The sequence below is a fragment of the Metapseudomonas cellulosilytica genome, from assembly GCF_049334135.1.
Classification (GTDB): domain Bacteria; phylum Pseudomonadota; class Gammaproteobacteria; order Pseudomonadales; family Pseudomonadaceae; genus Metapseudomonas.
The window spans coordinates 1-42,481 of record NZ_JBHZGN010000037.1 but is presented as its reverse complement, the minus strand read 5'-3'; the positions used below and the strand labels follow the sequence as shown (position 1 = coordinate 42,481).

Genomic DNA, 42,481 nt, shown 5'->3' with positions numbered 1-42,481 from the left:
CGGCAGACCGCAGGCGCGGCCGACCATTTTCTGCGCCAGGGTGAAGCCCTTGCCGCTGTCGGCCGGGGATTCCGGCTTCTTGAACAGGTCGGAAGCGCCCAGGCCCAGTTCGGCACGGGCCTTCTCGGTCAGGCCGCGGCCGATGATCAGCGGGATGCGGCCGCCGGCGCGGACTTCGTCGAGCAGGACCGGGGTCTTCAGTTCGAAGGTGGTGACCACTTCGCCGCTGTCGTGGCGAACGACCTTGCCTTCATAGGGGTAGACGTCGATCACGTCGCCCATGGCCAGGTTGGTGCAGTCGAATTCGATCGGCAGGGCGCCGGCGTCTTCCATGGTGTTGTAGAAGATCGGGGCGATCTTGGTGCCGAAGCAGAAACCACCGGCGCGCTTGTTCGGCACGAAGGGGATGTCGTCGCCGAAGAACCACAGCACCGAGTTGGTGGCGGACTTGCGGGAAGAACCGGTACCGACCACGTCACCGACGTAGGCCACCGGGAAGCCCTTGGCCTTGACCGCTTCGATCTGCTGCAGCGGGCCGACGGAGCCCGGCTGAACCGGCTCGATGCCGTCGCGGGCCATTTTCAGCATGGCCAGGGCGTGCAGCGGGATGTCGGGGCGGGACCAGGCATCCGGGGCGGGGGACAGGTCGTCGGTGTTGGTTTCGCCGGGGACCTTGAACACGGTCAGGGTGATCTTCTCGGCGAGAGCCGGCTTGGCCTGGAACCACTCGCCCTCGGCCCAGGACTTGAGCACGGCTTGAGCGGCGGCGTTGCCTTTCTTGGCGCGCTCGGCGACGTCGTGGAAGGCGTCGAACATCAGCAGGGTGTGCTTCAGCTGTTCGGCGGCGACGGTGGCCAGCTCAGCGCTGTCCAGCAGTTCGACCAGGGTGGCGATGTTGTAGCCGCCCTGCATGGTGCCCAGCAGTTCGGTGGCGCGTTCTTTGGCGATCAGCGGGGAAGTGGCTTCGCCTTTGACGATGGCGGAGAGGAAACCTGCTTTGACGTAGGCGGCTTCGTCGACACCCGGCGGTACGCGGTTGGTGATCAGATCCAGGAGGAAGGCTTCTTCACCGGCCGGCGGGTTCTTCAGCAGCTCGACCAGGCCTGCGGTTTGTTCGGCGTTCAGCGGCTGGGGCACGACGCCCTGGGCGGCACGCTCTTCTACGTGTTTGCGATAGGCTTCAAGCACAGTTTTACCCTCATCAGTGGCCCTGGAATGTCCAGGGCGCTCATCCAGGAATCCGCCGAACACGTGCGCCGCACAGCTTTTTGGGCTGTCTGGCCAAGGTTTCGGCGGCCTCCATCGAGAAGCTGTTTTCAAAGTTTTACGCCGGAAGGAAGGCCTGATGAGGGCTGGCGGCGAACATCCCTGGCGAGATGCCCGGCGCCATTGTTTCCTGCCGGATGAACTGTGCTCGTGACGCTTTGAAAACAGCTTCCAACGGATATCGGCGCCATAAATGGCGCGCCGATTCTAATGGAAAGCCCTGCCAAAGTTAAGACGAGAAGCCGATTTAGCTGAGGTGACCGCGCCTAGACAAAGGGCTAAGATGGCCGGCCTGTTTCACCTGCCGATTCCGTTTTCTCCATGTCCAACCAGCGCATCAAGACGCCTTGCGTCGGTCTCTGTTCCACCGTCTATGGCGACAATGTGTGCCGCGGCTGCAAGCGTTTCCATCATGAGGTGGTGAACTGGAACCTCTATAACGAGGAAGAGAAGCGCGCGGTCTGGCGGCGCCTGGAAATCCTCCTGGTGCAGGTGATGGCAGCCAAGCTGGAAGTGTTCGATCCGCTGCGTCTGCGCCAACAGCTCGAACAGCACCAGGTACGCTTCGTGCCCGAACAGTCCCCTTACTGCTGGGCGTACCAGTTGATCGCGCGGGCCTCGCGCATGATCAGTCGCCTGGACGCCTACGGCATCGCGTTGCTCCCCGAATTCCGCGATTGGGCACTGCCGGACCTGCGCGAAGCCATCGATCGCGAATTCTTCCTGCTGTCCGAAGCCCACTACGAGCGCTACATCGCGCCGCGCTTCCTGCGCGAGGGCGTGGAGAGCCGCGTCTGACGCAATGAAAAAGCCGCCCGCAGGCGGCTTTTCATCGGGCAGCCCTCAGCGCTGGGCGACCAGTTCCTCAAGGTGGGCGATGATCGCCTCCGGCTTGAGTACCAACACATCGCTTTCCAGGGCGTCCAGCACCACTTCGGCGGTGTTGCCGATCAGTGCGCCGGAGATGCCGGAGCGCGCTACGGTTCCGATCACCGTGACTGCTGCCTCCAGCTTGTGGGCGACATGAGGAATGAGCACGTCGGCGGGGCCTTCTTCGATATGCAGCCGTTCGTCGCTGACGTCATATTCGGCCTGGAAAGCCCGGCACTCCTCGCGATAACGCGCTTCGATGGTTTCCTTGAGCTGGAAGGTGGGGTCTGCCGCCGAGAGCATCGGCGAGGGATGGGCGCTGATCACGTGCAGCGTGCCGTGGGCCAGGCTGGCGATGTCGTAGCCGTGGCTGACGATGGTGGCGTGCAGGGTCCGGTGCTCGCCATCGGAGTTGCCCACGTCCACGGCGGCGAGGATGTTGCCACCGGTCCAGGGCCTGTCCGTCTTGACCATCAGCACCGGCCCCGGGCAATAGCGCAGGAGTTTCCAGTCGTCGGGGGTCAGCAGGGCCTTCTTCAGCGGGTTGTCCGGCACGTGCTGCTTGATCACCAGGCCGCAGCCTTCCGCCTGCTGGGCGGCGATGATGGTCTGGTGCTGGTTGTCCAGCCAGCTTTGCTGGGTGGTGATGCTGTAGCCCTCGGCCTTGAGCGAATCGGCAAGGTCGCTGAGGTAGTCGGCATGGTCGCCCTTGCGGTCGCAGATCAATAAATGCAGGTGCGACTGGGTCACCCCGGCGATCAGTTTTGCCCTTTTCAGGGCAAGGCCTTCCGGCCGGTCCGGCTCCAATACCACCAGAATGCTGCGAATGGCTTGCATGTCCTCATCTCCCTGTCGATGGCATATAGCCAAAACAAATGTAGACCCGATTCGACTTCGGTGTTCTTGACATATATCAAGCGGGCCGGGCTGGTCGTTGCGTCCTGCATTCGTATAATGCTCCGCCTTCGGGGGGCCGGCCAGCGCGGCGCCCAGCATTGTGAGAGCCGTCTGTGAACCTGCCTGAAATCCATGACTTCCTTGGTTGCCGTACCCCCGATGCCTGGATGACGGCCGCGCTGGCCGATCAGGAGACCCTGCTGATCGACCACAAGAACAACGAATTCAAGGCAGCGTCCACGGCCATGGCGCTGATGGCCAAGTATTCCACCCACCTGGACTTGATCAACTTCATGTCGCGCCTGGCGCGTGAGGAGTTGGTGCATCACGAGCAGGTGCTGCGCATCATGAAACGGCGCAAGATCGGCCTCAGGCCGGTGTCGGCGGCCCGATACGCTTCCGGCCTGCGCAAGCTGGTGCGCAGCCACGAGCCGCAGAAACTGGTGGACACCCTGGTGGTGGGGGCCTTCATCGAAGCACGCTCCTGCGAGCGCTTCGAGGCCCTGGTGCCGCATCTCGATGAAGAGCTGGGCAAGTTCTATGGCGGCCTGCTGAAGAGCGAGTCCCGCCACTATCAGGGCTACCTGAAGTTGGCCTACCAGTATGGCGAGGCGCCCGACGTGGAGCGGACCGTCGAGAAAGTGAGGGCGGCTGAAAAAGAGCTCATCGAGTCGCCGGACAACGAGTTCCGCTTCCACAGCGGCATACCGGCCTGACGGACAAATGAAAACAAGCGCCCCTCGGGGCGCTTTTTCTTTGTTCAGCAGGATCAGGCGAGGCTGAACGGCATCTGCAGGAAGCCGTGCTCGTCCACCTGCAGCACCCAGCCTTGCTGGTCCCAGTCGCCGAGGACGATGCGCCGGGCGGGTTGGCCATCCAGGTCCAGTTCGTGGCTGGCGGGGCGGTGGGTGTGGCCGTGGATCAGGGTTCTGACGCCGTACTGGCGGAGGATGCGCGGAATCTCCTGCGGGGTGACGTCGGTGATCTCCGCCGCCTTCTGTCGGGTCTGCATCCGGCTTTCCTTGCGCAGCTTGCGCGCCAGCTTGTGGCGGGTGGCCAGCGGCAGGTTGCGCAGAATGAACAGGCTCACCGGGTTGCGCAGCCAGCGGCGCAGGCGCATGTAGGCCTGGTCCTGGGTGCACAGGCTGTCGCCGTGCATCAGCAGCACGGGCTCGCCATTCATCTGCACCAGGCTCGGGTCCGGCAGCAGGGTGCAGCCGGCTTCGCGGCAGAAGGCCCTGCCGATCATGAAATCGCGGTTGCCGTGCATCAGGAAGATGCGCGTGCCGCTGTCGGCCAGCTTGCGCAGGGCCGTGGCGATGGAGCGCTGGAAGGGCGTCATGGCATCGTCGCCGATCCAGGCTTCGAAGAAATCGCCGAGTATGTAGAGGGCTTCCGCCTTGGGGGCGCGTGTCTGCAGGAAATGAAGAAACGCCCGGGTGATATCCGGGCGTTCTTGTTCGAGATGCAGATCGGAGATCAGCAGGATCACTCGATGATCTCGGCCTTCTCGATGACCACGTCATCCACCGGGACGTCCTGGTGGCCGGCCTTCATGGTGGTGGCCACGGCCTTGATCTTGTTTACCACGTCCATGCCTTCGACCACTTCGCCGAACACGGCGTAGCCCCAGCCCTGCACGGTGGGAGCGCTGTGGTTGAGGAAGCTGTTGTCGGCGACGTTGATGAAGAACTGCGCGGAAGCCGAGTGCGGCTCCATGGTACGGGCCATGGCGATGGTGCCGACCTTGTTGGACAGGCCGTTGTTGGCCTCATTCTTGATGGGCGCGCGGGTGGCCTTCTGCTTCATGCCCGGCTCGAAACCGCCGCCCTGGATCATGAAGTTGCCGATAACACGGTGGAAAATGGTGCCGTCGTAATGGCCGGACTTCACGTACTCCTTGAAGTTGGCCGCGGTTTCCGGGGCTTTGTCTTCGAAGAGTTGCAGGGTGATGACGCCGTGGTTGGTATGCAGCTTGATCATTGGGCTATTCGCTCTGTCGAGAAATCCGAGGCCTGTCAGGGGATTGACAGCTTCGGCTATGATAAGCGCTTTGATTTGGCCGGCCTACCCTGAGCCGCGCACCAGTTAGACCTAAGGATCCCATGAGCAAGCCAGAGATTCCCGTCGCCTCCAACTTCCTGCGCCAGATCGTCCAGGCCGACCTGGACGCCGGCAAGCACACCAAGATCGTCACCCGCTTCCCGCCGGAGCCCAACGGCTACCTGCATATCGGCCATGCCAAGTCGATCTGCCTGAACTTCGGCCTGGCCAAGGAGTTCGGCGGCGACTGCCACCTGCGCTTCGACGACACCAACCCGGCCAAGGAAGACCAGGAGTACATCGACGCCATCGAAAGCGATGTGAAGTGGCTGGGCTTTGAGTGGTCCGGTGAGGTGCGCTACGCCTCCAATTACTTCCACCAACTGCATGACTGGGCCGTCGAGCTGATCAAGGCCGGCAAGGCCTTCGTCTGCGACCTGTCTTCCGAAGAGATGCGCCACTACCGTGGCAGCCTGACCGAGCCGGGCAAGAACAGCCCCTTCCGCGATCGTTCCGTGGAAGAGAACCTGGACCTGTTCGCCCGTATGAAGGCCGGCGAGTTCCCGGACGGCACCCGCTCCCTGCGCGCGAAGATCGACATGTCGTCGCCGAACATGAACCTGCGCGACCCGATCCTCTACCGCATCCGCCATGCCAACCATCACCAGACTGGCGACGAGTGGTGCATCTACCCGAGCTACGACTTCACCCACGGCCAGTCGGACGCCATCGAAGGCATCACCCACTCCATCTGCACCCTGGAGTTCGAGGACCATCGCCCGCTCTACGAGTGGTTCCTGGAAAACCTGTCGGTACCGGCCCAGCCGCGGCAGTACGAGTTCTCGCGGCTGAACCTGAACTACACCATCACCAGCAAGCGCAAGCTCAAGCAACTGGTGGACGAAGGGCATGTCAGCGGCTGGGACGACCCGCGCATGTCCACCCTGTCCGGCTACCGTCGCCGTGGTTACACCCCGGAATCCATCCGCAATTTCTGCGAGATGATCGGCGTCAACCGCGCCAGCGGCGTCGTGGACATCGGCATGCTGGAGTTCAGCATCCGTGACCACCTGGACGCTACCGCGCCGCGGGCCATGTGCGTGCTGAAGCCGCTCAAGGTGGTGATCACCAACTACCCGGAAGGCAAGGTGGAGAACCTCGAGCTGCCGCGCCATCCGAAGGAAGATATGGGCGTGCGCAGCCTGCCGTTCTCCCGTGAGCTGTACATCGACGCCACCGACTTCGAAGAAGTCCCGCCGGCCGGCTTCAAGCGCCTGATCCCTGGCGGCGAAGTACGCCTGCGTGGCAGCTACGTGATCCGCGCCGACGAAGCCATCAAGGATGCTGACGGCAAGATCGTCGAGCTGCGCTGCTCCTACGACCCGGACACCCTGGGCAAGAACCCCGAAGGCCGCAAGGTCAAGGGCGTGATCCACTGGGTGCCGGCCGAGGGCAGCGTGGAGTGCGAGGTTCGCCTGTACGATCGCCTGTTCCGTTCCGCCAACCCGGAGAAGTCGGAGCACGGCGGCAGCTTCCTCGACAACATCAACCCGGATTCGCTGCAGGTGCTGAGTGGCTGCCGCGCCGAGCCGTCCCTGGCCCAGGCGCAGCCGGAAGACCGCTTCCAGTTCGAGCGTGAAGGCTACTTCGTCGCCGACCTGAAGGATTCCCAGCCCGGCAAGCCGGTGTTCAACCGTACCGTGACCCTGCGCGATTCCTGGGGCCAATGATGACGCTGTCGATCTACAACACCCTCAGCAAGAACAAGGAACCGCTGCAGCCGCTGGTCGGCAACCAGGTGCGCATGTACGTCTGCGGCATGACGGTCTATGACTTCTGCCATATCGGCCATGCCCGGGTGATGGTGGCCTTCGACGTGGTGGCGCGCTGGTTGCGCCACCGCGGCTATGACCTCACCTATGTGCGCAACATCACCGACATCGACGACAAGATCATCCGTCGCGCCAACGAGAACGGCGAGCCGTTCGAGGCCCTGGTGGAGCGCATGATCGCCGCGATGCACGAGGACGAGGCGCGTCTGTCGGTCCTGCGTCCGGATATCGAGCCGCGTGCTACTGGCCATATCGCCGGTATGCACCAGATGATCCAGACCCTGATCGACAAGGGTTTCGCCTACGCACCGGGCAACGGCGACGTCTACTACCGGGTCGGCAAGTTCGAGGGCTACGGCAAGCTGTCCCGCCGCAAGATCGACGAGCTGAAGATCGGCGCGCGCATCGAGGTGGACGAGATCAAGGAAGACCCGTTGGACTTCGTCCTCTGGAAGGGTGCCAAACCGGGCGAGCCGAGCTGGGAGTCGCCCTGGGGCGCCGGTCGTCCGGGCTGGCATATCGAATGCTCGGTAATGTCCACCTGCTGCCTGGGTGAGACCTTCGATATCCATGGCGGCGGTCCGGACCTGGTATTCCCGCACCACGAGAACGAGATCGCCCAGAGCGAGGCGGCCACCGGCAAGCTCTACGCCAACTCCTGGATGCACGCCGGGGCGGTGCGGGTGGACGGCGAGAAGATGTCCAAGTCCCTGGGCAACTTCTTCACCATTCGCGAGGTGCTGGAGAAGTACCACCCCGAGGTGGTGCGTTACCTGCTGGTGTCCAGCCATTACCGCAGCCCGATCAATTACTCCGAAGAAAGCCTCAAGGAAGCCAAGGGCGCCCTGGAGCGTTTCTACCATGCGCTACGTGGCCTGCCTGAGGCGGCTCCAGCGGGTGGCGAGGCTTTTGTTGAGCGTTTCGGCATGGCAATGGATGACGACTTCAACAGTCCGGAAGCCTGTGCCGTGCTTTTCGAGATGGTGCGCGAGGTCAATCGCCTTCGTGACAGCGATCTTGCTGCGGCGGCGGCCCTGGCTGCGCAGCTGAAGTCTCTGGCCAGCCTGCTCGGCGTGCTGCAACTCGAACCGGATGCTTTCCTGCGCGCCGGTGCTGAAGGCAAGGTCGATGCGGCCGAAGTGGAAGCGCTTATCCAGGCGCGCCTGCAGGCGCGTACGGAGAAGAACTGGGCCGAATCCGACCGAATCCGCGATCAGCTGACCGCCATGGGTGTAGTCCTGGAGGACGGCAAGGGTGGCACCACCTGGCGTCTCGCGGACTGATCCGGGTCGCCTAATGAAAAAGGCCGCTGAATGCGGCCTTTTTTATTTCCCGTCGCCTTATGCGTGAAGCGTTTCGGCGGCGTAGAGGGTGTTCTCAAGCAGGCAGGCGCGGGTCATCGGGCCGACGCCGCCCGGAACCGGAGTGATCCAGCTGGCGCGCTGCTCGGCCACGTGATACTCCACGTCGCCCACCAGCTTGCCGTCGTCCTGGCGGTTGATGCCGACGTCGATGACGATGGCGCCAGGCTTGATCCACTCACCCTTGACCAGACCGGGCTTGCCGGCGGCCACGACCACAAGGTCGGCATTGGCCACGTGGCCGGCCAGATCCTTGGTGAAGCGATGGGTGACGGTCACGGTGCAACCGGCCAGCAGCAATTCCAGGGCCATGGGACGGCCGACGATGTTGGAAGCGCCCACCACTACGGCATTCATGCCATAGAGATCGGCGCCGGTGCTTTCCAGCAGGGTCATGATGCCCTTGGGCGTGCAGGGGCGGAGCAGGGGGATGCGTTGGGCCAGGCGGCCGACGTTATAAGGGTGGAAGCCGTCCACGTCCTTATCAGGATGGATGCGTTCCAGCAGTTGCGAGGCGTCCAGGTGCTCCGGCAGCGGCAGTTGGACCAGGATGCCGTCGATGGTCGGATCCTGGTTCAGGCTGTCGATCAGTGCCAGCAGATCGGCCTGGCTGGTGCTGGCCGGCAGGTCATGCGCCTGAGACAGAAAGCCGACTTCCTCGCAGTCCTTGCGCTTGTGGGCGACATAGACCTGGGAGGCGGGATCGCTGCCGACCAGGATCACAGCGAGGCCCGGGACCCGGAGTCCTTGCTGGCGACGCTCGGCGACACGTTGGGCTATCTGCTGGCGGAGGCGGGCGGCGATCGTTTTGCCGTCGATCAGTTGTGCGGTCATGACGCTAGATTAACCATCGGGAAGGCCTAAAAAGGGCGCGTATTCTCGCATGGAGGGGCGGAAGGGCAAAGGCGGCTGGTCAGCATTTTCCCGTAAGCCATTTATCTTTCTGATTTTTTTCAATTTTCTAGTTGACGAGGGGGGGGTGTATCGATAACATGCGCCCCGCTTGTCGAGCACAGCCAGTCGCTGGGTAAGACGGCAAGGGAGAATCACTCGATTCAACCGAAGCCGAAGCTTTATAGTCTGCTCGCAGATTTAAGCGCCCGTAGCTCAGCTGGATAGAGCATCCGCCTTCTAAGCGGATGGTCGCAGGTTCGAGTCCTGCCGGGCGTGCCATTTGGCAGCTTTGGCGCAAGCAAGACGCAATATGGTGGGCGTAGCTCAGTTGGTAGAGCACAGGATTGTGGCTCCTGGTGTCGTGGGTTCGATTCCCATCGTCCACCCCATATTCGAGAAAGCGCCAGGCCTAGTGCCTGGCGTTTTCGTTTAAAGCGTGCCTCCGCGGACGTGGTGGAATTGGTAGACACACTGGATTTAGGTTCCAGCGCCGCAAGGCGTGAGAGTTCGAGTCTCTCCGTCCGCACCAAGATGTTCGAGTCGTTCTGAATAGTGGATATTCCGCGGATTCTTGACGATTCTGGTTGTAGAGCGGCGTCCCCAGTGGCTTCCGCTGCCGAGAAAATCGGCGAATGTGTATATGGTGGGCGTAGCTCAGTTGGTAGAGCACAGGATTGTGGCTCCTGGTGTCGTGGGTTCGATTCCCATCGTCCACCCCATATTCATGACAGCGCCAGGCTCCTTGCCTGGCGTTTTCATTTTCGGTCTGGTTACGGCCGCTCCGCGGCGCGGTGGGGGATCGTTGTCTACCGCCCGAAACATCCTGATTTCCCTTTCTTCTATTTCGTCGATTTGCTGGCTGTTTCTGGCGGGTGACTTCTGTAAATCGACCCACTAGAATGCATGCCCTTGATTCTGGGGCCGGAACGGCCGGCTAACGTCTGTGCAACGAGGAATATCCATGCAAGTTTCTGTAGAAAGCACCTCCGCTCTTGAGCGCCGCATGACCATCGGCGTGCCGGCCGAGCGCGTCGAGAACGAAGTGACCAAGCGCCTGCAGCAGACTGCCCGCCGCGCCAAGGTTGCCGGTTTCCGTCCGGGCAAGGTTCCGATGAGCGTCATCCGTCAGCGCTACGAGGACTCCGCTCGTCAGGAAGTCCTGGGCGACCTGATCCAGTCTTCCTTCTATGAAGCCGTTGTCGAGCAGAAGCTGAATCCGGCTGGCCAGCCTTCCGTCGAGCCGAAAGTGTTCGAGAAGGGCAAGGACCTGGAATACATCGCCACTTTCGAAGTATTCCCCGAGTTCCAGGTTGCCGGTTTCGACGGCATCGCCATCGAGCGCCTGCAGGCTGAAGTGGGCGACGCCGACGTCGACAACATGCTGGACATCCTGCGCAAGCAGAACACCCGTTTCGAAGCTGTCGAGCGTGCTGCCGAGAACGGCGACCAACTGAACATCGACTTCGTTGGCAAGATCGACGGCGAAGCCTTCGCTGGCGGTTCCGCCAAGGGCACGCTGCTGGTGCTGGGTTCCGGTCGCATGATCCCGGGCTTCGAAGACGCTCTGGTTGGCGTCAAGGCAGGCGAAGAGCGCGTGATCAACCCGACCTTCCCGGCTGACTACCAGAACCTGGATCTGGCCGGCAAGACCGCCGAGTTCACCGTAACCGTGAACGGCGTATCCGCGCCCCAGCTGCCGGAGCTGAACGACGAGTTCTTCACTCTGTTCGGCATCAAGGAAGGCGGTCTGGAAGGCTTCCGCGCCGAAGTTCGCAAGAACATGGAACGTGAGCTGCGTCAGGCCACCAAGTCCAAGGTGAAGAACCAGGTGATGGACGGTCTGCTGGCCGCTAACCCGGTCGAGGTGCCGAAGGCCCTGATCGGCAACGAAGTGAACCGTCTGCGCGTGCAGGCCGTTCAGCAGTTCGGCGGCAACATCAAGCCCGACCAGCTGCCGGCTGAGCTGTTCGAAGAGCAGGCCAAGCGTCGCGTGGTGCTGGGTCTGATCGTCGCCGAAGTGGTCAAGCAGTTCGAGCTGAAGCCCGACGAAGCCCGCGTGCGTGAGCTTATCGAAGAGATGGCTTCGGCCTACCAGGAGCCGGAACAAGTCGTGGCCTGGTACTACAAGAACGACCAGCAACTGAACGAAGTCCGTTCTGTTGTGCTGGAAGAACAAGTTGTAGATACTGTCCTTCAGAAGGCCAAAGTGACCGATAAAGCGGTTTCCTACGAAGAGGCAGTCAAGCCGGCAGAAGCTCCGCAAGCCGACTGATTGTTCCGCCTCCTTCGAGTACACCATAAGCCAGCCTCCGAGCTGGCTTATGCGTCTTTGAGACATGACTATCTAATTAGGGAGTGATCGCAGGACATGTCCCGCAATTCTTTTATCCAGCAAATGCCTGACATCCAAGCCACTGGTGGCTTGGTGCCCATGGTGATCGAGCAGTCCGCCCGTGGCGAGCGTGCCTACGACATCTATTCGCGCCTGTTGAAGGAGCGCGTGATCTTCCTGGTGGGTCCGGTAGAAGACTACATGGCCAACCTGGTGGTGGCGCAGCTGCTGTTCCTCGAGGCCGAAAACCCCGACAAGGACATCCAGCTCTACATCAACTCCCCGGGTGGCTCGGTGACTGCCGGCATGTCCATCTACGACACCATGCAGTTCATCAAGCCCGACGTCTCGACCCTGTGCATCGGCCAGGCGTGCAGCATGGGTGCGCTGCTGTTGGCCGGTGGTGCCGCGGGCAAGCGTTTCTGCCTGCCGCATTCGCGGATGATGATCCACCAGCCGCTGGGCGGTTTTCAGGGCCAGGCGTCGGATATCGAGATCCATGCCCGGGAAATCCTCACCATCCGTGAGCGCCTGAACAAGATCCTGGCAGACCACACCGGCCAGCCGATCGATGTGATCGCCCGCGATACCGACCGCGACAACTTCATGAGTGGCGACGAGGCGGTCAAGTACGGCCTGATCGACCAGGTGCTCAGCAAGCGCCAGCTCGTGGGCTAAGCCCATCCGCAAGACCGCGGCCGGAGAATATCCGGCCGTTTCGCGGGGTTGAAAATGCCCGCATTTGCCTTCATCTTGTGTTTCAAGCCTACCCGATTGGATCGATCGAATGACTGACACCCGCAACGGCGAGGACAACGGCAAGCTGCTTTATTGCTCCTTCTGCGGCAAAAGCCAGCACGAAGTGCGCAAACTGATTGCCGGTCCCTCCGTATTCATCTGCGACGAGTGCGTCGACCTGTGCAATGACATCATCCGCGAGGAGGTGCAGGAAGCCCAGGCCGAGAGCAGTGCGCACAAACTGCCCGCGCCCAAGGAAATCCGCACCATCCTCGACCAGTACGTCATTGGCCAGGAACGTGCGAAGAAAGTGCTCGCGGTAGCGGTGTACAACCACTACAAGCGCCTGAATCAGCGTGACAAGAAAGATGATGTCGAACTGGGCAAGAGCAATATCCTGCTGATCGGTCCCACCGGTTCGGGCAAGACCCTGCTGGCTGAAACCCTGGCCCGTCTGCTCAACGTACCCTTCACCATCGCGGATGCCACCACCCTCACCGAGGCGGGCTACGTCGGCGAAGACGTCGAGAACATCATCCAGAAGCTGCTGCAGAAGTGCGATTACGATGTCGAAAAGGCCCAGATGGGCATTGTCTACATCGACGAGATCGACAAGATCTCCCGCAAGTCCGACAACCCGTCCATCACCCGTGACGTGTCGGGCGAGGGCGTGCAGCAGGCGCTGCTGAAGCTGATCGAAGGCACCGTGGCTTCCGTTCCGCCGCAAGGTGGTCGCAAGCACCCGCAACAGGAGTTCCTGCAGGTCGATACCCGCAATATCCTGTTCATCTGCGGTGGTGCTTTCGCGGGCCTGGAAAAAGTGATCCAGAACCGCTCCACCAAGGGTGGAATCGGTTTCAACGCCGAAGTTCGCAGCAAGGACCTGGGCAAGAAAGTGGGCGAGGCCCTTCGCGAAGTGGAGCCGGAAGACCTGGTCAAGTTCGGCCTGATTCCGGAGTTCGTCGGCCGTCTGCCGGTCATTGCCACCCTCGACGAGCTCGACGAAGCGGCGCTGATGCAGATCCTCACCGAGCCGAAGAACGCACTGACCAAGCAGTACGCCAAGCTGTTCGACATGGAAGGCGTGGACCTGGAGTTCCGCCCGGATGCGCTGCGGGCTGTCGCCCATCGCGCGCTGGAGCGCAAGACCGGCGCACGCGGCCTGCGTTCCATCCTCGAAGGTATCCTGCTCGACACCATGTATGAGATTCCCTCTCAAACAGATGTAAGCAAGGTGGTCATCGACGAAAGTGTCATAGAGGGGGCTTCCAAGCCTTTGTTGATCTACGAGAACAACGAGCAGCCTGCAAAGGCGGCGCCTGACGCTTGATGAAACAAAGGGGCCTACGGGCCCCTTTGTATTTCCTGCCACAACGCTTGTTTTTTCCCGGACCTAACCCCATCTTAGGGCCAAGGGTTTTCCCATCTGTTTACGGCCCGAGGGCCGCCGTAGAGCTGATACCATGAATACAACCGCCGAATTACCTCTCCTGCCATTGCGCGATGTAGTGGTCTATCCGCACATGGTCATCCCGCTGTTCGTGGGGCGCGAGAAATCCATCGAGGCGCTCGAAGCCGCGATGACAGGGGACAAGCAGATCCTTCTGGTTGCCCAGAAGAATCCGGCCGACGATGACCCAGGCGAAGATGCCTTGTATCGCATGGGCACCATTGCCACCGTGCTCCAGTTGCTCAAGCTGCCGGATGGCACCGTGAAGGTGCTGGTGGAAGGTGAGCAGCGCGGCGCCATTGAGCGTTTCATCGAGGTCGACGGCCATTGCCGCGCCGAAGTCAGCCTGATCGACGAAGTCGATGCCGGCGAGCGCGAGTCCGAAGTATTCATCCGCAGCCTGCTCAGCCAGTTCGAGCAATACGTTCAGTTGGGCAAGAAAGTCCCATCCGAGGTGCTGTCCTCGCTGAACAGCATCGATGAGCCGGGGCGCCTGGTCGACACCATGGCAGCCCACATGGCGCTGAAGATCGAGCAGAAGCAGGAAATCCTCGAGCTGACCGACCTGCCCGAGCGTGTCGAGCACGTGCTCGCACTGCTGGATGCTGAAATCGACCTGCTGCAGGTGGAGAAGCGCATCCGCGGTCGCGTCAAGAAGCAGATGGAGCGCAGCCAGCGCGAGTACTACCTGAATGAGCAGATGAAGGCCATTCAGAAAGAGCTGGGCGATATAGATGAAGGCCATAACGAGGTCGAAGAGCTCAAGAAGCGCATCGACAATGCCGGTCTGACCAAGGAAGCCCTGGTCAAGGCCAATGCCGAGTTGAACAAGCTCAAGCAGATGTCGCCGATGTCCGCCGAGGCCACTGTGGTGCGTTCCTACATCGATTGGCTGGTCAATGTGCCGTGGAAAGCCGAGAGCAAGGTTCGCCTGGACCTGGCCAAGGCCGAGGAAATCCTCGACGCCGACCATTACGGCCTGGAAGAGGTCAAGGAGCGCATCCTCGAATACCTCGCCGTGCAGAAGCGTGTGAAGAAGGTCAAGGGCCCGGTGCTCTGCCTGGTCGGTCCGCCCGGGGTCGGCAAGACTTCGCTGGCCGAATCCATCGCCCACGCTACCAACCGCAAGTTCGTGCGCATGGCCCTTGGCGGCGTGCGCGACGAGGCCGAGATCCGTGGCCATCGTCGTACCTACATCGGCTCCATGCCGGGTCGCCTGATCCAGAAGATGACCAAGGTCGGCGTGCGCAACCCGCTGTTCCTGCTCGACGAGATCGACAAGATGGGCAGCGACATGCGTGGCGATCCCGCGTCGGCGCTGCTGGAAGTGCTCGACCCCGAGCAGAACCACAATTTCAACGACCACTATCTGGAAGTCGACTACGACCTCTCGGATGTGATGTTCCTCTGCACCGCCAACTCCATGAATATTCCGGCTCCGCTGCTGGACCGCATGGAAGTGATTCGTCTGCCGGGCTACACCGAGGACGAGAAGGTCAACATCGCCGTCAAATACCTCGCACCCAAGCAGACCAAGGCCAATGGCCTGAAGAAGGGCGAGCTGGACTTCGACGAAGCGGCGATTCGCGACATCATCCGTTATTACACCCGTGAAGCCGGTGTGCGTAGCCTGGAGCGCCAGATCGCCAAGGTCTGCCGCAAGGCGGTGAAGGAGCATGCCCACGAGAAGCGCTTCGCGGTGCAGGTCACGGCGGAATCCCTGGAGCATTTCCTCGGTGTGCGGAAGTATCGCTACGGCCTGGCCGAGCAACAGGACCAGATCGGTCAGGTGACTGGCCTGGCCTGGACCCAGGTAGGTGGCGAGTTGCTGACCATCGAGGCCGCGGTGGTTCCCGGCAAGGGCCAACTGACCAAGACCGGTTCCCTGGGTGACGTGATGGCCGAATCCATCACTGCGGCACTGACCGTCGTACGCAGCCGTGCGAAAAGCCTGGGAATTCCTGCGGATTTCCACGAGAAACGTGACATCCATATCCACATGCCCGAAGGGGCTACTCCGAAAGATGGCCCCAGCGCCGGTATCGGTATGTGCACTGCGCTGGTTTCGGCCATGACTCAGATTCCCGTCCGGGCCGATGTAGCCATGACCGGAGAAATTACCCTGCGTGGCCAGGTATTGGCGATTGGTGGCCTGAAAGAGAAGTTACTGGCTGCACATCGTGGTGGAATCAAGACCGTGATCATTCCCGAAGAGAATGTGCGTGATCTGAAAGAAATTCCGGAAAATATCAAGCAAGACTTGGCGATTAAACCCGTTAAATGGATTGACGAGGTCCTGCAAATTGCGCTGCAATACGCCCCGGAGCCCTTGCCCGATGCGGCTCCGGAGATGGTTGCAAAGGATGACAAGCGCGAGACTGATTCCAAGGAGCGAATCAGCACGCATTAGCCGGGGGGCTTCCTTGACACATTTTTAGAGCCCTTGTTATAAAGCGGCTCTTATGTGTTAGCAGGCCATCCAGCACCCGCTTTGCTTACACCAGACAACTAAGAAACAACTCAACAGAAATAAGGGGACTTAAGAGTGAACAAGTCGGAACTGATTGATGCGATCGCCGCATCTGCTGATATCCCGAAAGCTGTAGCCGGCCGTGCTCTGGACGCAGTTATCGAATCCGTTACTGGCGCTCTGAAGGCCGGTGACTCCGTGGTGCTGGTGGGTTTCGGTACTTTCGCCGTTAAAGAGCGCGCTGCTCGTACCGGCCGCAACCCGCAGACTGGCAAGCCGATCAAGATCGATGCTGCCAAGATTCCTGGCTTCAAAGCCGGTAAAGCTCTGAAAGACGCCGTAAACTAAGCGTCTTTCGGGCTCTGCCCGACCGGGCCGGGTTTCAGCTTGGCCCGATAGCGGAGCGGTGGCAGCGCAGGTTCTCTACCCGTTGCCAGAGAGGTCGAACCTCCGGCCCGCAAGCTACGAGAAGGCGCATCCTAGGATGCGCCTTTCTCATATTCGGATACTCTACCCGCGTTACTCGGCTGCGATTCCGTGTGGCCGTTTCTGGGGGACCCATGCTGCAGAACATCAGGGACAATTCACAGGGGTGGATTGCCAAAACCATCATTGGCGTCATCGTCGCGCTGCTGGCACTGACCGGCTTCGATGCCATCTTCAATGCCACCAGCAATCGCCAGAACGCAGCTGAAGTCAATGGCGAGAAAATCAGCCAGGACCAGCTGAGCGAAGCGGTCAATCTCCAGCGCCGCCAGCTGCAGCAGCAACTGGGCAAGGACTTCGATGCGTCGCTCCTTGACGAGAAGCTGTTGCGCGAGGCCGCACTGAAAGGGTTGATCGAGCGCAAGCTGCTGCTGCAGGGCGCCCAGGAGGCTGATTTCGCCTTCTCGCAAAGCGCCCTTGACCAGCTCATCCTGCAAACGCCTGAGTTCCAGGTGGATGGCAAGTTCAATGCCGACCGCTTCGACCAGGTCATTCGCCAGATGAACTACAACCGCCTGCAGTTCCGCCAGATGCTGGAGCAGGAGATGCTCATCGGCCAACTGCGCGCTGGCCTGGCCGGCAGTGGTTTCGTCACTGATGCCGAAGTGGATGCATTCGCCCGTCTCGAGAAGCAGACCCGCGACTTCGCAACCCTGACCCTGAAGGCCGATCCGGCCACGGTCAGCGTTTCCGACGACGATATCAAGGCGTTCTACGACGGCCACGTCGACCAGTTCATGAGCCCCGAGCAGGTGGTGATCGAGTACGTCGAACTGAAGAAGGCCGCCTTCTTCAGCCAGGTCGAAGCCAAGGAGGAAGACCTCCAGGCCCAGTACCAGAAAGAGGTCAGCAACCTCGCCGAGCAGCGCCAGGCCGCCCACATCCTGGTGGAGGTCAGCGACAAGCTGAACGAGGAGCAGGCCAAGGCGAAGATCGAGCAGATCAAGCAGCGCCTGGACAAGGGCGAAGACTTCGCCGCCCTGGCCAAGGAGTTCTCCGACGACTCCGGTTCCGCCGCCAACGGTGGTGACCTGGGCTTCGCCGGTCCCGGCGTCTACGAGCCGGCCTTCGAAGAGTCGCTGTACGCGCTGAAGCAGGGTGAGGTCTCGGCGCCGGTGCGTACCCAGTACGGCTGGCACCTGATCAAGCTGCTGGGCGTGCAGGCGCCTGAAGTGCCGAGCTTCGAGAGCCTGAAGCCGAAGCTGGAGCACGACATCAAGGCCCAGCAGGTGGAGCAGCGTTTCGTCGAGGCGAGCAAGGAGCTGGAAGATGCAGCGTTCGAGGCGTCCGACCTGACCCAGCCGGCCCAGGAGCTGAAACTTGAAGTGAAGACCAGCGCACCTTTCGGTCGTGAGGGTGGTGAAGGCCTGACCGCCAACCGCCAGGTACTGCAGGCTGCCTACAGCCCGGAAGTCCTGGAAGACGGCGCCAACAGCTCCGCCATCGAGCTCGATCCGGACACCGTGGTCGTGCTGCGCGTCAAGGAGCACAAGAAGCCTGAGCAGCTTGGCCTGGATAAGGTCAGTGACAGCATTCGCCAGCACCTGCTGACCCAGAAGGCCAGCGAAGCGGCCAAGGCCAAGGGTGAAGCCCTGATGGCCAGCCTGCGCGAAGGCAAGACTCCGGTTGAGCAGGCCCAGGACGGCCAGTCCTGGCAGGTGGTGGAAGCCGCCACCCGCAGCCAGGAAGGCGTCGAGCCGGTGCTGCTGCAGGCGTTGTTCCGCATGCCGAAACCGGCCGCTGCCGACAAGCCCGAGTTCACTGGCGTGAAGCTGAACAACGGCGACTTCGTGGTGATCCGCCTGAACGGCGTCAATCAGCCCGAGGAGAAGCTGTCCGAGCAGGAGAAGGCCATGTACAGCCGTTTCCTCGCATCGCGCAGTGGTCAGCAGGACTTCGCGTCCTTCCGCCGCCAGCTGGAAGAAAAGGCGAAGATCGAACGTTTCTGATTTGATCTGATCGCTGGACGAGAAAGGCCGCATAATGCGGCCTTTCTCTTTTGGTAGGGTTGATATCGCTTTTCCTATCCACCAACGGCGCCACGCCCGGCTACGATGGTGGATCGATGGAGCCTGATCCACCCTACGGGATCGGCGCCCCGAACGCCCAGAAAAAAGCCCGCAACCAGTGCGGGCTTTTTCGTCAGGGCGATTATCAGTCTTCGATATTGCCCATGGCGGTGGTGTTGAAGCCGCCGTCGACGTACATGATCTCGCCGCTGATGCCCGAGGCCAGGTCGGAGCAGAGGAAGGCGCCGGCGTTGCCGACTTCCTCGATGGTGACGTTGCGACGCAGGGGGGTCTGCTTCTCGTTGGCGGCGAGCATCTTGCGGAAGCTCTTGATGCCGGAGGCGGCCAGGGTGCGGATCGGACCGGCGGAGATGGCGTTGACGCGGGTGCCTTCTGGGCCGAGGCTGCCGGCCAGGTAGCGGACGCCGGCTTCCAGGCTGGCCTTGGCCATGCCCATGACGTTGTAGTTCGGCATGGTGCGCTCGGCGCCCAGGTAGGACAGGGTCAGCAGGCTGCCGTTGCGGCCCTTCATCAGCTCGCGGCCGGCCTTGGCCAGGGCCACGAAGCTGTAGGCGCTGATGTCGTGGGCGATGCGGAAGCCGTCGCGGGTGGTGACTTCGGTGAAGTCGCCGTCCAGCTGGTCACCCGGAGCGAAGCCGACGGAGTGGACGATGCAGTCCAGGCCATCCCATTTCTTGCTCAGGGCCTCGAAGACCGCGACGATTTCTTCGTCCTTGGCGACGTCGCAGGGGAAGCACAGTTCGGCGCTGGAGCCCCAGCCTTCGGCGAACTCTTCCACGCGGCCTTTCAGTTTTTCGTTCTGGTAGGTGAAGGCGAGCTCGGCGCCTTCGCGGTGCATGGCTGCAGCGATGCCCGATGCGATGGACAGTTTGCTGGCTACGCCAACGATCAGTACGCGCTTACCGGCGAGAAAACCCATGTGCATTCATCCTCTTCTGGTTAATGGGCAGTTCCTGGAGCCAGGAAGGCGGCTTCCAGCAACTGCTTCGTATAGCTGTGCTGCGGGGCGGCGAAGATGGCATCGGCCGGACCCTGCTCGACCACCTGGCCGTGCTTGATCACCATCAGCTGGTGGCTCAGCGCCCGGACCACCGCCAGATCATGGCTGATGAACAGGTAAGTCAGGTCGTACTTGGTCTGTAGCCTGCGCAACAACTCCACTACCTGGCGCTGAACCGTCCGGTCGAGCGCCGAAGTGGGCTCGTCCAAAAGGATCAGTGCCGGTTTCAGCACCAACGCCCGGGCAATGGCAATCCGCTGCCGCTGCCCGCCGGAAAACTCATGGGGGTAGCGGTGCCGGGTTTCCGGATCCAAACCTACCTCCAGGAGCGCGTCGATGATGGCCTGTTCCCGCTCCGCTTCGGTGCCGATGCGGTGGATCCGCAGCCCCTCGCCGACAATCTCGCCCACGCACATGCGCGGGCTGAGGCTGCCGAAGGGGTCCTGGAAGACCACCTGCATCTCGCGCCGGAACGGCCGCACCTCCTTCTGCGACAGGCCGTCCAGGGTCTGGCCCTGGAAGCGGATGCCGCCCCGGCTGCCCAGCAGCCGGAGGATCGCCAGGCCCAGCGTGGACTTGCCGGAGCCGCTTTCGCCGACTATGCCCAGGGTCTGTCCCTGGGGCAGGCTGAAATTGACACCGTCCACGGCCTTGACGTGATCCACGGTGCGCCGCAGCAGCCCCTTCTTGATCGGGAACCACACGCGAAGGTCATCGACCTCCAGGAGTGGCGGCCCCACCGGGTTCTCCGCCGGCCGGCCCGAAGGCTCGGCGCCGATCAGTTCCCGGGTATAGGGATGCTGCGGTGCATGGAACAGCTCATCACACGACGCTTGTTCGACGATGCAACCGCGCTGCATGACACATACGCGATGCGCAATTCGCCGAACCAGGTTGAGGTCGTGGCTGATCAAGAGCAGCGCCATGCCCAGGCGCGCCTGCAGTTCCTTGAGCAGTTGGAGGATTTTCAGCTGCACGGTCACGTCCAGCGCCGTGGTGGGTTCGTCGGCGATCAGCAGCTCCGGCTCGTTGGCCAGGGCCATGGCGATCATCACCCGCTGCCGCTGGCCGCCGGAAAGCTCGTGGGGGTAGGCCTTGAGGCGCTTGTGCGGCTCGGGGATGCCGACCAGTTCCAGCAGCTCCAGGGTGCGCTTGGTGGCCGCCTGGCCGGTCAGGCCCTTGTGCAGGGCGAGCACCTCGTTGATCTGCTTCTCGATGTTGTGCAGCGGGTTGAGCGAGGTCATGGGCTCCTGGAAGACCATGGCGATGCGATTGCCGCGAATGCCGCGCAGCCTGGTTTCAGGCAGCTTCAGCAGGTCGTTGCCGGCATAGTCGATGCTGCCGCTGGGGTGGCGGGCAAGCGGGTAGGGCAACAGCCGCAGGATGGAATGCGCGGTCACCGACTTGCCCGAGCCGCTCTCGCCCACCAGGGCCAGGGTCTCGCCCTTGCGGATGTCGAAGCTGACGCCCTCGACCACGCGCTGCACCTTTTCACCGCTGACGAACTCGACGGACAGGTCGCGGACTTCAATCAGGTTCTCGCTCATCTCACTTCCTCGGGTCGAACGCATCGCGCGCGGCTTCGCCGATGAACACCAGCAGGGTCAGCATGGCCGCCAGCACCAGGAAGGCGGAGATACCCAGCCAGGGCGCCTGCAGGTTGGACTTGCCCTGGGCCACCAGTTCGCCCAGGGAGGGGGCGCCTGGTGGCAGGCCGAAGCCGAGGAAGTCCAGGGCGGTCAGGGTGCCGATGGCGCCGGTGAGGATGAACGGCATGAAGGTCATGGTGGAGATCATGGCGTTGGGCAGGATGTGGCGGATCATGATGGCGACGTTCTGCATGCCCAGCGCCCGGGCGGCGCGCACGTATTCCAGGTTGCGGCCGCGGAGGAACTCGGCGCGCACCACGTCCACCAGGGTCATCCAGGAGAACAGCAGCATGATGCCCAGCAGCCACCAGAAATTCGGCTGCACGAAGCTGGCCAGGATGATCAGCAGGTAAAGCACCGGCAGCCCCGACCAGATTTCCAGGAAACGCTGCCCGGCCAGGTCCACCCAGCCGCCGTAGAAGCCCTGCAGCGCGCCGGCGATGACGCCGATGATGGAGCTGAGAATGGTCAGGGTCAGGGCGAACAGCACCGAGATGCGGAAGCCGTAGATGACCCGCGCCAGGACGTCGCGGCCCTGGTCATCGGTGCCCAGCCAGTTGTCGGCCGAGGGCGGGGCGGGGGCCGGCACCTTGAGCTCGTAGTTGATGGTCTCGTAACTGAACGGGACCGGCGGCCAGATCATGTGGCCATCCTTGGATTCGATCAGCTCGCGGATATAGGGCGTCTTGTAGTTGGCCTCCAGCGGGAACTCGCCGCCGAACGCGGTTTCCGGGTAGCGCTTGAGGATGGGGAAGTACCACTGACCGTCGTAGTTCACCGCCAGCGGCTTGTCGTTGGCGATCAGCTCGGCCCCCAGGCTCAGGACGAAGAGGAAGAGGAAGAGCCAGAGCGACCACCAGCCGCGCTTGTGGGCCTTGAAGCGCTCGAAGCGCCGCCGGTTGATGGGGGAGAGTGCCATGCTCAACCCTCCCGGCTTTCGAAGTCGATGCGCGGATCGACCAGGGTGTAGGTGAGATCGCTGATCAGTTTCACCACCAGTCCCAGCAAAGTGAAGATGAATAGGGTGCCGAACACCACCGGATAGTCGCGGTTCACGGCGGATTCGAAACTCATCAGGCCCAGGCCGTCGAGGGAAAAGATCACCTCGATCAGCAAGGAGCCGGTGAAGAAGATGCCGATGAAGGCGGACGGGAAGCCGGCGATGACGATCAGCATGGCATTGCGGAATACATGGCCGTAGAGCACGCGGTTCTCGGAGAGGCCCTTGGCGCGGGCGGTGATCACGTACTGCTTGCTGATTTCGTCGAGGAAGCTGTTCTTGGTCAGCAGGGTGAGGGTGGCGAAGTTGCCGATCACCAGGGCTGTCACTGGCAGGGCCAGGTGCCAGAAGTAGTCGAGGATCTTGCCGGTGAGGCTCAGCTCGTCGAAGTTGTTCGAGATCAGGCCGCGCAGGGGGAACCAGTCGAAGTAGCTGCCGCCGGCGAAGAGCACGATGAGCAGGATGGCGAAGAGGAAGGCGGGGATGGCATAACCGACGATGATCGCGGTGCTGCTCCAGACGTCGAAGGCGCTGCCGTGACGGACCGCCTTGGCGATCCCCAGGGGAATGGACACCAGGTACATGATCAGGGTGCTCCAGAGCCCGAGGGAAATGGACACCGGGAGTTTCTCGGCAATCAGGTCGATGACCTTGGCATCGCGGAAGAAACTGCTGCCGAAATCCAGCTTCAGGTAGTTGGTGATCATCAGCCAGAAGCGTTCGGGGGCCGGCTTGTCGAAGCCGTACATCTTCTCGATCTCCTTCACCAGCTCCGGATCAAGGCCCTGGGCGCCACGGTAGTTGGAGCTGGCTGTGGCGACCTCGGCACCGCCACCGGAAATGCGGCCGGTGGCGCCACCGGCGGCGGCATCGAAGCCTTCCAGCTTGGCGATCATCTGCTCCACCGGGCCGCCGGGGGCGGCCTGGATGATGATGAAGTTGATCAGCAGGATGCCGAACAGGGTCGGAATGATCAGCAGCAGTCGACGCAGTATGTAGGCGAGCATTTACTGGGCATCCGGCTCGGAAGGGGATTGCTCGGACTGGCTAGCAGTTTCCATGCCCGGTTTCTGCCACCAGGTCATCAGGCCGAAGTCGTAGAGCGGCGTGGTAGCAGGGCGCTGGAAGTGGTTCCAGTAGGCGACGCGCCAGGTATCGACGTAGTAGTTGGGCACCACGTAGTGGCCCCAGAGCAGCACCCGGTCCAGGGCGCGGCTGTGCTCGACCAGGCTCTGCCGCGAGTCGGCGCGGATCAGGCCCTCCACCAGCTTGTCGATGGCCGGGTCGCGCAGGCCGATGAAGTTGCGGCTGCCGGGGCTGTCGGCGCTGCGCGAGTGCCAGAACTCCATCTGCTCGTTGCCTGGCGAATTGGACTGGCCCCAGGTGGCGGGGACCATGTCGAAGTCCCGCGAGCGCAGGCGGTTGATGTACTGGGAAACGTCCACACGGCGGATCTGCAGGTCGATGCCAAGCTCCGCCAGGTTGCGCTTGAAGGGCAGGATCACCCGCTCCAGGTTGGCTTGGGCGGTGAGGAACTCGAAGGCCAGTGGCTTGCCGTCCGGACCGACCATGCGGTCATTCTCGATCTTGTAGCCGGCGTCCATCAGCAGCTGGTAGGCGCGGCGCTTCTGCTCGCGGATGATGCCGCTGGCGTCGCTGACCGGCGGCTTGAACACCTGGGTGAAGACCTCCGCCGGGACCTGGCCGCGCAGCGGTTCGAGGATCTTCAGCTCATCGGCGTCGGGCAGCTCGTGCGCGGCCATCTCGGAGTTCTCGAAGTAGCTGCTGGTGCGCTTGTAGGAACCGAAGAACAGCTGTTTGTTGGCCCACTCGAAGTCGAACAGCTGGGCGATGGCCTCGCGCACCCGGCGATCCTGGAACACCGGCCGGCGGATATTGAAGGCGAAGCCCTGCATGCCGGTCGGATTGTGGTTCGCAATGGCCTCCTTGACGATCTTGCCGGCGCGCAAGGCGGGGCTATCGTAGCCAGTGGCCCAGTCCTTGGCGGAATACTCCAGGTTGAAGTCGAACTGGCCGGCCTTGAAGGCTTCCAGGGACACCGACATGTCGCGGTAGTAGTCCACGGTGACGGCGTCGAAGTTGTAGTAGCCGCGGGTCACCGGGAGGTCCTTGGCCCACCAGTCCTTGACTCGCTCATAGCGGATCGTGCGGCCGGCATCCACCTTGGCGATGCGATAGGGGCCGCTACCCAGTGGCGGCTCCAGGCTGGTCTTGCCGAAGTCGCGGCCTTCCCAGAAGTGCTTGGGCAGCACCTGGATCTGGCCGAGGATCAGCGGCAGCTCGCGGTTGCCCGAGTGCTTGAAGTCGAAGCGCACGCGCAGGGCGTCCTCGGCCTCCACCTTGGCCACGTCGGCGTAGTAGTGCCGGTACATCGGGTCGCCGTGCTCGACCAGGGTGTTGAAGGTGAAGACCACGTCTTCGGCCGTTACCGGCTTGCCGTCGTGGAAGCGCGCCTTGGGGTTCAGGTAAAAGCGCACGTAACTGTTATCCGGCGCCTTCTCGATCTTTTCGGCCAGCAGGCCGTACTCGGTGAAGGGTTCGTCCGGGGAGTGGAAGGTCAGGCTGTCGTAGGTCAGGGCCAACTGGTCGGCCGCATTGCCGCGGGGGATGAAGGGGTTGAGGCTGTCGAAACCGCCGACGCCGGCCAGGCGCAGGACGCCGCCCTTGGGGGCATCCGGATTGACCCAGGAAAAGTTCTTGAAGTCCGCCGGGTACTTGGCAGGCTCGTCGTAGAGGGTGATGGCGTACTTGGGCTCGGCGACGGCGAGGCCGGCCAGGGACAGCAGCAGGACGCCACAGCCCTGCAGCCAGCGTGTGCGCAGCGTTTTGCTCATCGGGCGTTCTCCGTGGGCTTCAGCCACCAGGCGCGCAGGCCCAGCGTGTAGGGCGGCGTGGTGACGAAGGCGAACCGGTTGCGGTACGCCAGGCGGTGATAGTTGATGTACCAGTTGGGAATGCTGTAGTGCTCCCAGAGCAGGGTGCGGTCCAGGGCGCGCGCGGCGGCCAGTTGCTCGTCGCGGCTCTGGGCACCGAGGAGTTTGTCGATCATCTCGTCGGCCACCGGGTTGGCCACGCCGGCGTAGTTCTTGCTGCCCTTCACGCCCACCTGGCTGGAGTGGAAGTAGAGGTATTGCTCCAGGCCGGGGCTCAGGGTCTGCGGCAGGGTCATCAGGATCATGTCGTAATCGAAGTGGTCCAGGCGCTGCTTGTACTGGGCGCGGTCCACCGTGCGCAGGCTGACGTCGATGCCGATGCCGGCGAGGTTCTCGCGGTAGGGCTGGAGTATGCGTTCAAGGTTCGGGTTGACCAGCAGTATCTCGAAACGCAGCGATTGGCCACGATCGTTGAGCAGCCGTTGGCCGGACAGCTTCCAGCCCGCCTCGGCCAATAGACCCAGGGCGTGGCGAAGGGTTTCCCGCGGGATGCCGCGACCTTCGGTGGTGGGCACCTGGAATGGCTCGGTGAAGAGGGCCTCCGGCAGCGTCTTGCGATGGGGCGAGAGCAGTAGCCACTCGTGACCCTCGGGCTTGCCCACGGCACTGAACTCGCTGTTCGGGTAATAGCTGGCGGCCCGCATGTAGGCGTTGTTGAACAGGGTCCGGTTGGTCCATTCGAAGTCGAACATCAGCCCCATCGCTTCGCGCACCTTGCGGTTCTGGAACACGGCGCGACGGCTGTTCATGAACAGCGCCTGGGTCTGGGTCGGTATCTGGTGCGGGATTTCGGCGCGGATCACATCGCCCCGGGCAATGGCCGGGAAGCGATAGCCGTTGGCCCAGTTCTTCGCCTGGTGCTCGATGTAGAAGTCGAACTCGCCGGCCTTGAAGGCCTCGAAGGCGACGTTGCTATCCCGGTAGAACTCCACCTCCACCCGGTCGAAGTTGTACTTGCCGCGGTTGACCGGCAATTTCTCCCCCCACCAGTCCTTGACCCGCTCGAACACCAGACCGCGTCCGGGACGCACTCGGGTGATGCGATAGGGGCCGCTGCCGAGCGGCGGCTCGAAGGTCGTGGCCTTGAAGTCCCGGTTCTTCCAGTAGTGCTGGGGCAGCACCGGCAGCTCGCCAAGGCGCAGGATCAGCAGCGGATTGCCAGCGCGCTTGAGCACGAAGCGGATGCGATGGCGGTTGAGGATATCGACCCGCTTCACTTCCTGCAGGCTGGTGCGGTACTGCGGATGGCCGTTCTTCACCAGGGTGCGGTAGGAGAACGCCACATCGTAGGCGGTGATCGGCCTGCCGTCGTGGAAGCGGGCCTCTTCGCGCAGGTTGAAGACGACCCAGCTACGGTCCTCGCTGTACTCGACGCTTTTGGCGATCAGGCCGTAGCTGGAAGCGGGTTCGTCTCCGGATGGATCGTACTGGCCGGTGCCCACCATCAACGGCTCGTTGAGCTCGGTGACCCCGTACTGCAGGAAATTGGGGGTGGACACCGGGCTGGTGCCCTTGAAGGTGTAGGGGTTGAGCGTATCGAAGGTGCCGAAGGCCATGACCCGCAGCGTGCCACCCTTGGGGGCATCGGCGTTGACCCAGGCGAAATGGTCGAAGTTGGCGGCGTATTTCAGGGTGCCGAACTGCGCGTAGCCGTGGCTTTCGATCACGCCGGCGAAACAGGGGTGAGCCAGCAGGCCGATGAGCAGGAAAGCAAGGCGACGCATCAGGCGGGTGTCCGATCCATGGCTATCGTGTCGGGCATGTGGGCGCTGGCCTCGCGGGCGGGAAGGTGCGGGCATCAGGCCGGCGAAATCGTGTCGGGAGTCACGCGCCGCGGGTCTCGGCGGTAACGGCTGGCAAGTACAGTAACAGCTTGTACAGGCAAGAAAAAAGGGCCAGCCCACGGGGAGCTGGCCGGCCTCCTGGCACAACCGGGTGTGGAGGAGGAACAGGCGGTCCGCGAAGTGCTTGGCACCCGCTTACGTCAGCTGCACCAAGTGCGGTCGTAGGGTGGATCACGCTTCACCGATCCACCATCGGGGTTGGTCATGGCGACGCTGGTGGACAGAAGAGCGCTGTCCACCCTACGGCCTGCGCCGACAGCCCCACTCCCTTCAGGGAATGGGCGCTCAGGGCAGGTAGACGGTCAGGGTCTGGCCCGGTTTCAGGCTGCCGCTGCGGGGATTCCAGCGCTGCAGGTGCTTCATCTCGACGTTGAAGCGCTTGGCGATCAAATAGAGCGAATCCCCCTGCTTGACCTTGTAGTAGGTCACCGACTCGCGGCCGTCGCCCTTGGATTGGCCCTTGCCGGCGCTGGCGACCTGGGTGGCGCCGCCTTGCAGTTTCAGCACCTGGCCCGCCTTGACGCTGTTGCCCTTCAGACCGTTCCAGCGCTTGAGGTCCTGCACGTCCACCTTGTACTGGCGGGCGATGGTCCAGAGGTTGTCGCCGCTCCTGACCTTGTGGCTGCGCGCCGGGGCCGGGGCCGGCGTCGGGGCCTTGGTGCTGGCGACGTTCTGGAACAGGGGCTGCTCGGGTTTCAGGCCCGGCTCGACCGGAATGCTCAGTGCCTGGCCCACGCGCAAGTGGTTGCCGGAGAGACCGTTGATTTCCTTCAGGGTATTGACCGTCACGTGGTAACGGTTGGCGATGCTATTGAGGCTGTCGCCGTTGCGCACCCGGTACTGCTGCCAGTCCACCAGTTCCTGGGGTTTCATCAGGGCGAGGTTGGCGGTCAGCAGCTCAGCCTTGTCGGCGGGCACCAGCAGGTGCTGGGGGCCGTCCATGGTGATGCGCTTCTTGTAGGCCGGGTTGAGCTGGTACATCTCGTCGGCGTCCATGTCAGCCATTTCGGCGACACGGGACAGTTCCAGGCGCTGCTGCTTGACCTCCACCACTTCGAAGTAGGGCTCGTTGGCGATGGGGCTCAGGTTCACGCCATAGGCTTCCGGCGCCATCACCAGCTGCGACAGGGCCAGCAGTTTAGGCACATAGTCCTGGGTTTCCTGGGGCAGGGGCAGGTTCCAGTAGTCGGTCGGCAGGCCAAGCTTCTGGTTACGCTCGATGGCACGGCTGACGGTGCCTTCGCCGGCGTTGTAGGCGGCCAGTGCCAGCAGCCAGTCGCCGTTGAACATCTCGTGCAGGCGATCCAGATAGTTCAGGGCGGCGTTGGTGGAGGCGGTGATGTCGCGACGGCCGTCGTACCAGCTGGTCTGGCGCAGGTTGTAGTGGCGGCCCGTGGACGGGATGAACTGCCAGATGCCCACGGCGTGGCTGGGGGAATAGGCGAAGGGGTTGTAAGCGCTTTCCACGACCGGCAGCAGGGCCAGCTCCAGAGGCATGTTGCGTTCTTCCAGGCGCTCCACCACGTAGTGGATGTAGAGGCTGCCGCGGGCGCTGGCGCCTTCCAGGAAGGAAGGCTTGCTGACGTACCAGAGGCGCTGGCGCTCGATACGCGGGTTGACACCGATCTCGTCCTGCAGCTTGAAACCGTTGCGCATGCGATCCCAGATGTCCTGGGGTTCACGCTCGGTCTCGGCCTCTTCCAGCCACTGGGCCTGGGCGTTCATGCCCAGCGCGCGATCGGTGTCGCGGCCCTGGTCGTCATCCTTCTGGCCGGTGCCCGAACAGCCGGCGAGGGTAACGGCACACATCACCACAAGCGCTCGAGCGGCTCGTGCCAATGCATCCAGGTCGAAGGTTCTGATCGGCGAAGACAACATTGGCTGAGGGGTTTTTCCGGCGAAAAAGTTCGGCGATTCTAGAAATCGACCTATGGCTGGTCAAGTTTTCGCCAGTCAGCCCGCGCCACGCCTGGCGTTCAGAACTGGTCCTTCCATGCGCGCAGGGCGGCGAAAACCTTGGCGGGCGTAGGGTTATCCCGTCCGGCCCACTCGTCGGCCATTTGTTTAACGGATGTTTCAGTCACCCGCAGGAAGGGATTGGTAGCCCGCTCCAGGGCGATGGTTGATGGCAGGCTGATGGCGCCTTGCTCGCGCAGCCGGGTGACTTCGTCGAAACGCGCGGAAGTGGCGGGGTTGCCCGGCTCGACGGCCTTGGCGAAGCGCAGGTTGCCAAGGGTGTATTCGTGGGTGCAGAACACCAGCGTGGCCGCCGGCAGCGCCGACAGGCGGCTCAAGGAGTGGTGCATCTGCTCCGCGGTGCCTTCGAACAGGCGGCCGCAACCGGCGGCGAACAGGGTGTCGCCGCAGAACAGCAAGGGCCGCTCGGCGTCCGCGTGGTAATAGGCGATATGACCCAGGGTATGGCCGGGAACCTCGATTACCCGGAACTCCAGGCCCAGTACCTGCACGCTGTCGCCGTCTGCCAGGGCCTGGTCGCGTGCGGGGATCTTCTCCAGTGCCGGTCCGAGCACACGTGCACCACAGGTGGCCTTCAACTGGGCCACGCCGCCGATATGGTCGCCGTGATGGTGGGTGACCAGGATGTCGGTCAGCTTCCAGCCGGGGTGGGCGTCGAGCCAGGCCAGTACCGGCGCGGCGTCGCCGGGGTCGACCACGGCGCAGCAGCGGCTTGCGGCATCCTGCAGCAGCCAGAGGTAGTTGTCGGAAAAGGCGGGGAGGGCGTCGATCTTGATCATGAAGGGAGTCGCCAAGCAGAGAGCAATGGAGCATCTTAGGGCTGTGACGCAGGAGATTGCCATGACCGAGAAAGCATTCGCCCAAGCCGATGCCGATTGGCTGGAACTGATATCAGGGGCCCGTTCCTGGTTTTCCGGGCCTCTGGGCGGCCTGATGCTGTTCGAAGAGCAGCGCCTGCTGGAGGACGAACTGCCGCGATACTTCGGCGGCTACCTGGTGCACTACGGTCCGCGCGCGGAGTTGCCGCCAGGGGCCAAGCAGATCCAGCGCAGCGTCCACCTGGGCGCCCCGTTGCCGGGGGTGGAGATTGCCTGCGAGGAAGCCGCCTGGCCCGTCAGCGAGCACGCCGCCGATGTGGTGGTGCTGCAACATGGCCTGGATTTCTGCCTCTCTCCCCATAGCCTGCTGCGCGAGGCCGCGCGCAGCGTGCGGCCCGGCGGGCACCTGATCATCGTCGGGGTCAATCCCTGGAGCGCCTGGGGCGTGCGCCACTTCTTCGCCGGCGACGCCTTGCGTCAGGCGCGCTGCATCTCGCCGGCGCGGGTCAGCGACTGGCTCAACCTGTTGGGCTTCGCGCTGGAGAAACGCCGCTTCGGGTGCTATCGTCCGCCGCTCGCTTCGGCGGCCTGGCAGTCCCGCCTGGCTGGCCTGGAGCGTCGAGGTTCCGCCGGGCAAGGGTTCGGCGCGGGCTTCTATCTATTGGTGGCGCGCAAGCTGGTGATCGGCCTGCGGCCGCTGCGTCAGGCCCGGCGCGAGCCCATGGGCAAGCTGGTTCCCATGCCGGTAGCCAAGGTCAGCCGGTGCGATTCGAAACATGAGGCATAAGTGAGCGATCTGGTCGAGATCTATACCGACGGCGCCTGCAAGGGCAATCCCGGTCCTGGTGGATGGGGCGCCTTGTTGGTCTACAAGGGCGCCGAGCGCGAGCTCTGGGGGGGCGAGCCCGAAACCACCAACAACCGCATGGAACTGATGGCCGCCATCATGGGGCTGGTGGCGCTCAAGCGCCCATGCGAGGTCAAGATCATCACCGACTCCCAGTACGTGATGCAGGGCATCACCGAGTGGATGCCCAACTGGAAGAAGCGCGGCTGGAAGACCGCCGCCAAGCAGCCGGTGAAGAACGCCGACCTCTGGCGGGCCCTGGACGAGCAGGTCAATCGCCACAGCGTGCGCTGGCAGTGGGTGCGTGGCCATACCGGCCATCCCGGCAACGAGCGCGCCGACCAGTTGGCCAACCGAGGTGTAAGCGAGCTGGGTGCCCGCTAGAATTTCGCCGTTATTGCGGCAGCCTCCTTCATAGGTTCTGAACATGCGTTACGTAGTCCTCGATACTGAAACCACCGGCATGCCGGTCACCGATGGCCACCGCGTCATCGAGATCGGCTGCGTCGAACTGGAAGGCCGACGCCTGACCGGTCGCCACTTCCACGTCTACCTGCAACCCGACCGCGAGGTGGATGAAGGCGCCATCGCGGTCCACGGCATCACCAACGAGTTCCTGGTGGGCAAGCCGCGCTTCAAGGATGTCGCCGACGAATTCTTCGAGTTCATCAAGGGCGCCGAGCTGATCATCCACAACGCGGCGTTCGACGTCGGCTTCATCAACAACGAATTCGCCCTGCTGGGGCAGACCGAGCGCAGCGACGTCAGCGAATACTGCACGGTGCTCGACACCCTGCTGATGGCCCGCGAGCGCCACCCGGGCCAGCGCAACAGCCTGGACGCCCTGTGCAAGCGCTACGACGTCGACAACTCCAACCGTGAACTGCACGGCGCGTTGCTCGACGCCGAGATCCTCGCCGACGTCTACCTGGCGATGACCGGTGGCCAGACCAACCTGTCCCTCGCCGGCGAGGGTGGCGATGGCAGTGGTGGCCGCGCCCAGGCATCCGCGATCCGCCGGCTGCCGGCCGACCGCGCCCGCAGCCGGGTGATCCGTGCCAGCGAAGAGGAACTGGCCGCCCACGCCTCGCGCCTGGCGGCGATCGAGAAGTCCGCCGGGGCGCCCGCCCTGTGGACGCAGATGGACGCCGCGCCGACGTCCTGATTGCGACCTTTGCTTACAGCCAGTGGCCGCGGGGGTACCGTCCCCGCGAACGAGCTTCTACCCTGAGGGCATAGGCGGCCGGGACCGCCCCTCAGGGAGCCACAATGTATAAAGAGCTCAAGTTCCCCGTCCTCATCGTCCACCGTGATATCAAGGCCGACACCGTCGCTGGCGAACGGGTGCGCAGCATCGCCCGCGAGCTGGAGCAGGACGGCTTCACCATCCTCTCCACCGCCAACTCCGCCGAAGGGCGCATCGTCGCTTCCACCCACCACGGCCTCGCCTGCATCCTGGTCGCCGCCGAAGGCGCCGGGGACAACCAGCGGCTGTTGCAGGACATGGTGGAACTGATCCGCGTCGCCCGGGTGCGTGCGCCGCAGCTGCCGATCTTCGCCCTGGGCGAACAGGTGACCATCGAGAACGCGCCGGCCGAGGCCATGGCCGACCTCAACCAGCTGCGCGGGCTGCTTTACCTCTACGAAGACACCGTGCCCTTCCTCGCCCGCCAGGTGGCCCGTGCCGCGCGCAGTTACCTGGAGGGGCTGCTGCCGCCGTTCTTCCGCGCCCTGGTGGAGCACACCGCGCAGTCCAACTATTCCTGGCACACGCCCGGCCACGGCGGTGGCGTGGCCTATCGCAAGAGTCCGGTGGGGCAGGCGTTCCACCAGTTCTTCGGCGAGAACACGCTGCGCTCGGATCTCTCGGTGTCGGTGCCCGAACTGGGTTCGCTGCTCGACCACACCGGCCCGCTGGCCGAGGCTGAGGCGCGTGCGGCGCAAAACTTCGGTGCCGACCACACCTTCTTCGTGATCAACGGCACTTCGACGGCGAACAAGATCGTCTGGCACTCCATGGTCGGCCGCGACGACCTGGTGCTGGTGGACCGCAACTGCCACAAGTCCATCGTCCATTCGATCATCATGACCGGCGCCATCCCGCTATACCTGACGCCCGAGCGCAATGAGCTGGGCATCATCGGTCCGATTCCGCTCAGCGAATTCAGCCGCGAATCGATCCAGGCCAAGATCGATGCCAGCCCCCTGGCCAAGGGGCGCGAACCCAAGGTCAAGCTGGCGGTGGTGACCAATTCCACCTACGACGGCCTCTGTTACAACGCCGAACTGATCAAGCAGGCCCTGGGCGACTCGGTGGACGTGCTGCATTTCGACGAGGCCTGGTACGCCTACGCCGCCTTCCACGAGTTCTATGCCGGGCGCTATGGCATGTGCACCCGGCGCGAGGCGCACTCGCCGCTGGTGTTCACCACCCACTCGACCCACAAACTGCTGGCGGCCTTCAGCCAGGCCTCGATGATCCACGTGCAGGACGGCGGCGCGCGCCAACTCGACCGCCACCGCTTCAACGAAGCCTTCATGATGCACATCTCCACCTCGCCCCAGTACGGCATCATCGCCTCGCTGGACGTGGCTTCGGCCATGATGGAGGGGCCGGCCGGGCGCTCGCTGATCCAGGAGACCTTCGACGAGGCGCTGCGCTTTCGCCGGGCCCTGGCCAATGTGCGGCAGAACCTGGAGGCGGACGACTGGTGGTTCGACATCTGGCAGCCGCCGCTGGTGGAGGGCGCCGACGCCGTTGCCACGGAAGACTGGCTGCTGCGCCCGGATGCCGACTGGCACGGCTTCGGCCACGTGGCGGAAGACTATGTGCTGCTCGATCCGATCAAGGTCACCCTGGTGACGCCGGGCCTGACCGCCGACGGCAAACTGGGGGAGCAGGGCATCCCGGCGGCGGTGGTCAGCAAGTTTCTCTGGGAGCGTGGGCTGGTGGTGGAGAAGACCGGCCTCTATTCCTTCCTGGTGTTGTTCTCCATGGGCATCACCAAGGGCAAGTGGAGCACGCTGCTGACCGAGCTCTTGGAGTTCAAGCGCGGCTATGACGCCAACCAGCCGCTGGCCGAAGCGCTGCCCTCGATAGCCGCCGCCCACCGCGCGCGTTATGCCGGCATGGGCCTGCGTGATCTCTGCGACGCGCTGCACGCCTGTTACCGCAACAGTGCAACCCCCAAGGCGCTGCGGCGCATGTACACCAAGCTACCGGAACTGGCGATGAAGCCGGCCGATGCCTACGACAAGCTGGTGCGTGGCGAGGTGGAAGCGGTGGCGCTGGACCAGCTGCAGGGGCGCATCGCCGCGGTGATGCTGGTGCCCTATCCGCCGGGTATCCCGCTGATCATGCCGGGGGAGCGCTTCACCGCCCAGACCCGCGCCATCATCGACTACCTGGAGTTCGCCAGGACCTTCGACCAGAGCTTCCCCGGCTTCGATATCGACGTGCATGGTCTTACCTGTCAGGAAAGTCCTGCGGGGCGCTGCTATACAGTGGACTGCATCAGGGAATAATTCGCCCAGCGGGGGAAACGATGGCGACAGGGGACGGGGTGAAGTCGCGCGGCAGCATGGGGTTCTGGACCTGCACGGCGCTGGTGGTGGGCAACATGATCGGCTCGGGCGTGTTCCTGCTGCCCTCCAGCCTCGCGGCCTACGGGGGGCTCAGCCTGTACGGCTGGCTGATCTCCAGCACCGGGGCGGTCGTCCTGGCCCTGACCTTCGCCCGCCTGGCGCGGCTCAATCCCTCGGCGGGTGGCCCTTACGCCTATACCCGCGACGGCTTCGGCAACTTCGCCGGCTATCTATGTGCCTGGACCTACTGGAAGGCCGCCTGGATCGGCAACGCCGCGATCTCCGTGACCCTGGTGGGCTACCTGCAGGTGTTCATCCCGGCATTGCGCGACCCGGTGCTGATGGTAAGCACCGCCATCGGCGCCATCTGGCTCTGTACCCTGATCAATCTGCGCGGCATCGGCGCCTTCGGCCTGGCGCAGAACCTGCTCACCGTGCTCAAGCTGGTGCCTTTGCTGCTGGTGGGCGTACTCGGCTGGTTTTCCTTCAATCCCGACTACCTGCGTGTCCCGGAGGTCAGCGAACTCCCCAATGGCGTCGGCTATGCCCAGGCGATTGCCACGACTGCCGCCCTGACGCTCTGGTCCTTCATCGGCCTGGAATCGGCCACGGTGCCGGCGGACCACGTGGACAATCCCAAACGCACCATTCCCCGTGCCACGGTGTTCGGCACCCTGGTGGCGGCCGGGGTATACATCCTTTCCATCACCGCCGTGCAGGGTGTGCTGCCCCCCGAGGTGCTGATGCGCTCCACCGCGCCCTTCGCCGATGCGGCGCGGGTGCTGGTAGGGGAGTGGGGCTACCACCTGGTGGCAGCTGGCGCAGTGATCGCCTGTCTCGGTGCACTCAATGGCTGGGTGCTGCTGCAGGGCCAGATTCCCATGGCCACCGCCCGTGACGGGCTGCTGCCGGAGTCCTTCGCGAAGACCAACAAGCATGACGTGCCGGCCCATGGCCTGCTGGTCTCCGGCGTGCTGGTCACCGCGCTGGTGCTGGTGGACGGACAGGGCGACCTGGTCGACGTGTTCAACGTGATCATCCTGCTCGGCACCATGACCGGGGTCGTGCCCTACGCCTTCTGCACCGCCGCACTGCTGCAGCAACTGGCGGTGAAGCCCGGCGATTTCTCCGAGGGCGAGCGTGGCCGGCTGGTGGCCATCGGCGTGCTGGGCTTCATCTATTCCATCTGGGCGCTCTACGGCACCGGCGAGCAGGCCATTTTCTGGGGCTTCCTGGTGCTGATGGCCGGCATTCCGCTCTACACCTGGCGCCAATGGCGCAATCGGGTGCAGGCCGAGGCGGCCGTCAGAGCCAATGGCTGACCGCCCACCAGCCGAGCACGCCCATCACGATGGTGTAGGGCAGGGCCATCCACACCATCCGCCCATAGCCCAGGCGCACCAGCGGCGCGACGGATGAGGTGAGCAGGAAGAGGAAGGCCGCCTGGCCATTGGGGGTGGCCACGCTGGGCAGGTTGGTGCCGGTGTTGATGGCCACCGCCAGGGTGTCGAAGTGCTCGCGGGTCATGGCGCCGGAGTCCAGCGCGTTCTTCACTTCCGTGATGTAGATGGTGGCGACGAAGACGTTGTCGCTGATGGCCGAAAGCAGTCCATTGGCGATGAACAACATTCCCGGCTGCTCCTCCGCGGGCAGCGCCAGCACGGCATGGATGATCGGGGTGAACAGGTGCTGCTGCTGGATCACCGCCACCACGGCGAAGAAGGCCACCAGCAGTGCGGTGAAGGGCAGGGCGTCCTGGAAGGCGCGGCCGATCTGGTGCTCGTCGGTGATGCCGCTGAAGCTGGTGATCAGCACGATGACCATCAGGCCGATCAGCCCCACTTCCGCGACGTGCAGGGCCAGGCAGAGGATCAGTATCAGTGCCGCCACGCCTTGCACCATCAGCGCCACGCGCTGGGCCTGGGTGCGCCGGGCGTTCTCTTGCCGGGCGAAATCGGCCAGTACATGGCGCACGCTTTCGGGCAACTCGGCGCCATAACCGAACCAGCGCAGCTTCTCCAGCAGCACGCAAGTCAAGAGGCCGGCCGCCAGCACGGGCATGGACACTGGCGCCACGTTCAGGAAGAACTCCTTGAAGTGCCAGCCGGCCTCATGGCCGATCAGCAGGTTCTGCGGTTCTCCGACGAGGGTGCAGACCCCGCCCAAGGCGGTGCCCACGGCGGCGTGCATCAGCAGGCTGCGCAGGAAGGCGCGGAAGGTGTCCAGGTCTGCGCGACTCGAACTGGAGAGGTCGCTGTCGGAGTCGGTGTCGTGCTCGTCGGCCATGCCCCTGCCCGAGGCGACGCGGTGGTAGACCCCGTAGAAGCCGAGGGCGACGCTGATGATCACCGCGGTCACGGTCAGGGCGTCGAGGAAGGCCGAGAGAAAGGCGGCCAGCAGGCAGAACAGCAGGGCCAGCAACGTCTTGCTGCGTACTCCCAGCAGCAGGCGGGAAAACAGCAGGAGCAGCAGGTCCTTCATGAAATAGATGCCCGCCACCATGAACATCAGCAGCAGGATCACGGGGAAATTGTGCTGCAGCTCTTCGTACACGGCGGTCGGCGTCGCCAGGTCCAGCAACAGCGCTTCGATCACCAGCAGGCCGCCGGGCAACAGCGGATGGCACTTCAGCGCCATGGCCAGGGCGAAGATGAACTCGGCCACCAGCAGCCAGGAGCAGACCACCGGGCCGAGCAGCCCGAGCACCAGCGGATTGAGCACCAGGAAGGCAATGATCGACAGCTTGTACCAGTGCGGTGAGTTGCCGAGGAATTGGCGGCCGAAGGCGGCGGCGGGCGAGGCGTGCATCGGGGTTGTCTCTGAATCGTGGTTGTCGGACGGGGCAGCGAAAGTGCCAGCGCGGTGCGGTTATATCAAGTGTTTATGGCCGATTTTGGCGGTGAAGCTTCAGTTGCATGGCGAGGCCTGCGTCACAGTGGGCGGCATCGACTTTTACTTCGTGCTTGTTATAGTTGCCGGGCTTCCTGAACGCCCCATTTCCATGGCGCACGCCGAGGACCGCCCCGTGCCTGATTACAAAGCCTTCCGTGTAGAGTTGGCAGACAAGATCGCCCATGTGCAGATCAACCGTCCCGAGAAGATCAATGCGATGAACGCCGACTTCTGGACGGAGATCGTCGAAATATTCCGCGAGATCGAAGACAACGACGAAGTTCGGGTCGTGGTGCTCTCGGGGGCCGGCAAGCATTTCTCCTCCGGCATCGACCTGATGATGCTGGCCTCGGTCGGCGCCCAACTGGGCCCGGACGCCGGCCGCAATGCCCGCACCCTGCGGCGCAAGATCCTCGAACTGCAGGCTTCCTTCAATGCCGTCGACAACTGCAGCAAGCCGGTGATCGCGGCCATCCAGGGCTACTGCCTGGGCGGTGCCATCGACCTGGTCTCGGCCTGCGACATGCGCTACTCGACCACCGACGCGCAATTCTCCATCAAGGAGATCGACATCGGCATGGCCGCGGACGTCGGCACGCTGCAGCGCCTGCCGCGCATCATCGGCGACGGCATGATGCGCGAACTGGCCTACACCGGCCGCACCATCGACGGCGCAGAGGCGCAGCGTCTGGGCCTGGTGAACCGCACCTACACCGACCAGGACGCCCTGCTCGAAGGGGTGTTAGACATCGCCCACCAGATTGCCGCCAAGTCGCCCATCGCCGTGCGTGGCACCAAGGAAATGATCCGCTACATGCGCGATCACCGGGTCGACGATGGCCTCGAGTACGTCGCCACCTGGAACGCAGCGATGTTGCAATCGGCGGACCTGCGCGTGGCCATGGCGGCCCACATGTGCAAACAGAAACCCGAGTTCGCTGACTGATGCGGTACGGCACATTCGCGCCGGAGGCGCATTAAGGCATGGTTACCGGAGTCACTTCGCTGGGGTTGGTGCGCGACGAGCTGTTCGCCACCATGGAACAGGCCGAACAGAGCCTGGAGCACTTCATCGCCGAGCGCCAGAACGGCACCCTGCTGCAACAGGCCGTCGAAGCCATGCACCAGGTGCGCGGCACCCTCAACCTGATCGAGCTGACCGGCGCCGAACTGCTGGCCCAGGAACTGCTCGACCAGGCGACCGACATACCCGCAGGTGCCGGTGAAGAGCGCGATATCCAGCTCTCGGCCCTGAGCAACGCGCTGCATGTATTGCGCCGTTACCTGGAAAACCTCGACCTGCACCGCCAGGAAATGCCCGAGCTGCTGCTGCCGGCCATCAACGACCTGCGTCAGGCCGGTGGGCAGGCGCCGCTGCCGGAAAGCTACTTCTTCAGCGTGCGCCTGGACCAGGTGCGCCAGGGCGCCGTGGCGGTCAAGCTGCCGGAAGGCGCGAATCCCGATGTTCTGGCCCGGCGCTTCCGCCAGGCCTACCAGCAGGGCCTGCTGGGGTTCCTGCGCGGCGCCAAGGTGCCGAGTTCCCTGCGCATGATGCTGCGTGCCCTCGGCGGGCTGGAGCGGCTGTACGCGGAGCAGCCCCGCGGGCGCCTGTGCTGGATCGGCGCGGCGGCCATCGAATCGCAACTGGATGGCCAGTTGCTGGCGCGCAAGTCGCGCAAGCAGCTGTTCTCACGCCTGGATCGCGAGCTCAAGCTGCTGCTCGCCAACACGGCCTATGAAGCGCCGCGCAGCCTGCAGAAGGAGCTCCTCTACCTGGTGGCGCTGGCCGACAGCCAGGGGCAGCGCGCCCGCGAGCTGCGCGACGCCTTCGGCATGACCGCGCTGCCCTTCACCGACCAGCTCCTGGAACAGGAATACCAGCGCCTCTCCGGCCCTGGCCAGGCGGTGATGCGTTCGCTGTCCGCGGCCATCTTCGAGGAGCTGAACAGCGTCAAGGACATGATCGACCTGATCGAGCGCGGCACCGCGCCGGTAGAGTCCTTCGACAGTCTTCACGCCCTGCTGGGCAAGCTGGCCAAGACCCTGGCGATGGTCGGCCTGATCTCCCCCGGCAACGCGTTGCAGTCGCAGCTGCCCATGGTGGCCGGCTGGAGCGCCGCGGCGCCGGTCGAAGCCACCGAACTGCTCAAGCTGGCCGATGCCGTGCTTTATGTGGAAGGCATGGTGGCTGGCCTCGACAGCGGTGAACGGCGCCATGGGCGTCAGGCCGCCGAGCCTGGCCACGAAGAGGGCTCCTTCGCCAACCACCAGCTCGCCGAAGCGCGTATCGTGGTGCTGGACGAGGCCCAGGCCGGCCTGTCCATGGCCAAGCGCGCCATTACCGCCTACCTGGAATCCAACGGCGAAAAACTCCACCTGGCCAATGTGCCGGTGAGCCTGCAGGCGGTGCGTGGCGGCCTGTGGTTCCTCGACCAGGAGCGCGCCGCGTCCCTCGTGGGGGGCTGCGGCGACTATATTCAGCGGCAGATGCTGGAGACTTCCGCCATGCCTTCGGAACAGATGCTGGAAACCCTGGCCGATGCCCTGACCAGCCTAGAGTACTACCTGGAAGGCGGCGCCGGCATGCGCCGTGGTTTCCAGACCGATGTGCTCGACCTGGCCGCCAGCAGCGTGCGGGCCCTGGGCCTGCAGGTGGCTGCCTGATATGGCTGGGAGCCGCTGGCAGGCAGGCCTGCTCGATACCACCCAGGCGGGCGGCTGGGCCGTGGCGCATTGCCGCCAGCAGTTCCTCGCCGACAGTAACGGCCTGCTCTTCCCCCGTGAGTGGCTGAAGCGCCAGGAGCTGCCGGTGCTCGCCGAACATGGCATCGGCCACTTCGACGGCGACCCCATCTACCTGCTGGAACTGGCCCACCCGGCTGAAGTGGCCGGCTGCTTCTGGCAGGGCCTGCGCCAGGTGATGCTGCAAGGCGACGCCGACATCTTCCACATGCTCGGCTTTGCCAGCCAGATCGGCACCTGGGCTGACCAGAACCGCTTCTGCGGCAGCTGCGGCCAGCGCATGGAGCCGGTGGCAGGCGAACGCGCGATGCGTTGCCCGAGTTGCGAAGTCCACCACTACCCACGGCTATCGCCGAGCATGATCGTCCTGGTCAGCCGCGGCGACGAGCTGCTGCTGGCGCGCTCGCCGCGCTTCGTCAGCGGTGTCTACAGCACCCTGGCCGGCTTCGTCGAGCCGGGTGAGTCGGTGGAGGCCTGCGTGGCCCGCGAAGTGCGGGAAGAGGTGGGTGTGGAGATCGGCAACATCCAGTACATCGCCAGCCAGAATTGGCCCTTCCCGCACTCGCTGATGCTCGGCTTCCATGCCGAATACCGCGGTGGCGAGATCGTCCCGCAGCCGGGCGAGATCGAAGATGCCCGCTGGTTCTCCGTGGATGCGCTGCCGCCGCTACCGGCCCAGCGCTCCATCGCCCGCTACCTCATCGACCTCTATGTGGCGAGGCGTCTCGGCCTAGCCGAACCAGTGCTGCCAGGCTAGGCGCGCGGTCAGCGCCAGTACCACCAGGATGAACACCGGGCGGATGAACTTGGCGCCGCCCTTGATGGCCGTGCGTGCACCGAGGAAGGCGCCGGCCATCAGCGCCAGCCCCATGCTGAGGCCCAGTGCCCAGGCCACCTGGCCGCCCACGATGAACACCGCCAGGGCCATGGCATTGCTGACGAAATTCATGCTGCGGGCGACGCCACTGGCGCGTACCAGGTCCAGGGGGTAGAGCAGCAGGCTGCTGACGGTCCAGAAGGCGCCGGTGCCGGGCCCGGCGACGCCATCGTAGAAGCCGAGCCCCAGGCCCTGGGGCCACTGGCGACCGCGGGAGATGGGCGCGTCATGGCTGTGCGCGACATCCGGCGTCTTGCCGAACAGCAGGTACAGGCCGCAACCGAAGACCACCGCCGGCAACATCTGGTTGAGCCAGGCCGCGGGCAGCCAGTGGGCGATCACCGCGCCCAGGGCCGCGCCGATGGCGGTGGCGATCAGCGCATTGCGCCATTTCGACGGGTCGAACAGCTTGCGCCGGTAAAAGGTGTAGGCGGCGGTGCCCGAACCAAAGGTGGCGCAGAGCTTGTTGGTACCCAGCACCAGGTGTGGTGGCAGGCCGGCGGTGAGCAGGGCGGGAATGGTCAGCAGGCCGCCACCGCCGGCGATGGCGTCGATGAATCCGGCAAGAAAGGCAACAAAGGCGAGAATCGCCAAGGTGGCGGGATCGACCGCCAGCTCGAAGGGGAATGGCATGGAAAACGAGGTCCGTGTCTACAACTGCCGCGTGGCTTGTGGCCGCGGCTTGGGGAGTTGCGCATAATGCCGGCATTTTCACGCATAAGGAATGGGCTCCATGCAGTATGACGGCCTGGCCTGGGCGACCGCCCTGCTGGCATTGCTGGTGGCGGTGGTGGCGGGGCGCGTCCTTTTCAACCGCAGCTGGTTCCTTGGCTGGCTGCGCGGCACCTGCGGCCTGGCCTTCCTGGCCCTTGCGCTGCTGGTGGCGCTGGTGGCTCGCGATCTCTGGAGCTACAGCGAATTGCCGCAGGACAAGCCGCTGGTGACCCTGAACTTCAAGGCCCTCGGCCCGCAGAACTACCAGGTGACCCTGCTGGAAGGCGGCAGCGAGCGCGAGGTGCTGCTGGACGGCGATCTCTGGCAACTGGACGCGCGCCTGTTCAAGTGGAAAGGCCTGGGCGAACTGCTCGGCCTGGCGCCCGGCTACCGCCTGGAGCGTATTTCGGGGCGCTACCTGGCCATCGAGCAGCAGGCCCTGGCGCAACATCCCCGCGCGCAACTGGCCAGCAGCCCCTATGGCGTTGACCTGTGGCGCTGGCTGCGGCTGGCCCAGCGTGACTTCTTCCTCTTCGCGCCTGAAGCGCAGCGGGTGACTTACCTGCCCATGGCCGACGGCGCGGTCTACTCGGTGAACCTGTCGCCCACCGGCCTGATGGCGCAGCCGCTGAACCCGGTGGCCGAGGAATCGCTGAAGGGCTGGCGTTGAATAGACGGGCGTAGGGTGAAAATCCCTTTCGGGATGTCTGCCATCGGTGTCCTGCACTACCTCGCTGGTGGATAGAAAAGCGCTATCCACCCTACACGGCTGACGTGGCGACCGCGCGGTGCACCAGCCTTGTAGATACCGTCTTGCCCCTTAGTGGGCAAGGGCCAGTTTCGGATCGAATGGCCGACCCGATTTCAGCACGCCATAGGCGATGTGCAGCAGCTTGCGCATCGCCGCGCAAAC

General features: G+C 63.7%; 33 protein-coding genes, 4 tRNA genes and 1 pseudogene. 23 read left to right on the top strand and 15 right to left on the bottom strand.

Going from position 1 to position 42,481, the window contains the following annotated elements; all coding sequences use genetic code 11:
* Positions 1-1,188 (bottom strand): annotated as a pseudogene (locus ACFW0H_RS28380) (bifunctional aconitate hydratase 2/2-methylisocitrate dehydratase); the annotation flags it as partial.
* Positions 1,189-1,587: 399 nt separating this feature from the next.
* Here ACFW0H_RS28380 and ACFW0H_RS28375 point away from each other — a divergent pair.
* Complete coding sequence (locus ACFW0H_RS28375) at positions 1,588-2,064, top strand: DUF1289 domain-containing protein (protein WP_422917185.1); 477 nt, start codon at positions 1,588-1,590, stop codon at positions 2,062-2,064.
* A gap of 45 nt (positions 2,065-2,109) precedes the next feature.
* On the opposite strand, the gene ACFW0H_RS28370 is transcribed toward ACFW0H_RS28375, so the two are convergent.
* On the bottom strand, positions 2,110-2,973 hold the full coding sequence (locus ACFW0H_RS28370) for a universal stress protein (protein ID WP_422917184.1): 864 nt from the start codon (positions 2,971-2,973) through the stop codon (positions 2,110-2,112).
* Between the two features lie 173 nt (positions 2,974-3,146).
* On the opposite strand from ACFW0H_RS28370, the gene ACFW0H_RS28365 reads away from it, so the two are divergent.
* Positions 3,147-3,749 carry a MiaE family protein gene (locus ACFW0H_RS28365; protein ID WP_422917183.1) on the top strand — a complete coding sequence of 201 codons (603 nt, stop codon included), beginning with the start codon at positions 3,147-3,149 and terminating at the stop codon, positions 3,747-3,749.
* Between the two features lie 53 nt (positions 3,750-3,802).
* On the opposite strand, the gene lpxH is transcribed toward ACFW0H_RS28365, so the two are convergent.
* Positions 3,803-4,525, bottom strand: a complete 723-nt coding sequence (gene lpxH / locus ACFW0H_RS28360) for a UDP-2,3-diacylglucosamine diphosphatase (RefSeq protein WP_422917182.1) — start codon at positions 4,523-4,525, stop codon at positions 3,803-3,805.
* Positions 4,522-5,016 (bottom strand): peptidylprolyl isomerase, encoded by a 495-nt coding sequence (locus tag ACFW0H_RS28355; RefSeq protein ID WP_422917181.1) that lies wholly within the window; start codon positions 5,014-5,016, stop codon positions 4,522-4,524. The genes lpxH and ACFW0H_RS28355 overlap by 4 nt, the downstream gene beginning before the upstream one ends.
* A 122-nt stretch (positions 5,017-5,138) precedes the next feature.
* On the opposite strand from ACFW0H_RS28355, the gene ACFW0H_RS28350 reads away from it, so the two are divergent.
* Complete coding sequence (locus tag ACFW0H_RS28350) at positions 5,139-6,806, top strand: glutamine--tRNA ligase/YqeY domain fusion protein (protein ID WP_422917180.1); 1,668 nt, start codon at positions 5,139-5,141, stop codon at positions 6,804-6,806.
* Positions 6,806-8,191 (top strand): cysteine--tRNA ligase, encoded by a 1,386-nt coding sequence (cysS, locus tag ACFW0H_RS28345; protein WP_422917179.1) that lies wholly within the window; start codon positions 6,806-6,808, stop codon positions 8,189-8,191. Before ACFW0H_RS28350 ends, cysS begins: the two co-directional genes overlap by 1 nt.
* 57 nt (positions 8,192-8,248) lie before the next feature.
* Here cysS and folD read toward each other — a convergent pair whose 3' ends face one another.
* Positions 8,249-9,103 carry a bifunctional methylenetetrahydrofolate dehydrogenase/methenyltetrahydrofolate cyclohydrolase FolD gene (folD, locus tag ACFW0H_RS28340; RefSeq protein ID WP_422917178.1) on the bottom strand — a complete coding sequence of 285 codons (855 nt, stop codon included), beginning with the start codon at positions 9,101-9,103 and terminating at the stop codon, positions 8,249-8,251.
* Between the two features lie 262 nt (positions 9,104-9,365).
* Between folD and ACFW0H_RS28335 the strand changes: the two genes are divergently transcribed.
* The 10 genes from ACFW0H_RS28335 to ACFW0H_RS28290 all read left to right on the top strand — a co-directional run bounded on the left by ACFW0H_RS28335 (position 9,366) and on the right by ACFW0H_RS28290 (position 18,588).
* A tRNA-Arg gene (locus ACFW0H_RS28335) sits at positions 9,366-9,442 on the top strand.
* A 34-nt stretch (positions 9,443-9,476) separates the two neighbouring features.
* Positions 9,477-9,552 (top strand) — tRNA-His (locus ACFW0H_RS28330).
* 55 nt (positions 9,553-9,607) lie between these two features.
* A tRNA-Leu gene (locus tag ACFW0H_RS28325) sits at positions 9,608-9,692 on the top strand.
* A 114-nt stretch (positions 9,693-9,806) separates the two neighbouring features.
* A tRNA-His gene (locus tag ACFW0H_RS28320) sits at positions 9,807-9,882 on the top strand.
* A gap of 242 nt (positions 9,883-10,124) precedes the next feature.
* Complete coding sequence (gene tig / locus ACFW0H_RS28315) at positions 10,125-11,435, top strand: trigger factor (RefSeq protein WP_422917177.1); 1,311 nt, start codon at positions 10,125-10,127, stop codon at positions 11,433-11,435.
* 96 nt (positions 11,436-11,531) lie between these two features.
* Positions 11,532-12,173, top strand: a complete 642-nt coding sequence (gene clpP, locus ACFW0H_RS28310) for an ATP-dependent Clp endopeptidase proteolytic subunit ClpP (RefSeq protein ID WP_422917176.1) — start codon at positions 11,532-11,534, stop codon at positions 12,171-12,173.
* A 109-nt stretch (positions 12,174-12,282) separates the two neighbouring features.
* Positions 12,283-13,563, top strand: a complete 1,281-nt coding sequence (gene clpX, locus ACFW0H_RS28305) for an ATP-dependent Clp protease ATP-binding subunit ClpX (RefSeq protein WP_377695506.1) — start codon at positions 12,283-12,285, stop codon at positions 13,561-13,563.
* Positions 13,564-13,696: 133 nt separating this feature from the next.
* Positions 13,697-16,093, top strand: coding sequence for an endopeptidase La (gene lon, locus ACFW0H_RS28300; RefSeq protein ID WP_422917175.1), 2,397 nt, complete (start codon positions 13,697-13,699; stop codon positions 16,091-16,093).
* Positions 16,094-16,228: 135 nt separating this feature from the next.
* Positions 16,229-16,501 carry an HU family DNA-binding protein gene (locus ACFW0H_RS28295; protein WP_004422505.1) on the top strand — a complete coding sequence of 91 codons (273 nt, stop codon included), beginning with the start codon at positions 16,229-16,231 and terminating at the stop codon, positions 16,499-16,501.
* Between the two features lie 212 nt (positions 16,502-16,713).
* On the top strand, positions 16,714-18,588 hold the full coding sequence (locus ACFW0H_RS28290) for a SurA N-terminal domain-containing protein (RefSeq protein ID WP_422917174.1): 1,875 nt from the start codon (positions 16,714-16,716) through the stop codon (positions 18,586-18,588).
* Between the two features lie 205 nt (positions 18,589-18,793).
* Here ACFW0H_RS28290 and fabI read toward each other — a convergent pair whose 3' ends face one another.
* The 8 genes from fabI to gloB form a co-directional block, all read right to left on the bottom strand.
* A complete protein-coding gene (gene fabI, locus ACFW0H_RS28285; RefSeq protein ID WP_280368811.1) occupies positions 18,794-19,588 on the bottom strand; it encodes an enoyl-ACP reductase FabI in 795 nt (264 codons plus the stop codon).
* Between the two features lie 20 nt (positions 19,589-19,608).
* Positions 19,609-21,216 (bottom strand): ABC transporter ATP-binding protein, encoded by a 1,608-nt coding sequence (locus ACFW0H_RS28280; protein WP_422917173.1) that lies wholly within the window; start codon positions 21,214-21,216, stop codon positions 19,609-19,611.
* Between the two features lies 1 nt (position 21,217).
* Positions 21,218-22,237, bottom strand: coding sequence for an ABC transporter permease (locus tag ACFW0H_RS28275; RefSeq protein ID WP_422917172.1), 1,020 nt, complete (start codon positions 22,235-22,237; stop codon positions 21,218-21,220).
* 2 nt (positions 22,238-22,239) lie between these two features.
* Positions 22,240-23,325 carry a microcin C ABC transporter permease YejB gene (locus ACFW0H_RS28270; protein ID WP_422917171.1) on the bottom strand — a complete coding sequence of 362 codons (1,086 nt, stop codon included), beginning with the start codon at positions 23,323-23,325 and terminating at the stop codon, positions 22,240-22,242.
* On the bottom strand, positions 23,326-25,173 hold the full coding sequence (locus ACFW0H_RS28265) for an extracellular solute-binding protein (RefSeq protein WP_422917170.1): 1,848 nt from the start codon (positions 25,171-25,173) through the stop codon (positions 23,326-23,328).
* Positions 25,170-26,996 carry an extracellular solute-binding protein gene (locus ACFW0H_RS28260; protein ID WP_422917169.1) on the bottom strand — a complete coding sequence of 609 codons (1,827 nt, stop codon included), beginning with the start codon at positions 26,994-26,996 and terminating at the stop codon, positions 25,170-25,172. Before ACFW0H_RS28260 ends, ACFW0H_RS28265 begins: the two co-directional genes overlap by 4 nt.
* Positions 26,997-27,401: 405 nt before the next feature.
* Positions 27,402-28,994: a lytic transglycosylase gene (locus tag ACFW0H_RS28255; RefSeq protein WP_422917168.1), complete on the bottom strand. Its 1,593-nt coding sequence runs from the start codon at positions 28,992-28,994 to the stop codon at positions 27,402-27,404.
* Between the two features lie 98 nt (positions 28,995-29,092).
* Positions 29,093-29,872, bottom strand: coding sequence for a hydroxyacylglutathione hydrolase (gloB, locus tag ACFW0H_RS28250; RefSeq protein WP_422917167.1), 780 nt, complete (start codon positions 29,870-29,872; stop codon positions 29,093-29,095).
* 61 nt (positions 29,873-29,933) lie between these two features.
* Between gloB and ACFW0H_RS28245 the strand changes: the two genes are divergently transcribed.
* The 5 genes from ACFW0H_RS28245 to ACFW0H_RS28225 all read left to right on the top strand — a co-directional run bounded on the left by ACFW0H_RS28245 (position 29,934) and on the right by ACFW0H_RS28225 (position 35,665).
* Complete coding sequence (locus tag ACFW0H_RS28245; RefSeq protein ID WP_422917166.1) at positions 29,934-30,698, top strand: methyltransferase domain-containing protein; 765 nt, start codon at positions 29,934-29,936, stop codon at positions 30,696-30,698.
* Positions 30,699-31,142 (top strand): ribonuclease HI, encoded by a 444-nt coding sequence (gene rnhA / locus ACFW0H_RS28240; RefSeq protein ID WP_422917165.1) that lies wholly within the window; start codon positions 30,699-30,701, stop codon positions 31,140-31,142.
* Positions 31,143-31,185: 43 nt separating this feature from the next.
* Complete coding sequence (gene dnaQ / locus ACFW0H_RS28235) at positions 31,186-31,923, top strand: DNA polymerase III subunit epsilon (RefSeq protein ID WP_422917164.1); 738 nt, start codon at positions 31,186-31,188, stop codon at positions 31,921-31,923.
* Between the two features lie 104 nt (positions 31,924-32,027).
* Positions 32,028-34,283, top strand: coding sequence for an Orn/Lys/Arg family decarboxylase (locus tag ACFW0H_RS28230; RefSeq protein WP_422917163.1), 2,256 nt, complete (start codon positions 32,028-32,030; stop codon positions 34,281-34,283).
* A 20-nt stretch (positions 34,284-34,303) separates the two neighbouring features.
* Positions 34,304-35,665 (top strand): amino acid permease, encoded by a 1,362-nt coding sequence (locus ACFW0H_RS28225; RefSeq protein ID WP_422917162.1) that lies wholly within the window; start codon positions 34,304-34,306, stop codon positions 35,663-35,665.
* On the opposite strand, the gene nhaB is transcribed toward ACFW0H_RS28225, so the two are convergent.
* A complete protein-coding gene (gene nhaB, locus ACFW0H_RS28220) occupies positions 35,649-37,151 on the bottom strand; it encodes a sodium/proton antiporter NhaB (RefSeq protein WP_422917161.1) in 1,503 nt (500 codons plus the stop codon). The genes ACFW0H_RS28225 and nhaB overlap by 17 nt on opposite strands.
* Positions 37,152-37,368: 217 nt before the next feature.
* On the opposite strand from nhaB, the gene ACFW0H_RS28215 reads away from it, so the two are divergent.
* Genes ACFW0H_RS28215 through nudC form a run of 3 tightly spaced genes read left to right on the top strand, consistent with a single transcriptional unit; the run spans position 37,369 to position 40,734 of the window.
* On the top strand, positions 37,369-38,181 hold the full coding sequence (locus ACFW0H_RS28215; protein WP_422917160.1) for a crotonase/enoyl-CoA hydratase family protein: 813 nt from the start codon (positions 37,369-37,371) through the stop codon (positions 38,179-38,181).
* Between the two features lie 38 nt (positions 38,182-38,219).
* Positions 38,220-39,899 carry a ferrous iron transporter B gene (locus ACFW0H_RS28210; protein ID WP_422917159.1) on the top strand — a complete coding sequence of 560 codons (1,680 nt, stop codon included), beginning with the start codon at positions 38,220-38,222 and terminating at the stop codon, positions 39,897-39,899.
* Between the two features lies 1 nt (position 39,900).
* A complete protein-coding gene (gene nudC / locus ACFW0H_RS28205; protein ID WP_422917158.1) occupies positions 39,901-40,734 on the top strand; it encodes an NAD(+) diphosphatase in 834 nt (277 codons plus the stop codon).
* On the opposite strand, the gene ACFW0H_RS28200 is transcribed toward nudC, so the two are convergent.
* Entirely contained in the window at positions 40,708-41,487 is a 780-nt protein-coding gene (locus ACFW0H_RS28200) for a TSUP family transporter (protein ID WP_422917157.1), read from the bottom strand. The two genes, nudC and ACFW0H_RS28200, sit on opposite strands and share 27 nt — an antisense overlap.
* Positions 41,488-41,587: 100 nt before the next feature.
* Between ACFW0H_RS28200 and ACFW0H_RS28195 the strand changes: the two genes are divergently transcribed.
* The gene (locus tag ACFW0H_RS28195; protein ID WP_422917156.1) at positions 41,588-42,238 is read left to right on the top strand and encodes a hypothetical protein; all 651 of its coding nucleotides are present in this window, start codon (positions 41,588-41,590) and stop codon (positions 42,236-42,238) included.
* The last annotated feature ends 243 nt before the right edge of the window (positions 42,239-42,481 follow it).

Bases quoted from the DNA above. Each gene is read 5' to 3' on its own strand.
- ACFW0H_RS28245 (WP_422917166.1), top strand. From the start codon at position 29,934: ATGACCGAGAAAGCATTCGCCCAAGCCGATGCCGATTGGCTGGAACTG.
- ACFW0H_RS28275 (WP_422917172.1), bottom strand. From the start codon at position 22,237: ATGGCACTCTCCCCCATCAACCGGCGGCGCTTCGAGCGCTTCAAGGCC.
- gloB (WP_422917167.1), bottom strand. From the start codon at position 29,872: ATGATCAAGATCGACGCCCTCCCCGCCTTTTCCGACAACTACCTCTGG.
- ACFW0H_RS28290 (WP_422917174.1), top strand. From the start codon at position 16,714: ATGCTGCAGAACATCAGGGACAATTCACAGGGGTGGATTGCCAAAACC.
- tig (WP_422917177.1), top strand. From the start codon at position 10,125: ATGCAAGTTTCTGTAGAAAGCACCTCCGCTCTTGAGCGCCGCATGACC.
- ACFW0H_RS28375 (WP_422917185.1), top strand. From the start codon at position 1,588: ATGTCCAACCAGCGCATCAAGACGCCTTGCGTCGGTCTCTGTTCCACC.
- ACFW0H_RS28210 (WP_422917159.1), top strand. From the start codon at position 38,220: ATGGTTACCGGAGTCACTTCGCTGGGGTTGGTGCGCGACGAGCTGTTC.
- ACFW0H_RS28255 (WP_422917168.1), bottom strand. From the start codon at position 28,994: ATGTTGTCTTCGCCGATCAGAACCTTCGACCTGGATGCATTGGCACGA.
- ACFW0H_RS28350 (WP_422917180.1), top strand. From the start codon at position 5,139: ATGAGCAAGCCAGAGATTCCCGTCGCCTCCAACTTCCTGCGCCAGATC.
- clpX (WP_377695506.1), top strand. From the start codon at position 12,283: ATGACTGACACCCGCAACGGCGAGGACAACGGCAAGCTGCTTTATTGC.
- cysS (WP_422917179.1), top strand. From the start codon at position 6,806: ATGACGCTGTCGATCTACAACACCCTCAGCAAGAACAAGGAACCGCTG.
- ACFW0H_RS28225 (WP_422917162.1), top strand. From the start codon at position 34,304: ATGGCGACAGGGGACGGGGTGAAGTCGCGCGGCAGCATGGGGTTCTGG.
- ACFW0H_RS28355 (WP_422917181.1), bottom strand. From the start codon at position 5,016: ATGATCAAGCTGCATACCAACCACGGCGTCATCACCCTGCAACTCTTC.
- ACFW0H_RS28260 (WP_422917169.1), bottom strand. From the start codon at position 26,996: ATGCGTCGCCTTGCTTTCCTGCTCATCGGCCTGCTGGCTCACCCCTGT.
- folD (WP_422917178.1), bottom strand. From the start codon at position 9,103: ATGACCGCACAACTGATCGACGGCAAAACGATCGCCGCCCGCCTCCGC.
- clpP (WP_422917176.1), top strand. From the start codon at position 11,532: ATGTCCCGCAATTCTTTTATCCAGCAAATGCCTGACATCCAAGCCACT.
- ACFW0H_RS28280 (WP_422917173.1), bottom strand. From the start codon at position 21,216: ATGAGCGAGAACCTGATTGAAGTCCGCGACCTGTCCGTCGAGTTCGTC.
- ACFW0H_RS28200 (WP_422917157.1), bottom strand. From the start codon at position 41,487: ATGCCATTCCCCTTCGAGCTGGCGGTCGATCCCGCCACCTTGGCGATT.
- ACFW0H_RS28230 (WP_422917163.1), top strand. From the start codon at position 32,028: ATGTATAAAGAGCTCAAGTTCCCCGTCCTCATCGTCCACCGTGATATC.
- nudC (WP_422917158.1), top strand. From the start codon at position 39,901: ATGGCTGGGAGCCGCTGGCAGGCAGGCCTGCTCGATACCACCCAGGCG.
- ACFW0H_RS28195 (WP_422917156.1), top strand. From the start codon at position 41,588: ATGCAGTATGACGGCCTGGCCTGGGCGACCGCCCTGCTGGCATTGCTG.
- lon (WP_422917175.1), top strand. From the start codon at position 13,697: ATGAATACAACCGCCGAATTACCTCTCCTGCCATTGCGCGATGTAGTG.
- ACFW0H_RS28370 (WP_422917184.1), bottom strand. From the start codon at position 2,973: ATGCAAGCCATTCGCAGCATTCTGGTGGTATTGGAGCCGGACCGGCCG.
- ACFW0H_RS28265 (WP_422917170.1), bottom strand. From the start codon at position 25,173: ATGAGCAAAACGCTGCGCACACGCTGGCTGCAGGGCTGTGGCGTCCTG.
- fabI (WP_280368811.1), bottom strand. From the start codon at position 19,588: ATGGGTTTTCTCGCCGGTAAGCGCGTACTGATCGTTGGCGTAGCCAGC.
- dnaQ (WP_422917164.1), top strand. From the start codon at position 31,186: ATGCGTTACGTAGTCCTCGATACTGAAACCACCGGCATGCCGGTCACC.
- nhaB (WP_422917161.1), bottom strand. From the start codon at position 37,151: ATGCACGCCTCGCCCGCCGCCGCCTTCGGCCGCCAATTCCTCGGCAAC.
- ACFW0H_RS28270 (WP_422917171.1), bottom strand. From the start codon at position 23,325: ATGCTCGCCTACATACTGCGTCGACTGCTGCTGATCATTCCGACCCTG.